Here is a 56,891-nt window from a genome sequence, read left to right on the forward strand (position 1 = left end):
GATTCCAACTTCATGGGCTCGAGTTGCAGAGCCCAATCCGAACTGAGACGGCTTTTTGAGATTTGCGAAGGGTCGCCCCTTAGCATCCCATTGTCACCGCCATTGTAGCACGTGTGTAGCCCAGCCCGTAAGGGCCATGAGGACTTGACGTCATCCCCACCTTCCTCGCGGCTTATCACCGGCAGTCTCCTTAGAGTGCTCAACTAAATGGTAGCAACTAAGGACGGGGGTTGCGCTCGTTGCGGGACTTAACCCAACATCTCACGACACGAGCTGACGACAGCCATGCAGCACCTGTGTTCCAGGCTCCGAAGAGAGGGTCACATCTCTGCGACCGGTCCTGGACATGTCAAGGGCTGGTAAGGTTCTGCGCGTTGCGTCGAATTAAACCACATGCTCCACCGCTTGTGCGGGCCCCCGTCAATTCCTTTGAGTTTTAATCTTGCGACCGTACTCCCCAGGCGGAATGCTTAAAGCGTTAGCTGCGCCACTAGTGAGTAAACCCACTAACGGCTGGCATTCATCGTTTACGGCGTGGACTACCAGGGTATCTAATCCTGTTTGCTCCCCACGCTTTCGTGCCTCAGCGTCAGTACCGGGCCAGTGAGCCGCCTTCGCCACTGGTGTTCTTGCGAATATCTACGAATTTCACCTCTACACTCGCAGTTCCACTCACCTCTCCCGGACTCAAGATCTTCAGTATCAAAGGCAGTTCTGGAGTTGAGCTCCAGGATTTCACCCCTGACTTAAAGACCCGCCTACGCACCCTTTACGCCCAGTGATTCCGAGCAACGCTAGCCCCCTTCGTATTACCGCGGCTGCTGGCACGAAGTTAGCCGGGGCTTATTCTTGCGGTACCGTCATTATCTTCCCGCACAAAAGAGCTTTACAACCCTAGGGCCTTCATCACTCACGCGGCATGGCTGGATCAGGGTTGCCCCCATTGTCCAATATTCCCCACTGCTGCCTCCCGTAGGAGTTTGGGCCGTGTCTCAGTCCCAATGTGGCTGATCATCCTCTCAGACCAGCTACTGATCGTCGCCTTGGTAGGCCATTACCCTACCAACTAGCTAATCAGACGCGGGCCGATCTTTCGGCGATAAATCTTTCCCCGTAAGGGCTTATCCGGTATTAGCACAAGTTTCCCTGTGTTGTTCCGAACCAAAAGGTACGTTCCCACGCGTTACTCACCCGTCTGCCGCTGACGTATTGCTACGCCCGCTCGACTTGCATGTGTTAAGCCTGCCGCCAGCGTTCGCTCTGAGCCAGGATCAAACTCTCAAGTTGGACTTGAACTTTGAACCGGCTGATCACAACGTTTGACGAGGTCCCACCATTGTCGACCGAAATCGACTTGCTGTCTGCGATTCACATCGCGGACAACGATGGTGTTTCCTTTGAAACGTGTACCGCCGAAGTCTTTCGTCCTCTCTCAGTACTCAAAAGCCGAAGCTCTTAAGTGGCCCGAGAGGCGCAAGGACTCCGCCGTCCACGTTTCTCTTTCTTCATCTTCACTTGTCAAACAGCCCGGGACCGTGGAGGCCCCAACCTTCCAGAGTGGAAGGGTTCCGACACCCTTACCGACGAAAAATGAACTCCAACCGATTGCGTCGGTTGTTGTGTCACTCAACAAGGTGAGGAGCATCAGTGGCGCGTTCGCTCGCCTTGGTCAGTGACCCGGCGGCGCCGCGCTCAGTGGTTGGGGTTATAGGCCCCACCTTCCGGGCTGTCAACGCCAATCGTCAACAAATCGTCGCACAGTGGATCGTCGGAAAAATTTAAGCGATTCCAGTCGATTAGAGAAGCAAGGAGCGCGCAGTCCGACCCCGCACGGCAGAAAATCTCAAAAAAAGTTTGCGCCCTTGGGGGCTCCGGAAGCGGCTTTGGATGCCCGCTCCGGACCAGGTTTCCGCAGCCCGCCGTTCAGGAAACTTTTTCCATACCAGGCGCCGTACTAGAGCCACAATCCCGCGGCGTTCTGGTATGAGACAAGCTTGAATCGTCGGATGCCAGTGGGGGCTGCCGCCGGTTTGATGGGGTCAGAGGAAGGCGATCCTACGATGACGCGGCCTTCTTCAGACATTCGAAAGACATCGAGAGACCTTCACCTGCCCAGCTGTTCGTAGTTTCGGCCGGGCCCTTCTCAGGGCCTTGTGAGCGCGGACACCTGTGCGGCCTGCTTTTCCCGCGATACCCCCGCAAGAGGGCGACCAGGGAGGAGCGCGAGGCGAAGCTTCTCGGATCGTTGATTGGGGGACTTGGGTTGAACCAGAGGACGTCACGCGGCGCTTACGGGCGTGAGACCGGGATCATCGATCTCGGCCATGAGCCGCCGCTTTCCGTCGATGGTTCCGAGGCCGCGGTGATCGATCGCCGTCGCGTCTCGGTACAATGGTTCAGCGGGACAATTCTGACCGGACTCTGCGGCGCAGCCCTGATCGGCGGCGCCGTTTTCGCATCTCTCGATGGCGAGATGACCTTCGCCAAGGTGCCGGAGCGGGTCGAAGGCGCGCTGCGCGGTGCGTTTGGTGCCGCCGATCGCGCGGCCACGCTGCACAAGAGCGACCGCCTGCCGCCGCCGAACGAATCCACCGCCTCGCGCAACATCGTGCGCGTCTCCACCGTCACCCGCGTCGGCAATCGCGACGTCATGCGCGTGCGTCCCTTCGTCCGGATCGCCGGCAATCTGTCGATGACCACGAGCGATCTGTCGGCGAAGATCCCGCCGTTCAACGCGCAACGCATGCTCACCGATGTCGGCTCCGATGCGAAGACCGCGGCCGACGATCCGAACAATCCGGAAGCTGTCGAGCCCGACGCCGAGGTGTCCTTCGTCACCAAGGACCTGTCGCCGGTGCTGCCGAAGGCCAAGATTTCCGCGGTGGTGGCGCTCGACGACATCCTGATGCGGGTGCGCGATGCCGCCAACTGGCGCGGCAATGGCGGCGTGCGCTACGCAGCGCTCGCCAACGCCACGGCCGACGTCTCCGGCGCGACCGGCCCCTCCGACATGAAGATGGCCTATGCCACCGAAGCCTCGCCGTCCGATCCCTATGCCGGCTTCGAGACGCGCGTGGTGCCGGAAAACGTCACGCTGCTGCCGAAGACCAAGGAGCAGATCACCGGCGGCAACCCCAATGGCGAGCGCGTCCACGTCGTCAAGAAGGGCGACAGTGTCGGCTCCGTCCTGCGCGATCTCGGCGCGACGGCCGACGAGATCAAGGCGATCACCGCGACGCTCGGGCCGCGCGGCCGCGACGGCGGCATCAAGGAAGGCGAAAAGCTCCGCATCCTGATGGCGCCCTCGAGCCCCGGCGCAAGGTTGCAGCCCTACCGCGTCGTCGTCGCCAACGACACCATGGTCGAGGCGATCGCAGCGCTGTCCGATCTCGGCAAATACGTCGCGGTTGACGTCTCCACCATGAACACCGTCACCGAGGCCGCGGCCAACGCCAACAGCGACGACGACGACGAAGATGACGGCTCCGGCGTGCGGCTCTACCAGAGCATTTACGAGACCGCGATGCGCAACAAGGTGCCGATGCCGGTCATCGACGACATGATCAAGATCTACTCCTACGACGTCGACTTCCAGCGCAAGGTGCAGCCGGGCGATTCCTTCGACGTGTTCTATGCCGGCGAGGACGAGGGCACGACGGCGACGGACAAGAGCGAGGTGCTGTTCGCTTCGCTCACGGTCGGCGGCGAGACCAAGAAATATTACCGCTTCCAGAGCCCCGACGACGGCGTCGTCGACTACTATGACGAGACCGGCAAGAGCGCGAAGAAGTTTCTGGTCAGGAAGCCGGTCAACAGCGCCATCATGCGCTCCGGCTTCGGCGGCCGCCGCCATCCGATCCTGGGCTATGTGAAGATGCACACCGGCGTCGACTGGGCCACCGCCTACGGCACGCCGATTTTTGCCGCCGGCAACGGCGTGATCGAGAAGGCCCAGCTCGAGGGCGGCTACGGCAAATATATCCGCATCAAGCACAACAACGGCTACGAGACCGCCTACGGCCACATGTCGGCCTTCGCCAAGGGCATGGAAGCCGGCAAGAAGGTGCGACAGGGCCAGGTGATCGGCTTCGTCGGATCGACCGGCCAGTCGACCGGCCCTCACGTCCACTACGAAATCCTGGTCAACGGCCGCTTCGTCGACCCGATGCGCGTGAAACTGCCGCGCGGCCGCTCGCTGGAAGGCCCGATGCTCACCGGCTTCGAAAAGGAGCGCGACCGGCTCGACGGCATGATGAGCGGCCGCGGCGGCGCCATCGCCCGCATGTCGGACGCCACCGGCGGGCCGCTACAGGTCACGAACCGGTAAGCTCCTCCGCGCGGCGGGCGGCGTGCCCGGTCGGAACGGTCGCGCTATTTCTTCAGGGCGTAGAGAAACACCGGAAGATTCTTGCGGTCCCGGTAGAAATTCTTCCACGACCCGAACGTGAACGAGTGCGAGAACACGCCCTTCGACGAACTGTTTGAGTAGATCACCGTCTTGTTGATCGGGTCCTTGACCTCGCCCACGATGCCCACATGCCCGACATTGCTGCCGTGGGTTGGCGAGATGATGATCATGCCGGCCGTGATCTGCCCCTCGGGCGCGGGCGTCAACGACTTGGCGAGGATATCGCCCATCGCCGCGGTGCTCAACCCGCCGCCGACCGGATGGCCGATCGCCTGTTCGACCACATTGTTCACGGCGAAGGCGCAGGCGACGCGCCCGTGATTGGTATGCGGCACATCCCTGGTCACCAACGTGTCGTCGCACTCTTTCGCCTTGGCGAAGATCCGCGCGCAGACTTCGTTATCGGTGGCCGGTGGCTGCACTCCCACCGGCGCCGGCCCCGGCCCGGCCGGGACGGCGGTCGCGTCGAAGTCCGCCGACAGTTGCGCCAGAACCGGTGCTGGAACCAGACCGGACTGGAGCGGAAAGATCGTCGTATCGGAAGCCAGGACGGACGCCGTCCCGTTGCCATCCAGCTTGACGAGAACCTGACCGCCGTTTTCGGTGAACTGGTCGACCGCCCAAAATGTCGCACCGCCCAGCGCGGCATGGGCTATGACGCGATAGTTCAGATCCGGGTCGAGCACCTGCGCCACGGCGGAAGGCACGAGATCAGGCGCACTGTTCCTGAAGGATTTGAGCGCGAGGTCTGCCCACTCATCCCTTCGGTCAAAGTGCTCAAGCCCCGCCCTGGCCCTCTCGAACGAGGCCTCAAAGGATCGCACGGCTTTGGAGATGCTTGCAGTCTTTTGAACCGCCGTAAGGCTCGCTGATTGAGTCGTTTGCAGTTCCCGCTTCAGAAATCCGTAGTTCGCCGCATCTGACAATGGCGACAGCCCGCCTTCGGTGCAGAAGGCCTCGAACAGCGTCCGTCGCGAACCGGTCCATTGCGCCCAACCAAGACCGCCCGGAGCCTTTATCGGCTTTTTTTCCTGCATCTCGCGGAAGCCGTCGCACTCCTCGCCGATATTGCCCATGATGCCGGCAGCCTGAAAATCCTTCAGGTTAAAATCGGCGATCAGCTTCTGCATGATCCCCGGCGCCTTCGCGACGAAGGTCTCGGTGCCCTTGGCTCCGACGGGCTTGTCGCGATCGACAGGCGGGCTCGGCGAAATGTCACCGGCATCGATCGTCGCCGGCGATTGCGGCGCGTCAGGTACTGCGGCGAAGGCCGGTGCCATCAGCGCTTTCGTCTGATCCAACGCGGCCTGAAGATCTGCGGGCAGCTGGACACCGGAGTTCGGCCACTGCTCCTGAAACAGCTCCGCAGCGCTGGGCAAGCGCCCCGAACGCTCGAGGAACTGACCCTGTGCCCGCAGCGCCATCAACGCATAGATGCAGCTCTGCATTTCCGGTATGTTGACGTCATCGGCCTCGAAATCCGAGATCCCAAATCCCTCGTCGAAGCAGTTCGCGTTCCACTCGACCTGGGTGAGGCGGAACGGACCGATCCTGCCGGCCACCGTCTGATCGGAAATCCCCGAGCGGAGCTGGGCGGCGCCGACGATGTAGTGTGGATGAATCCCGAAGCGGATTCCCTGGATGATGCATTCCTTGGCGAAATCGGCAGGGATAATGGCCATTTCAATCGGTCCTGATCTACGTCGCTTGTTTCGCAATGAGCGCAGCAACTACGGGCAGGCGACCCCATCCTTCAGCTTTCCGTCTGTCAGTCGCGTGCGCAGAAGAATTCCTTTTCGATCCGACAGTAACTGGTCGGGCGCCTTTAAAGCCTTTTGAATCGCAAGACGCGTTTCTGATCCGAGTTCCCCGACATTGTCTTCGCCTGTCGGCTTCACGCAGACTGCCGTTTGAAATTCTGCAACGCGATCCTTGGTCAGCGACAATTCGAAATTGTTCAGCTTCGTCTTGGTCGTGGCGGCACCTGCATTGTTGCCACCAGTATTGTTGCCGCCAGTATTATTGTTGCCGGGCTTCGTGACGTCGATCGTGCGCGGGCCTCCGACACGGACCGGCTTGATCATGTCACCGATGCGGAACGAGGACGAAGTCCCCAACGCAACGGCCGGCGCCGGCATGGTCTTGGGCAGATTCGCCTTGCACGTATCCTTGTTGTTCGCATCCGGATCCCTGGTGACGAGATCGCAGATGTAGTTCAGCAGCCCCGCGAGCTCGAAGAAGAACTTGGGCTGCGGCAGCGGCTCGAGGCCCCGCGCGTGCAGTGCGCCCATTTGCGCGAGCCACGACGGCATGTCGTCGTTACGCCTCGCGTAGATCTCCCGCAGCTCGGCAACATCGGCCTCCGTCACACGGTATGGCGGCGGCCGCGTGTCTATCGCAGGCGTGGCGAGCCAGAGCTGCACCTCCAATTCCACCGTATCGCGATACAATGCCCCGACGACCCGGCCATATTTGATCGCGTCCTTGCCGACCTGGAGCAGCGTGCCCAGCAGATCCACGATGCTGATCGGATTGATGGCGGCCCCGGTCGCCGCATCAAGCAGCTTCTTGGCGTCGTCGATCGGCAGCGCAATCATCGCGAGATCGAACAGTCCCGTCGAATAATCGACCATCGCGCTGTCGTAGTAGAAGCACGGATCGCGCTCGGCACCTTCGACCGCGAGCGGATTATTCTCGAATGCACAGAGATAGATCGGCGTAAAACGCTTTGTCAGCGCACCGATGCGAATAGCCAGCAGTTGCCGATCCGAATCGTTCTTGGCGGAGACCGAGGCAATTCTCGCCAGCGAGACCTGCATCGCAAATGCGCGGAGCGCGCGCATCGATTTCGAGTCCGCCTTCAGCCAGTGCTTGTCGAGGACATAGTCGATATAGCCGCCGCGATTGGTCGTCTCCATCTCGTAGATGGCGCAACCGTTGTTGAGCAGCAACGCAACGCTTAAAAAAACCGACAATAAAATACGCACCACAGGCTCCCCCTGCTTGCTCTTCAGCTTGCGTAGAGGCGACGGGTTGTTCAAGGTTATTTTTGCAGCCTGTGATCTAATTCGTGATGCGTGTACCATTTTCACAACACGGCCTTGACGTGCCTGCAACGATTGCGCGCAACAGTTGCACGTGCAGCCTCGATCCGCGTTCGCATGGCCGCCGCGCCGGGAGGGGCAGCGTTGCTGTCACGCAGTCGCGTGGCGACGCGACGCCCAGGATTTTGGGAAGATGCGTCGCGGCTCGACAGTGGGATGAGCAACCGATCCACATTGGCGGTGCGACAAAATGACTTGCGGCCGCCGGCCGCACCGCCGAGTGCACGACGAGCGGCAAAGAGAAAAGCCGCCGCGGAGGCTTCTCCGGGGCGGCTTACCGTCTACTGCGGCTCTCGCGACGATCAGTTCAGCTTGCGCTTCGACGCCGGCGTCTCGAACGGCGTGATCTCCGCGGTCTGCGACGCCTTGCCGTTGAAGGTCAGCACATTGCCTGCGGACGAGATCGCGACCGTATCGCCATCCCTGACGTCGCCGCCGAGGATCATCTCGGCGAGCGGATCCTGGAGGTAGCGTTGGATCACCCGCTTCAACGGCCTTGCGCCATAGGCGGGATCCCAGCCCTTGGCGGCCAACCAGTCGCGCCCGGCGGCGTCGAGCGTCAGCACGATCTTGCGATCGGTCAGAAGCTTCTGGAGCCGCGCGAACTGGATCTCGACGATCCGGCCCATCTCGCTCCGCTGCAAGCGATGGAACAGGATGATCTCGTCGACGCGATTGAGGAACTCGGGGCGGAAATGCGCCCGCACCATCCCCATCACCTGCTCACGCACCGCCGAGGTGTCCTCGCCCTCCGGCTGGTTCACCAGGAACTCCGAACCGAGGTTCGAGGTCATGATGATCAGCGTGTTGCGGAAGTCGACGGTACGGCCCTGGCCGTCGGTCAGGCGGCCGTCGTCGAGCACCTGCAACAGGACGTTGAACACATCCGGATGCGCCTTCTCGATCTCGTCGAACAGCACCACCTGGTAGGGCCGGCGCCGCACCGCTTCGGTGAGCGCGCCACCCTCGTCATAACCGACATAGCCCGGAGGCGCGCCGATCAGCCGCGAGACCGAATGCTTCTCCATGTATTCGGACATGTCGAGGCGGACCATCGCGGTCTCGTCGTTGAACAGATACTCCGCGAGCGCCTTGGTCAGCTCGGTCTTGCCGACGCCGGTGGGGCCTAAGAACATGAACGAGCCGGTCGGCCGGTGCGGGTCCTGGAGGCCGGCACGCGAACGGCGCACCGCGGTTGCGACCGCGCGCACGGCCTCGCTCTGGCCGACGACGCGCTGTCCCAGCTGCTCCTCCATCTTGAGGAGCTTCTCCTTCTCGCCTTCCAGCATCTTGTCGACGGGCACGCCGGTCCAGCGCGATACCACCTGCGCGATGTGGTTGGCGGTCACCGCCTCCTCCATCATCTCGCCGGAGCCTTCACGCGCCTCGATATCAGCGAGCTTCTTTTCGAGTTCCGGGATCCGGCCATAAGCGAGCTCGCCGGCCTTCTGGAATTCGCCGCGCCGCTGGGCGTTCGCAAGATCGACGCGGAGCGCGTCGATCTCGGACTTCAGCTTCTGGGCGTTGGAGAGCTTGTTCTTCTCCGCGCTCCAGCGCGCGGTGAGCGCAGCAGACCTCTCCTCGAGCTCAGCAAGCTCCTTCTCGAGCAATTCGAGACGGGTCTTGGAACCGAGATCGCTTTCCTTCTTCAGCGCTTCCTGCTCGATCTTGAGCCGGATGATCTCGCGGTCGAGCGAATCCAGCTCTTCCGGCTTGGAATCGACCTGCATCTTCAGCCGCGCCGCCGCCTCGTCCATGAGGTCAATCGCCTTGTCCGGCAGGAAGCGGTCGGTGATGTAGCGGTTGGACAGGGTCGTAGCGGCGACCAGCGCGGAATCGGTGATCCGCACGCCATGGTGCTGCTCGTACTTATCCTTCAGGCCGCGCAGGATCGAGATCGTGTCCTCGACCGAGGGCTCGCTGACGAAGATCGGCTGGAACCGCCGCGCCAGCGCCGCGTCCTTCTCGACGTGCTTCTGGTACTCGTCGAGCGTGGTCGCGCCGATGCAGTGCAGCTCGCCGCGGGCGAGCGCCGGCTTGAGCAAATTGGAGGCGTCCATGGCGCCGTCGCCCTTGCCCGCGCCGATCAGCGTGTGCATCTCGTCGATGAACAGGATGAAGGCGCCCTCGCTCGCGGTCACCTCCTGGAGCACGGCCTTCAGCCGCTCCTCGAACTCGCCGCGATATTTCGCACCTGCGATCAGCGCGCCGAGATCGAGCGACAGCAGCTTCTTGTCCTTCAGGCTCTCGGGCACGTCGCCATTGACGATGCGCAGCGCGAGACCCTCGGCGATGGCGGTCTTGCCGACGCCGGGCTCGCCGATCAGGACGGGGTTGTTCTTGGTCCGGCGCGAGAGCACCTGAATGGTGCGGCGGATCTCCTCGTCGCGGCCGATGACCGGGTCGAGCTTGCCGTCGCGCGCCGCCTGGGTCAGGTCGCGGGCATATTTCTTCAGCGCGTCATAGGCATTCTCTGCGGTCGCAGAGTCCGCGGTGCGGCCCTTGCGCAGCGCCTCGATCGCCGCATTGAGATTTTGCGCCGTGACGCCGCCCTTGGCGAGGAGGCTGCCTGCCTCGCTCGTCTTCTCCAGCGTGAGGCCGAGCAGCAGCCGCTCGACGGTGACAAAGCTGTCGCCGGCCTTCTCGCCGGCCTTCTCGGCCGCATCGAAGGTGCGGGCGAGCTCGGGCGCAAGATAGATCTGGCCGGCACCGCCGCCACTGACCTTCGGCACCTTGTTGAGGGCGTCCTCGGTCGCCTTCAGAATTGCACGGGAATTGCCGCCGGCGCGGTCGATCAGACCGGCAGCCAGGCCCTCATTGTCGTCCAGCAGCACTTTCAGGACGTGCAGGGTCGAAAACTGCTGATGCCCTTCGCGCACCGCAAGCGACTGTGCGGACTGGATGAAGCCCCTGGAGCGTTCGGTATATTTGTCGATGTTCATGTCTTTTCTGTCCCTCGGCCTGCCCCTCGGGCCCATTAAGGCACCCCAAACGGCATCTTCATTGGGTTTCCGCCGGACGCGTTGACGTTCCTCAACGCAACAAGCGGTCGTTATCAGCCGGCGCTGGCGCCGGCCTGATCCAAATGTGGGAGGCGTGCCCTCGGATCGGAAGAGGCGAGTTCACAATTTCGTGCGCGGATCCATCCGCTTGGCGGGGCGGCGTCGAATCCCCTAAGTAGCAGCATGACAGCCAGCCAGACCGCCGAAATCACCGGCCTTTACCGCTACCCGGTCAAGGGCCTGACGCCGGAGCCCCTGCCCCGCGTTCCCTTGCGGCGAGGGGAGACCCTCCCCGCCGACCGCCGCTACGCCATCGAGAACGGTCCGAGCGGCTTCGACCCGGAGGCGCCCGCGTGGAAGCCGAAAATCCAGTTCCTGATGCTCGCGCGCAATGAGCGGCTGGCCTCGCTCGACAGCCGCTTCGAGGACGCGACCAACCGCCTGACCATCCGCAAGGACGGCCAGGTCGTCGCCGCCGGCGATCTCGAAACCGCCGCCGGGCGCGCGGCCATCGAGGGTTACTTCACCGAGAACTTCGAGAGCGAGCTGAAGGGCCCGCCAAAAGTGCAGTCCGGCCGTGACCACAGCTTTTCCGATGTCGCCCGCAAGGTCGTGTCGATCATCAATCTCGACAGCGTTCGCGCCATCGAGGCCATGCTGGGCGGAGCCACAGTCCACCCGCTGCGCTTCCGCGGCAATCTCTACATCAAGGGCTGGCCAGCCTGGTCCGAGCTCGACCTCGTCGGCCAGACGCTCGCGATCGGGCAGGCCCGGCTGAACGTGGTCAAGCGCATCGTCCGCTGCCCGGCCGTGAACGTCGATCCCGAGACGGCCGCGCGCGATCTCGAAATTCCGGCGACGCTGTCGCGCCACCTCGGCCACATGGATTGCGGCATCTATGCCGAGGTGATCGCTGCTGGCGAGATTGGCGTCGGCGACGCGGTCGCGGTGGAAGAGCCGAAGCTGGTGTAAGCTCCCGCAAGCCCGCCCGCCTCGATTTCGGATTGCACCTGCCGCAACCGTCTACCATGCAGGGTTCCACTGACATGTTGGCTGACGGTGCGCGTGCCGAGCTTCCTGCATCTTTCCAAGAGCGTCGCGACGTCGACCGGTAACAGGTCGCGCGGCCGGCGATCCATGCTTGCGCTTGTCCTGCTGGCGCTCGGCCTGCCGGCGCTGGCGCAGGATGCCGATCAATCCGGACCCGGCGATGATTTGCCGAGCATACCGGCGATCGGCAAACCCGACGAACCCGGCCGTCGACCGCTGGACGAACCACCGCCGCTCAACCTCGGCGGCCCGGACAGCAAGTCCGATGCAGCTACCAGATCCAGCGGCGGTCGCTGGGGCGCCTATGCGCACGCCGTGCAGAGCGCGCTGGAGACGGCGATGAACGCCAATGCCAGGACCCGCGACAAGCCCTTCGACGTCCAGTGTGAGATGTGGATCGATCCGAAAGGACATGTCAGCCGGGTCCAGCTTGCCAAGCCGTCAGGCGACGCCGACCTCGACGCGGCCTTGCGCAACGAGATCCTGCCCAAGCTGGCGCTGCCGGCACCAGCGAGCGATATGCCGATGCCGGTCAAAGGCCACATCACTGCGCGGCTTCAACGCTAGGAGCCGTAGGGTGGGCAAAGGCGCTCTTGCGCCGTGCCCACCACCCCGCAGTTCGGACAGAGACGGTGGGCACGCTACGCTTTGCCCACCCTACAGCTCTGTCGTTTCAGTTCGGCATCACATAGGCATAGATCCGGCCGCGCGAGATCGGCGCCTCGCGGACGCGGTTGCCGTTGTTGCCGGAGATCATGATCGGATTCCCCTGGGCGTCGATGCCGGTGATGATGCCGACATGGCCGCCGCCGCGCCGTCCCATCACGGCGATGGCGCCGACCTGCGGACCGGAGACGCGCGTGCCGTAATGCGCGAACGAGCTCGCCATGTCGGAGCCCGTGCCCTGATGGCCGGTATGCTGCAGCACCAGGTTCATGAAGCGTGCACACCACAGGCTGCCGCGCCCGGTCGGGTTGCCGCCGAGATAGCGGCGCGCTTCCGACACGAGGCCCGATCCGCCGCCGAAGCCGCTGCTCATGCCAGCTGCGCCGGCATTGGTGTTTGGATCGTAACTGGCCTGCGTGTTGGAGAATCCGCCCGCCTGCAATTGCGCCGCACTGCGCTCGAAGCGCGAGCTGCGGGACGAGTGGCGATAATGATGATATCTGGCATGATGCGCGTAGGCGTGACGCTCTGCGCTATGACGATGCGACCGTGCCGCGGCCGGAGACGAGAACGCGGCCATCGCCGCGAAGAACAGCACCAGCGCGATAACACAACGCGACAGGCGCGACGCAAACAACTCGAACATTCTTACTCTTCATCCTTCGTTGACACCCCCACTTCCGCTTCGGCCCGTGCGGTGGCCGACATCCGTCTGGCCGTTAAGCCGCCCGATGTGGCGAGAAAAAGACATCGCGTCGCGCTGCAAAACGCCGCGTCGGGGTATTGTTGCGATGATTTTGTGTCGATGCTGGTCTGATGCTGCCGCATTGCGGACAACAGCATTAACTGCGATCCTGAAAGTCACGGCTTCAAGAGAGGGAAACAGTTAATGCCCCATGCCACGACCAGGGACGACGTCCGCATTTATTTCGAGGAAGCGGGTCAGGGAACGCCGATCATTTTTCTGCACGAGTTCGCGGCCGACGCCACCAATTGGGAGCCGCAGATGCGTTACTTCTCGCGCGGCCACCGCTGCATCACCTATTCCGCGCGTGGTTACACGCCGTCGGACGTGCCTGATGGCGAGGTCTACAGCTACACGCATTTCTACGCCGACGCGCTCGCCGTACTCGATCATCTCAAGATCGAGCGCGCGCATCTCGTTGGCCTCTCGATGGGCGCTTATTCCTCGCTTCAGATCGGATTGAACGCGCCGCAGCGCGGGCTGTCGATGACGCTCGCCGGCGTCGGCTCGGGCTCGGAGCTCGAGAACCTCGAGGCCTGGCGCAAGCAGTGCCGCGCCAATGCCGAGCAATTCGAGACGCTCGGCGCTGCCGAAGTGGCAAAGGTCACCCGCGAGGCGCCGAGCCGGATTCCGTTCCTGGTCAAGGATCCGCGCGGCCACGCCGATTTCTACGCCGCGCTGGCGCGGCACGATTCCAGGGGCTCGGCCAACACGATGCGCGGCTTCCAGGGCGGCCGGCCCTCGATCTACACGCTAACGGATGCGATCAGGAAGGTGGCCACGCCTGCGCTGATCATCTGCGGCGACGAGGACGATCCATGCGTTGGGGCGAGCCTGTTCCTGAAGAAGCATCTGCCCGCGGCGGGTCTCGCGATGTTTCCGAAATCGGGCCACGTGCTCAATCTCGAAGAACCGGCGCTGTTCAACGACAGCGTGGAAAGGTTCGTGACGCTGGTGGAAGCCGGGCGCTGGCCCGTGCGCGATCCGCGCTCGCTGGCGGCGCACTGACCGCCTGTCCCGTAGCCCGGATGGAGCGAAAGCATAATCCGGGATTCTTGACGCGGCGCGACCTGCCCGGATTGCGCTGCGCTTCATCCGGTCTACGAGCAGCATTCTCCGTCATTGCGACCACAGAAACAATGACGAGAAACTACTTTCCTAGCCCGCGCGTCAGCAAGAACACGCCCTGCTCGCCGAACAGATTCCACACCCACCATGGCAACCGCAGCCGCAGCGGACGGCCGTAGAGATCGAGCGCCTCGGCGCGCTCCATCTTGACACCGATGGCGTCGCAGAGCTCGACGAAATCCTTGATGGTGCAGAAATGGATGTTGGCGGTGTCGTACCAGGCTGCCGGCAGATTCTCGGTGCGCGGCATGTGGCCACCGATCAGGAGCTGGAGCCGCATCTTCCAGAAGCCGAAATTCGGGAACGAGACGATGGCGCGGCGGCCGATGCGCAACAGGTTTTCCAGCACGACCTTGGGCTGCCGCGTCGCCTGCAAGGTCTGCGACAGGATCACGTAGTCGAAGGCATCATCGGGATAATTGACGAGGTCGGTATCGGCATCGCCCTGCACCACCGCGAGGCCCTTGGCCACACAGCGATTGACGCCCTCGCGCGACAGCTCGATGCCGCGGCCGTCGATGCCGCGCGTTTCCAGCAGTTGAAGCAGATCGCCCTCACCGCAGCCGACGTCGAGCACTTTCGAGCCCGGCTTGACCATCTCGGCGACCAGCAAATGGTCGGCGCGAAACTGGCCGGACTGCTCGGATGCGAGGCCGTTCAGCGGCAACACTTCCTGCACAGACATTGCTAGCCGTCCTTGCTGGTGAGTCCGCGCGCCTTGCCGGCCGATTGCAGGAAGGCGCGGGAGATGTCGAAGAATTCGGGGACGTCGAGCAGGAAGGCGTCGTGGCCGCGATCGGTCTCGATCTCGGCGAACGACACCCGCGCGCTCGACGCGTTCAGCGCATGCACCAGCGCGCGCGATTCCGAGGTCGGGAACAGCCAGTCACTGGTGAAGGAGACCACGCAGAAGCGGGTCTGGATGCCCGCGAAGGCCTTTGCGAGCACGCCGCCATGATCGGCGGCGATGTCGAAATAATCCATCGCGCGCGTGAGGTAGAGATAGGAATTGGCGTCGAAGCGCTCGACAAAGGACGAGCCCTGATAGCGCAGATAGGACTCGACCTGGAAGTCGGCGTCGAACGAGAAGGTCGGCAGCTCGCGGTCCTGCATGCGGCGGCCGAACTTGCGATGCAGCGCGGCGTCCGAGAGATAGGTGATGTGCGCGGCCATGCGCGCGACCGCGAGCCCGCGATGCGGATGGATGCCCTGGTCGGCATAGCCGCCATTGTGCCAGTCGGGATCGGCCATCACGGCCTGGCGACCGAGCTCATGGAAGGCGATGTTCTGCGCCGAGTGCCGCGTCGAGCAGGCGATCGCCAACGCCGAGAACACGCGGCCCGGATAGGCCGCGGTCCATTGCAGCACCTGCATGCCGCCCATCGAGCCGCCGACCACCGCGAACAGCGTGTCGATGCCGAGCCGGTCGATCAGCATCGCCTGCGCGCGCACCATGTCGGGGATGGTGATGACGGGGAAATCCAGGCCCCACACCTTGCCGGTCGCCGGATTGATCGAGGCCGGCCCGGTCGAGCCCATGCAACCGCCGATCACGTTGGCGCAGATGATGAAGTAACGCTGAGGATCAAGCGGGCGGCCGGGGCCGACCAGCGTGTCCCACCAGCCGGACTTGCCGGTGACGGGATGCACGTTGAAGACGTGCTGGTCGCCCGTGAGCGCATGGCAGATCAGGATCGCGTTGGAGCGATCGGCATTGAGCTCGCCATAGGTCTGGTAGGCGATCTGAAACGGCGAAAGATCGATGCCGCAATCGAGCGGCAGTGGCTCGTCAGCGCCGAAATGCGCAACGAGCGAGCTCGGATGATCCACCTCATGCGAGCGCTCATCGGCGCTGATCGCGGGACTCGGTACGGACTTGACGCCAACCATCATCGACCTCGTTTGCGACTGCCGGCAGGCCGCCGCTGGAATCAGGCCATGAAAAACCCGGCCTGAACGATAGGTTCGGCCGGGATCGGAAGCGTCCCCGGCCTGTTTAGCGAGTTTTTTAACGTGGCTGCAAGCCGGCCGGCTCAAATGACCACGGAACAGGCAAAAACTACTGGCTTGGACGGTTTTCGTCAAGTCGCGGTCCGGATTAACCAAAATCCTCCCCGTCGGGGCAGCGGAAAAGGGCCCAAATTCCCTTTGCATTTCTCTTTGCTTTCGCCGGCCATCCTGCCTAATCAGAACCTTCACCGCAGCGGACCTGGCGATCGCCGAGCCGCACTGGAACGCCCCTCAACAGCACCTGTCAGATATGTCCAGACGTCCGCCCGCGCCACCATCGTTGCAGGAATTGCGCAAGGAGATCGACGAGATCGACGAGGGCATCCATCGCCTGCTGATGCAGCGAGCCGACATCATCGACCGCCTGATCCAGGTGAAGCAGACCCAGGAGGTCGGCTCCGCGTTCCGCCCGGCGCGCGAGGCCGACATGATGCGTCGCATCGTCGAGCGTCATCGCGGCATCCTGCCGCTCGACACGGTCGAGAGCATCTGGCGCGTCATCATCTCGACCTTCACCTACGTCCAGGCGCCGTTCTCGGTCCATGCCGACATCTCGGTGAGCGAGCCAGCGATGCGCGATTCCGTGCGATTCCATTTCGGCTTCACGGTGCCTTACATCGCGCATTTCAGCGCGCAGGCCGCGGTCGAGGCGGTGGCGAGATCCAAGGGCGACCTGGCGCTGGTCTCGGCGACCTCGAGCCGCACGCCATGGTGGCTGGAGCTGGAAGCAGACGGCGCGCCGAAGATCATCGCGCGGCTGCCCTTCGTCGAGCGCGCCGACCATCCGGCCGCGCTGCCCGTGTTCGCGGTCTCGCGCGTCGCCGACAGCGCCGTGGTGACGGAGGTCGAGACCTTCAGCGTGCGCATATCGGGGTGGAACGCCGAGGTCGCGCACGCCCTGTCGCCGCTCGCAGATATCGTGGCGGTGCCGGATACCGCCTTCGACGGCGCGGCGCTGCTGGTTTCGGTCACGCGCGCGACCAGCATCGACAAAATCAAGGCTGCCCTGATCGAAGCGGGGGCCTCGGTGCGCTCCGCGGCCCTCGTCGGCAGCCACGCAACGCGCTATACGGTGCCCCCGACCGGGTCGAAATCGTAAATCGCGAACCGCCTGAAGCCACTTTCGGAGTTGAAGATGTCCCGCCCCGTGCCGAACCCCGGCATTCTCGATATTGCGCCCTACACGCCCGGCAAGAGCCCGGTCGCCGAGCCGGGCCGCAAGGTGTTCAAGCTCTCGGCCAACGAGACGCCGTTCGGACCCTCGCCCAAGGCGATCGAGGCCTTCAAGCACGTGGCGGATCACCTGGAAGACTATCCGGAAGGCACCTCGCGCGTGCTGCGCGAAGCGATCGGCCGTTCCTTCGGGCTCGACCCGAACCGCATCATCTGCGGCGCCGGCTCGGACGAGATCCTCAATCTGCTCGCCCACACCTATCTCAGCCATGGCGACGAGGCGATCTCGACCACGCACGGCTTCCTGGTCTACCCGATCGCGACCATGGCGGTCGGCGCCAAGAACGTCGTCGCAGCCGAGAAGAACCTCACCGCAGATGTCGACGCCATCCTCAAGGCGGTGACGCCACGGACAAAGCTTATCTGGCTTGCCAACCCCAACAACCCGACCGGCACCTATCTGCCGTTCGACGAGGTCAAGCGCCTGCGCGCCGGCCTGCCGTCGCATGTGCTGCTGGTGCTGGATGCCGCCTATTCCGACTACGTCTCGCGCAACGATTACGAGATGGGGATCGAGCTCGTCGCCACCACCGAGAACACGGTGGTGACGCACACTTTCTCCAAGATCCACGGCCTTGCCGCGCTGCGCGTCGGCTGGATGTTCGGCCCCGCGCACATCATCGACGCGGTCAACCGCATCCGCGGTCCGTTCAACGTGTCGACACCGGCGATGTATGCCGCGGTCGCCGCGATCGAGGACACCGCGCATCAGGCGATGTCGAAGCAGTTCACCGAGACCTGGCGCAACTGGCTGACCGAGGAGATCACCAAGCTCGGCCTGAAGGTGACGCCGGGCGTCGCCAACTTCGTGCTGATCCATTTCCCGGAGACGGGCAAGACCTCGGACGCGGCCGACGCCTACCTGACCAAGCGTGGCCTCGTGCTGCGCGCGCTGAAGAATTACGGCCTGGCGCATGGACTGCGCATGACCATCGGCACCGAGGAGGCCAACCGCCTCGTCGTCGAGGCCTTGCGCGACTTCATGGCCGGCAAATGAACAGCGAAGCGCACTTCCAGCGCGTCGCGCTGATCGGCTTCGGCCTGATCGGCGGCTCGATCGCGCGCGCTGCGAAGCTCCAGGGCCTGGCGGGCGAGATCGTCACCACTGCGCGTTCAGAGAAGACGCGCGCGCGCGTGCTCGAGCTCGGCATCGTCGACCGGGTCGTGGCGACCAATACGGAAGCGGTGAAGGATGCCGATCTCGTCATCCTCTGCATTCCCGTCGGCGCCTGCGGGCCGGTGGCGCAGGAGATCGCTGCGCATCTCAAGCCCGGCGCCGTCATCTCCGACGTCGGCTCGGTCAAGGGCGCGGTGGTCAAGGACATGGCGCCGCATCTGCCGCAGGGCGTTCATTTCGTGCCGGCGCATCCGGTGGCCGGCACCGAGCATTCGGGGCCGGACTCCGGCTTCGCCGAGCTCTTCATCAACCGCTGGTGCATTTTAACGCCGCCGGAAGGCACTGATCCTGCCGCTGTCACGCATCTGCGCGCCTTCTGGGCCGCGATGGGCGCCAAGGTCGAGGTGATGACGCCGGATCATCATGATCTCGTGCTCGCGATCACCAGCCATCTGCCGCATCTGATCGCCTACACCATCGTCGGCACCGCCGACGAATTGCAGCAGGTGACGGAGTCGGAGGTGATCAAATTCTCCGCCGGCGGTTTTCGCGACTTCACCCGCATCGCGGCCTCCGATCCGACGATGTGGCGCGACGTGTTCCTCGCCAACAAGGACGCGGTGCTGGAGATGCTCGGCACCTTCACCGAGGATCTCGCCAAGCTCACCCGCGCGATCCGCCGCGGCGACGGCGAGGCGCTGTTCGATCACTTCACCCGCACCCGCGCCATCCGCCGCGGCATCGTCGAGATCGGCCAGGATTCGGCCGCGCCCGACTTCGGCCGGCCGCATGCGCAGCTCGACAAGAAATCGGGCTAGTTCGTGCCGAGAGACTAGAACGGGTAATACCGGATCTGCGTCATGACGATGTTGTCGTCGGTCTTCGGCGCGCCACCGACACCATCGAAGGCGAGCCGCTGCGTGTAGGAATACTGCACGCCGGCTTTCAGCGTGCCGTAATTGCCCTGGTAGATGGTGTCGTAGATGCCGGCGGTGATTTGGCGAACCTCCCTGGTGTTGCCGTTACAAGTCGCAGCCGGCGTGTTCTCGGTGAAGCAGCCGGTGTTGTTGTAGAGCGGGTTGCCGTAGCCGAACGGCACCGTTCCGACGTTGGCGAAATTGGCCTTGGCTTTTTCCAGGCCTGCATAGCTGTAGACGTCGAGGCTCGGCGTTGCGTGCCAGATCAGGCCGACCGCGGCCGATGTGATCGTCAGCGGCAGCACCGTGCCGTCCTGCGCCACTGCCGCGTCGGGAAACGGCGTCGCCGTGAAGCGGCCGAGCACACCGTGCGCGCCATAGAGCTGAAGATCGAGCGTCTTCGGAACGAGCTCCGCAAAGACGTGGCCGCCGAAACTCCCGGTGTCGTACGTGTGGTTGGCGCCGTTGAAGCGATCGAACAGCTGGCGGTAGAGCCCCCAGGCTTCGACATGCAGCTTGGTGGGCCCGAGCCGCGGATCCCACGCCGCCTTGACGGTGACGTCAGGCACCTGGTTCAGGCTGACATTGTTGAGGTTGTTGAAGAAGCTGCCGCCGGGCCCGGTCAGATTGACCTGGAGGTTCGGATTGAGCACGCCCTGCGGGCCGATCGCGGGCGTGCCGACCGTCGGCGTGTTGCCGCCGAAGAATGAGGTCTGCGGATTTTCAACGGAGGCTGCGAGCTTGAACTCGGGCCCGATGTCTTGCCAGACGCGCAAGCCCGGTTGCCGTGCCGCCAAAAATCCCGGGACGGATTCGAAATCGATCACGCCTGGCGCGTCGACGCCGCGGGGATCGATTCCGGCCTTGACCGGCGCGTTCAGCGACCAGGATTGCCCGGCGAGGAAGTGCAGGCCGAGATCGGTTCGGTCGATCTCGAGGCTGAGCTGCCGCATGCGCGGATTGAACGAGTTGGTGGCGACGGAATTCGCCGTCTGCGCTGCGCCTTCGAAGTCGATTTCGCCGTAGCCGGCGAGATGCGTCTCGGGATCGGCATTGCCTTCGGCGAGCACCGAGAACCGGCTCTGGCGCGCGGAGAAGCGCGTCTCCGGAAAGTAGTAGTTGTGGCTCTGCTGATAGGGGATGAAATTTAACACCGAGCCGGTGTCTGAGGCGATGTTGCGCGAACGATAGATGCCGGTGAGATCGACCCAGCCGCCGAATGTCAGCGTGATCCCCTTGTAGCAGATCTTGCCGGCCGCGCAGGGATCGACAGGAAGCGCCTTGTAGGTTGCCGGCATCGCCACGGCCTTCGACTGCGCCGCCTCGACCTGGCGCGTCCTACGCGCCTCCGAATCCACGCGCTGCTGGAGCTGCTTCAGCCTGGCGTTCAGCGCCTGGATTTCGCTTGTGACATTGTCCTCGGCACGCGCCTGTCCCGAGCAGGCAGCGAGAAGTCCCAGCATCAGTCCGTAGTTGATGATCCGCACGTAAGCCTCCCTCCACTTGGGAAGCAGGTCCGATGGGTCGCGCCTCCTCCGGCGCGTGCGTGCTTCCCTGGTGTGGAGTGATGTGAATGCGGCTGCAATTATTCTCGACGACGCTGTTTTTCTGCATCACGTTTTCCTGACGGTCATGTTCGGAATATTTTCGCGGCCTGGCCGATCCGCACACGCGCGATCACCGTGCCCGCGCAACAGCAACGCGCGTTGGGCCCGACCGGGGCATGACCGGGCCCAACTCCGCGATGCGCAACGTCTCAAAGGAGATGGCGGCTATTTGCCCTTGGTCGTGCGGATCACCGTGGGGCGCGGTGATTTCGCGGAAGGCACGAACGCCATCGTGTCCCGCGTCGCAGGGCTCGCGAGATAGCGATCACCGTTCGGGTACTGGGCTGCATAGGCAGCCGGCTCCTGCGACTGCCACTGCGCGAACGCAGGCGTCGCGAGCGCGGTCGAGACGGCGATGGCGGCAACGAACAGTTTTGACTTCGTCATGTGATTCTCTCCTGCCTGGGCGGACCGCCTCATCGTGCGGCCGACATGGAGAGAGACCGGGCGTTGCGGCTTCGCATTCCCAGCCTGCAATCACGATCCGGCGAAGAGTCCGTGAGTCAGTACAGCGGCGGAATCTGGCCGACCTTGACCGGGCCGAGCAGCACCGCACCATCGACGAACTTCAAGGGGAAGCTGCGCGCCTTCTTGCCCTCGAGCGTGCTCTCGGTGCCGATCGAGTTGATGCCTGCGGCGACGCCGGCATTGGCGTTCTGCTTGATCACCTTGCCGAGGCCGGGCACAGCGCGGTCGAGCGCGCCGAACAGATTGTTGAGGTCCTGCGACTTCACGCCGGGCGCGACGCGATCGAGCGTTGCTTGCGGCACGCCCTCTTCCAGCATCTTCTCGATGCCAAGCGCCGGGATCACGCGCTCGAGGCCTGTCACGGTCATCTGCAGTTCGCCGTCGAGCCGGCCATTGGGCGACAGCCCAAGCGTGCCGGCCGCGACCGCGATCATCTCGCCCTGCTGGATCCGCGACTGCACGATCTCGATATGGCCGCCGGCGGCCTGGATCTCGCGGAAGCGCTGCGGCCAGGGCTTTGGCGTGAGGTCGGTGAGCCCGGTGATCTTCGCACGCGTATCGGCCTCGAACGGCTCGGCGAGCAGCGGATGCACGCCCTGGATCGAGCCCTGCGCGATCTGGAGCACGGTCTCGATGACAGGATGATCGGACGGCGATCCGTCGGCAAGCCGTCCATGCAGCTCGATTTGCTTGGCGCGCGCGAGCGGCACCTGCACGCTGCCGTCAACGCGATTGATGCTGGGATCGTCGAACACGATCGAGGCGCGCTCCGGCACGGCAGGCAAACCAATCACGCTGCTGCGGCCCTTGCTCCAGTTCACCACGAAGGTGTTTTGGGTGACGCCGTCGACGACCGTCGCCGGCGCCGAAAACTCGGCGATGACGTGCCTGGGGTCATAGACCTGGGCAACGACCAGGATGTTGTCGAGCTTGGCCGTGAACGGCGTCTTGCTCGCATTCTGCGAGACCAAAGCGACGCTGGCGCCGGAACACTGCACCTCGAAGCGGAACGGGAAGCCCGCGATCGAGCGCTTGGCGCAGTCATAGATACGGCCGGATTTGGCCTCCTGCGCGCGCCAGGCATCGGCTGCCACTTCGGCCTGCGAGGCGGCATAGAACCAGAAGCCGCTCCAGGCAGCCGCAAGGATCAGCAGGAGAACGGGGGCGATGAAGAGCCCCCAACGGGAGCGCCGGCCTGCGGCAATGGTCATATCGGACATGCGGCGACCCTTTGACCCCAGATTTTGTCAAATGTAAGCGAGGTTCGACTACGACGAAAGGCGGAGAATTCGCTTCGCTTGAGGGCCCGGTTCTGGTAGCCGTGCCCGAAATGTCGGAAATCACCCTCCCCACCGTCACGTCAGCCAAAGGCGACCTCTGGGTGTTCGGCTACGGCTCGCTGATGTGGCGGCCGGGCTTCGCATTCGAGGAACGCGTCCCTGCAAGGTTGGTCGGCGAGCACCGCGCGCTCTGCGTCTATTCCTTCGTGCATCGCGGCACGCCGGAGAAACCGGGCCTGGTGCTCGGGCTCGACCGCGGCGGCGCCTGCCGCGGCATCGCCTTTCGCGTCGCCGAGAAGAACCGTGCCGACGTGATCGCCTATTTGCGGGCGCGCGAGCAGGTGACGTCGGTCTATCGCGAGGTGATGCGCTCGCTGTGGCTGGAGAACGATGCGCGCGAGCGCGTCAGTGCGCTCGCCTATGTCGTCGACCGCGGCCACGTGCAATATGCCGGACGGCTGTCGCTCGCCGAGCAGCACCGCCACGTGCTCCAGGGCCATGGCCAGTCCGGCGCCAACCGGGACTATGTGACGGCGACCGTGAAGGCGATCGAGGCCGAAGGTTTTCGCGACACGCAATTGCATCAGCTCGCAGCCATGCTGCATGGCGAAGCGCACTCGCCGCATGCGCCGGCCGAAGATCGCGAGAACCGTTAACTCTCCGACGGCGCGTAGCTCGGCGCGGAGCCGATCAGCTGCACCTGCTCTTTCCGTCCCGCCTCGACGAGGCGGCCGGTCGCGTCTTCGATGGCCGCCTGCACGCGGGTGAGAAACTCGTCCTTCGGCAGGCCCGGCGGCAGCGGATCGAGGAATTCAACCACCAGCGTGCCGGGATAGCGCATGAAGGTGCGACGCGGCCAGAACAGGCCGGAATTGAGCGCGATCGGCAGGCACGCCACACCGCAGGACGAATAGATCTGGGCAAAACCGGTCTTGTAGTCCGGCGGCGCGCCCGGCGCACGGCGCGTGCCTTCCGGAAAGATGACGAGCTGACCGCCTGAGCGCACCGCCTCACGCGCGCGCCGCGTCATCTCCAGGAGCGCCTTGACGCCGGCATTGCGATCGATCGCGATCATGCCGGTCTTGACCAGGAATTGGCCGAACACCGGGATCTGCATCAGCTGCCGCTTGAGGATAAAGATCGGGCGATTGAAGAAACCCGGCAGCACGAAGGTCTCCCAGAACGACTGATGCTTTGCCACGATCACCAGCGGTCCTTGCGGGATCTTCTCGACCCCGCGGAATTCCACCCTGATGTTGCAGATGACGCGCATCAGGACCAGCGTCGCCTTGGCCCACCATTCCGCCACCGTCAGCATGGCGCGCGGCGGCAATGCGAAGGTCGGCAAGGCCACGATCGCGAGACACACCAGCACGGCGTAGAACAGCACGTTGAACACGAGCGAGCGCAGGAAAATCAAAAACATCGCGGATCCGATCAATTCGCCGATCAATTGGCCTGTGCGGTGGCGGGCCGCCTCGATTGCGGCCCCGCAGGCTGCTCCGACACTTCGGGCGAAAGGTCAATCCCGAAATCCTCCAGCCGCACCCTCACCTCGGCCGCGATGTACTTGACATATTCGGACAACAATAGCCGCAACGTGGACGCCGAGGTCCACCACGGCTCCTCGCGCCACTTGTCGCCGACCACTGCGAACGGGACCAGTGTCGTCTCCGGCATCGCATGCGAGAATTCAACCAGCGCGCGCGGCATGTGGTAGTTCGAGGTCACCACGATCAGCGATTTGAAGCCCCGCCCCTCGGCCCAGCGCCGCGCTTCCGCCGCGTTGCCGCGGGTCGTGAGCGCAGTACGGTCGAGATCGACGCAGCAGGTCATGAAGGCCTGGTTCTCCGGCAGCGTGCGGGAAATGTCGGTTGCCGTCGAGGTCGGGTGCACGCCGGAGATCAGGAGCCGCTTGCCGTAACCGGCAGCTAACAGCTCCATCGCATCCGACACGCGCGAGGATCCTCCGGTCAGCACCACGATGCCGTCCGCCTTGCGGTCTGGCGCGATCTCGGCGCCGCGCAATTGCGACAGGAACGCAACGAAGCCCGCCGCGGCGCCGACGAAGGCGAACGCAATCGTCGACACCACGGTCGCGCGCAGCCAGCCGCGCGGCAGGTTCGGCGATCGATCGTCGGTCGGCGAGGTCATGCGATGTCGGTGATCCCTTCCCCAGACGATTTTAAGACGTTTTGAGGCGAAGTGGAGTCCGGTTTATCGGGACTAATCGACATCGTTCAATGTGGAGAACAGTGTCTGGCGCGACGCCACTGCGGTGATGGCGCCGATCAGGACCGCCTGCACGGCGAGCACGACATAGCCGGACGGCCGCAGCGAGAAGGTGCCGAGCAGTGCTGCGAACTGGTCGCCGACCGCGGTGCCGGAGAACCAGCCCGCGATCGACTCGGAGAAGCCGAACAGCAGCATGGCGACGCCGCCGCCGATCACGCCGCCTTCGAGACCGAGGCGCAGGAAGTGCCGCAGGAAGTGGTTGGCGATGTAGCGGTCGCCGGCGCCGACGAAATGCAGGACCTCGACGATCGGGCGGTTCGCAGCCATCGCCCCGCGGGTTGCGAACGACACCGAGATGATGGTGGCGACGATGACGAGCGCGAGGATGCCGATGCCGGCGAGCACGGTGGCATTGGTCATCGAGCGCATCCGCTCGATCCAGGCGCGGTGATCGTCGACGCTCGCGCTTGGCGCCGCTTGTGTCACGCGAGCACGCAAGGCCGCGAGATCGAGCGCCGTGCCAGGCTGCACACGGGCGATGATCATGCGCGGCACCGGCAGATCATCCATCGAGAGCCCGGTGCCGAGCCATGGTTCGAGCAGCTTGCCGCTCTCGTCCTTGCTGAACGGCTTGACCTCGACGATGCCCGGCTGCGCGCGCATCGCGTCAGTCACCGCGGCGGTGTCGCGCTCGATATCGCGTCCGGATTGCGGGCGGACCTGGATGGTGATCTCGCTCGCGACATCCGACTGCCATTCCGCGGCAGACGCGCTGACCAGCAACACTGTGCCTGTCGTCATCGAGGCGAGGAAGGTCATGATGGCGACGACGGCGACCAGCGCCCGGCCGTGGATTGAGGCGCGCGGCACGATCGGCGACATGTTGCGCGCCCGGGCCGGAAGCTGCGGACGCTCCTGTCCGAGGTCGACCAGCACACCGCGCTCGTCGGTCCTACTCATAGACGTGCAACCGTCCCTGGTGCAGCACGAAGCGGCGCGCCTCGTACTGGTCCATCAGCGCAATGTCGTGGGTGGCGATGATGACGGCGGTGCCTGACTTGTTGAGCTCGATGAAGAGCCGCAGCAATCGTCGCCCGAGCGTCGGGTCGACGCTGCCGGTCGGCTCGTCGGCGAGCAGCAGCTGCGGCCGCGAGATCACGGCGCGCGCGATCGCGGCGCGCTGTTTCTCGCCGCCCGACAGGATCGGCGGCAGCGCGTCCATGCGGTCGCCGAGGCCGACCCAGCGCAAGAGGTCGATGACTTCTTTCCGATAGCTCGACTCGCTGCGGCCCATGACGCGGAACGGCAGCGCCACGTTCTCGTAAGTGGTCATGTGGTCGAGCAGACGGAAATCCTGGAGCACGATGCCGATGCGCTTGCGCAAATCCGCGATCTCGTCCTTGCCGAGTAGCGAGATGTCGTGGCCGAACAGATTGACCAGGCCGCGCGTCGGCCGGTGCGACAGGAACAGCAGGCGCAGCAACGACGTCTTGCCGGCGCCGGACGGGCCGGTGAGGAACTGGAAGGAGTGCGCCGGGATCTGGAAACTGAGGTCGCGCAGGATCTCCGGCCCCAGACCGTAACGCAATCCGACATTTTCGAACCGAACCAAGCTCAGCTCCGTTCGAGAGGGGACGCAGACCGCACGACCGCGAGGTTTCGCCGCATGCGATCAAGCGGTTTTGCGACCGTTATGGTTTCCGGTTCGTTAACGGTCGCCTTGTAGCATCCAGTGTGCCCGGTTTCGCACGGCTGGGTCATCGTCGAGGCTCGTCCATGCATATCGTCTGCCCCCATTGTACGACATCCTATGCCATCAAGCTTGCGAGCCTGGGGGCCAATGGGCGGACGGTGCGCTGCTCCCGTTGCAAGGAGACCTGGATCGCCCGTCCCGAGGACGCCATCGAAGAGGTGTCGGTGGCGGCCATGGCGACCGCGAGCCAGGCCGACGATCAGTCCGATCTGGCCAAGCAGTGGAACTCCTACGCCGAGGACGATGGCGCGTCCGAGACCCCGGTGGTCGAAAGCCCCTCGATCGCCAGCGGCTGGCCAGGCGAGGACGCCCCGGCGACTGAGGACGATTGGTCGCAGGCCGCCCGTTCCGCCGAGGACGACGATTTTGGCGAGCAGCATCAGTCCTGGTTCCGCGGCCTGTTCAGCCGCCGCGGCGCGCGGGTCAGCCGCCCGGCCGCCCCAACGGCGCGGCGAAAATCCTATTTCGGCCTGCCGACCGCCTGCACCGCCATGGGCGCGCTGGTGCTGGCGCTTGTCGTCTGGCGCGGCGACGTGGTGCGGCTGCTGCCGCAGACCGCGGCATTCTACAAGATCGTCGGGTTAGAGGTGAATCTGCGCGGGCTCGCCTTCAAGGACGTCAAGCTCTCCAGCGAGACCGTCGACGGTAAGCAGGTGCTGGTGATCGAGGGCGTGATCGTCGGCCAGGGCAAGAAGCCGCTCGACATTCCGCGCTTGCGCTTTGCGGTGCGCGACGCGCAGGGCGCGGAGATCTATGCATGGAATACGGTGCTGGAGCAGACCGTGCTACAGCCCGGCGAGCGCGCCTTCTTCCGGTCGCGCCTGGCCTCGCCGCCGCCGGAGGGCCGCAATATCGATGTTCGCTTCTTCAACCGGCGCGACATTGCCGGTGGCAGCGTATAATCCGGGCGCGAAGGATCACGCGCGGGAAGTTGGTCCCAAGGTTCGTCTCATGCCGAAAATCCTGATCGCCGATGACGAGGATTCGATGCGCCAGCTGGTGGCGCGCGCCATCGCCATGGACGGTCACGAGACGGTCACCGCGCAGGACGGCGCCGAAGCGCTGGAAATCCTGACCCGCGCGGACGGCGCGTTCGATCTGCTGCTCACCGACATCCAGATGCCGGTGATGGATGGCATTGCGCTGGCGCTGTCCGCCGCGCGCGATTTTCCCGATTTGACGATTTTGCTGATGACCGGCTTTGCCGACCAGCGCGAGCGCGCTTCGAATTTGAACGCGCTGGTGCACGACGTCGTGACCAAGCCGTTCTCGGTCGCGGATATCCGCACGGCGGTTGCGGACGCGCTGGCGGCGAAGAAGGGGTAGTGGGCGCTCTAAGCACTGGCGTTGTGGGCTCGACGCACATCCCACATACACGGTGTCGTCCCGGCGAAGGCCCGGACCCATCCCGCGTGATTTCTCTATAGGGTTCGATGGCGATACCGGACGACGGGTCTTCGCCAAACTGCGCCCTGGGGTTATGGGTCCCGGCCTTCGCCGGGACGACGTTGTGGAGGCAGTTAGGCCTCTAAAAATCCTTCAGCAGCCGCTCGATGTAGTCGAGCTCGATCTGCGGGCGCGAGGGGTCGCCGAGGCGGCGGCGGAGCTCTTCGAGGATACGGCGAACGCGCTGGACGTCGATCTCGCCGGGGATCTTCACCGTGTAGTCATCGCCGAATTCGCGGCCGTGCAGCGGACGGCCGAGCGGATCGGTGCGCTCGCCGCCGCTCTGCTGACGGCCGGCGCGATTGCCGGGGCCGTCGCCCTGGCCATCGCCGTCGCCCTGCTGCATCGCCTCGGCCATCTTCTGCGCGCCCTTGCGCATCGCATCCAGCGCCTTGCCCTGGGAATCGACGGCGCCGTCGGCATTGCCCTCGCCGAGCTGCGAGCCGGCATCGCCCATGGCACCGTCGGCGGCGTCGAGCCCGCCGTCGTCATCGCCCTGGTCGGCGTCCTGATCGCCATTCTGACCGGGCTGGCCCTGCTCGCCTGGCTGGCCCTTCTGACCTTTCTGGCCCTTCTGCGCGAGGCCGCGCTTGGCCATCTCGTCCTGCAGCTTCTTCAGGCGGTCGCGCAGCGCCTGCTGGTCCTGCTGGAGGTCCGACATCGACTGGTCGCCCTGCTGCTTGCCGCGCTGGCGGTCGCGTCGTGAGTCCTGGCCCTGCTTGTAGGTCTTGTCGCGCAATTGCTGCTGCTTGCGGATCATGTCGCCGAGCTCGTTGAGCGCCTGCTCCATGTCGCTCTCGCCGCTTTGTCCCGGCTGCGCCATCTGAAGGCCCTCCAGCATCTGCTGGAGCTGGTCGAGCAGCTGCTTGGCCGCATCCTTGTCGCCGGAGCGCGACAGGCGCTCCATACGATCGATCATGTTCTGGAGGTCCTGCTGGCGCAGGATCTTCGTATTCGGGTCAAGCGGACGGGCGAGCTGCTGGCCGTCCTTGTTGTTGCGGAACTGCTCGGCGAGCTGGCGCATGAAATTGTCCAGCGCAGCCCGCAGATCCTGCGTCAGCTTCTTGATTTCCTCGTCGCTGGCGCCCCGTTCCAATGCCTGCTTCAGCGCGTCCTGTGCCGCGCGCAACGCCTTCTCGACGTCGGAGATGTTGCCGTCCTCGATCGTCACTGCGAGCGCCCACAGGCTCGCCACGACCTCGCGCATGGAATCGTCGGTGCGGGCCGCCTCGAGCTGGCGCGCGACGCTGTAGAGGCCGAGATATTGGCCGGTCTCCTGCGTGAACAGTTCCGGCGCGATCATCAGCGCGTCGAGCGCGGTGTAGACGTCGGAATTCTTGTTGGCGTCGAGCGCGAGGATGCGGCGCTGCTCGATCAGCGCGCGCGCCAGCGGCTTGGTGAAGAGCCGCTCCGGCAGGCGCATGTTGAACGGCTCGCTCTTCGCCTCATTGCCGGCCTCGTCCTTGGCCGTGAGCGTCAGTGTGACGTCGGCACCGGCATAGGGATCCTCGCTGAGGTCCTTGACCGTCTGGCCCACGCCATTGCGGGTGCGCGCATTCGGCAGCACCAGCGGAAACTGCGGCGGCTGGAACAGCGGCCGCGCGGCGGCCTTGCCGTCGCCGTCCTTGTTGTCGGTGGCACGCGTGGCGACTTGCGCCTCGGCGCCGGTGACGCCGTAATCGTCCTCGATCTTGTAGACGAGCTGCAGCGAGCCGCGCGCCTGACGCTCCGGATCCTTGGCGAGTGCGATGGTCGGCGGGCGGTCCGGCGTCGCCGCAAAGGCCCATTGCGGCTGGCCCGAGGGCGCGCGCACATGAGCGGTGCCGTCACTGGCGATCGCAAAATGCTTCTCGTTGGTGCCCTTCGGCGTCGCCTCAGCCGGCGCGACCTCCTTGAGGCCGCCGGTGACGGCGACATCCAGGCTGCCGCCGGAGGAACGCACGATCAGGGTCGAGCCGGCAGGAACGGCAAGCGGGCCGCTGGCGGGAAGTGCTGCGGCTTCCTTGTTGGCGGCCGACAGGATCACCGGTGGCTTGCCGGTGTAGAGCGGCGGGGTGACCCAGGCGTCGACACGGACATTGGTCGGTGCCAGCACGCCGTTCCAGTCGAAGGCGGCCCCGAGCCGCATCAGGCGCTCGTCGCCGGCGGCGAAGAAGGTCGCGACCAGCATCACCATGACCAGCGCGCGCAGCGCCCGGGGATCGTGGATCGCAAGCCGCGGTTGCGGCAATCCGGCGCGAATACGCTTGAGCGAGGCCAGCGTGCGCTCGCGCTGCGCCTGCCACAGCGCCTGTGCGACCGGGTCCTGCGAGGTCAGCGTGTCCGTGAGCGTGGTGGCAGGGCGGTGGCGGATGCCCGAGCCGCGGTCGAGCCGGGCGAGCGCCTCCTCGCGGCTCGGCCAGCGGAAACGAATCAGCGGGAACAGGGCTGCGGCCGCAAGACCTGCGAAAACAACGAGAGCGATGGCGCGGAGGACGGAGGGAAGCGCCAGCCAGAGACCGGCCCAGGACACCACCAGGAACAGGCCGATGACGGTCAGAACGCGCGCCAGATTCGGCCAGGCACGCTCCCACGCGATGGCATAAGTCGCCCGTTCGAGGGCCTGCGTCAGCTTCAGCCGCGACAGAGCGTCACTGTTGCGGATCGGGTCTGACGGGTCGGGGGTGACGCCGTTCAATCAGCTCTCCAGGTTGCCCGGTGGAGCGAAGCGTACCACAACGGCAGCACTGAGGCATCCGTTCCTGTACGGGAGCGCCCGCTTTTCCCGCATAACACGAGGACGTGACTGCCCCGGCACAACCCCGTAATTTCCGCGGCGCCATTCCGAAGGAAAATGCAAAGGGAAATAGAGGAAACGCCATGGACAAGAAGATGCACGACAAGGGCCTGGAAGTCCGCAAAGCGGTGCTGGGCGAGGCCTATGTCAACAACGCCCTGAAGAACGTCGACGATTTCAACCGTCCGTTCCAGGAGATGCTCAACGAATATTGCTGGGGCACGGTTTGGGGCCGCGAAGAGCTACCGCGCAAGACCCGCAGCATGCTCAACATCGCGATGATCGCGATCCTGAACCGCCAGCACGAGTTCCGCGCGCATCTGAAGGGCGCGCTGACCAACGGCGTCACCCGCGACGAGATCCGCGAGATCCTGATGCAGGTCGCGATCTATGGCGGCATGCCCGCCGCCGTCGACAGTTTTAGGATCGCGCGCGAGGTGTTCGCGGAGATTGACGGGAAGGCGTGAGGACGGCCGTTCTCCGACGTCGTCCCCGCGAAGGCCGGGACGACAGCGGGGGATTTGGCGCGCAGCTCGTCCAACAACGAATAACAAGCACAAGGAAACACCATGGACATCGGATTCATCGGCCTCGGAAACATGGGTTTCCCGATGGCGCGGCGGTTGATCGAGGCGGGCAACAGGCTCGTCGTGTTCGACACGCGCAGGGAGGTCGTCGACAAGCTTATCGCACTTGGCGCGAAGGCTGCGACGTCGCCGAAGGATGTGGCCGACCGGGTCGAGACGGTGATGGCGAGCCTGCCGTCGCTTCAGGCGTCGCTCGAGGTCGCGACGGGATCGAACGGCGTGATCGAGGGGAGCCGCGCCAAACGCTTCATCGATCTCTCCACCGTCGGCTCGGCGATGGCGGTGAAGATTCACGGCTTACTTGCAAAACGCAACATCGTGCAGATCGACTGCCCGGTGTCCGGCGGCGTCGGCGGCGCCGAGAAGGGTACGCTGGCGGTGATGGTGTCCGGGCCGAAGACGGAGTTCGAGCTGCTCAAGCCCGCGCTCGACGTGATCGGAAGGGTGTTCTTCATCGGCGAGAAGCCGGGCGCGGCGCAGACCATGAAGCTCGCCAACAATTTTCTCTCAGCGACCGCGATCGTCGCGACGTCGGAAGCGGTGGTGATGGGCGTGAAGGCCGGGCTCGATCCCGCCGTGATGATCGACGTCATCAATGCCGGGTCCGGCATGAACACCGCGAGCCGCGACAAGTTTCCGCGCTCGGTGCTGCCGCGCAGCTTCGACTTTGGTTTTACGACCGGCTTGATGGTGAAGGACGTGCGGCTCGCGCTCGAAGAGATGCAGCAGCTCGGCCTGTCGATGGAGGTTGCGGACGCCGTCGGACGATTGTGGGAGACCGTGATCAGCGCGGAAGGCGCGAACTCCGATTTCACCGCGGCGATCAAGCCGATCGAGAAGAAGGCCGGCGTCGTTGTCGGTGGCAAGCCAGGCGGACTTGCCGGGAAGTAGCATCGATGCCTTCGCTCACAACCGCGGCGTGAGCTTTGTGAATTTTTCGCGAAAGGGCCAGACCGCAATGCAGCATCCTTGAGTTGCAATCTGGCTCGGCTATCCTGTCCTCTCTACAAGCCTGCAAAAAATCAGGGAGGACAGAATGAAGCGTCATCGACACTTACTTGTCGGTGCGACCATGGCCGTGTTTGCCTGTGTCGCGCTCGGTACGTCGCCCGCAATGGCGACGGCGTGCACCAATCTCCGATCCTTGCAACTTCAGCACACGGTGATCAATTCGGCGGACGACAACACGACGGGCATCTTCGTCGTGCCCGGCACGAGTCCGCCGACCACGATCACCGGCCTTCCCGCCTTCTGCCGCGTCACTGCAACCCTGATTCCCAGTTCGGATTCCAGCATCAGGGTCGAGGTCTGGCTGCCCGAAACCACCTGGAACGGCAGGTTCCTCGGCACCGGCGGCGGCGGCTTCCAGGGCGTGATCACCTACAATGAGCTCGCGCTTGGCATCCAGGGCGGCTTTGCCGCGACCAACAGCGATCTCGGCACGGGATCGTCGGGATGCAATCCGCTGTTCTGCGGCTCGGCCGGCAACATGGGCAATCCGCTCGCGATCGACTTCGGCGACCCGACGGCGCCGTCGACGGGCCTGTTCGGGCATCCCGAGCGGATCAAGGATTTCGGCTATCGCGCGATCCACCTGATGACCGAGCGGGGCAAGGAGATCGTCAACGCCTTTTATGGTCATCGGTCGCAACGGGCCTATTTCGCCGGCTGCTCCACCGGCGGCCAGAACGCCCTGATGGAAGCGCAGCGCTTCCCCAACGACTATGACGGCATCCTGGCCGGCGCGCCCGCGTTCAACCGCACCCATCTGCATATGGCGGGGCTCTATGGCTGGCAGAATACGCATGCGAGCCCCGGCCGGTTCATCCAGCCCGGCCAGATGACGCTGATCAACCAGGCGGTGCTCAAGCAGTGTGTCGGCCATGACGGTGGCGCCAGCACCGATCAGTTCCTGACCGATCCGCGCGACTGTCATTTCGACCCGAAGGTCCTGCTCTGCAAAGGCGGCGCCTCACCGCCCGCCTGTCTGACCTCCGATCAGGTCACGACCATGCAGAGATACTATGCCGGCACGATCGATCCCGTGAACGGACAGCTCATCAACCCTGGCTCCGAACGAGGCAACGAGACCGACGACATCCTCGCCCTCGGTCTGGCGTTCCAGGAGCGACTGCCCGAGCCGGCCTTCGACGGCCTGTTCTACTGGGTGTTCGGCCCGAGCTTCGGCTACCCTGCAAGCGCAACCAATTTTGCCAATTTCGATTTCCACCACGACGTCGACAAGGTGGATGATCAGCTTGCGGCCGTGCTGAACGCAACCAGCACCGATCTCGGCGAGTTCAGGGGCCATGGCGGCAAGCTCCTGATGTACCACGGCTGGGCCGACCCGCTGATCCCGTCACAGAGCAGCATCAACTACTTCCTCGCGCTGGTCGGGAATGAGGGCCAGGGATTCCAGCCGGTCGGCTTGTTCGATCATGGTAACGGCAATCCGGCGCTGCGACGGACCCAGAGCTACGCGCGGCTGTTCATGGTGCCCGGGATGTACCATTGCGCCGGCGGGCCCGGCCCCAACGCGTTCGATGCGCTCACACCGCTCGTCAAATGGGTCGAGGCCGGCGTCGCGCCGGATACGATCCTCGCCGCGAAGTTCGTTGCTGATACGCCGCCCGCGGTCCAGTTGACCCGGCCACTCTGCGTCTTCCCCAAGGTCGCAAAGTACAACGGTAGCGGCGACACCAACAATGCAGCGAACTTCACCTGCGTCACCGACGAGACCGATTTTAACCAGAAGCCGGCCCCCAAATTCGGGCCCTGAAGCGCGTAGCGCCGGCGAGCTCAGGCTCGCCGGCGTCAGCTGCGATCATCACAGCCACGGTGCCGGCGTATCCATCGCAATGAGCTGCTCGACCTCGATACGCGGGCGCACCACTGCGTATTGATCGCCCTTCACCAGCACCTCCGGTACCAGCGGCCTCGTGTTGTAGGTGCCGGCCTGCACGGCGCCATAGGCCCCGGCCGTCATGATGGCGAGGAAATCGCCCGGCTTCGGCGTCGGCAGCGTGCGGTCGAGCGCGAGATAGTCGCCGGTCTCGCAGACCGGGCCGACAACGTCGGCCATGATGGTCGCCGCGCGCTTGGCCGGCTGAGTCACCGGCAGAATGTCGTGATGAGCCTCGTACAGCGTCGGGCGGATCAGATCGTTCATCGCGGCGTCGATGATGACGAAATTCTTGCCGTCGCCGTGCTTCACATAGATCACCTTGGCGACCAGGATGCCCGCATTGCCGACGATCATGCGGCCCGGCTCGAACATCAGCGTGCAGCCGAGATTATGGGAGACGCGCTTGACCATGGCGGCATAGGCATCGGGCGCCGGTGGCGCCTCGCGGTCCATGTAATAGGGGATACCGAGGCCGCCGCCGAAGTCGACATGCGAGATGTTGTGGCCGTCGGCGCGCAGCGTCTGCACGAATTCGGACAGGATGCGGAACGCGGTCTCCATCTTGGAGAGATCGGTGATCTGGCTGCCGATATGCACGTCGGTGCCGGTCACCTCGATGCCCGGGAGCTTGGCGGCGCGCGCATAGACCTCGCGGGCATGGACGATCGGGATGCCGAACTTGTTCTCGGACTTGCCAGTGGAGATCTTGGCATGCGTCCCGGCATCGACGTCCGGATTGACGCGGATGGAGATGCGCGCGGTCTTGCCCATCTCGGTCGCAAGCCGAGACAGCAATTCGAGCTCGGGCTCGGATTCGACGTTGAGGCAGAGGATGTCGGTGGCCAGCGCGGCGCGCAGCTCGGTCTCGGTCTTGCCGACACCCGAGAACACGATCTTGCTGCCCGGAATGCCGGCAGCCAGCGCGCGCTTCAATTCACCGCCGGAGACCACGTCGGCGCCGGCGCCAAGCTTGGCCAGCGTACGCAGCACCGACTGGTTGGAGTTCGCCTTCATGGCGTAGCAGACCAGCACCTTCTCGCCGGCAAAGGCATCGGCGAAGACGCGGTAATGCCGCTCCAGTGTCGCGGTCGAATAGCAGTAGAACGGCGTGCCGATTGTCGCGGCCAGCTCGGACAGGCTCACCGCCTCGGCGTGCAGCACGCCGTTGCGGTAGTCAAAATGGTTCATGGCGTTAGCTCAGTTGCCCCGGCCTACCGGCTGGGTTTGTCGTCCAGCAGCGGGTCGAGAATAAACGGTTTCTTCTTGCCCTTGGTCGCCGCCGGCGGCGCGTCCGAGCCATAGGTCGGATTGAACACGCTCGGCGTCTTCTGGGCTTCGGTCTCGGTGTCCGTCGGCGCCGCGACGTTGGCGGTGGACGCGTTCGAGGCGTTCGGCGGCAGATCCAGCGGGCCCCTGCGGCCGCAGCCGGCCAGCGCAAGCGCCGTCAGGCTCAAGACAATAATGGCCCACCCCGAACCGGCCGGGCGAAACTTTGACGTCACGACGAAATCCCCACTACGCGGCGCGCACCATACAGAGATTGGCGCGCTCTGGCGAGAGCCGGATGACCATGAAACAAAAGCGAAATTTTGCCCTCAGCCCAATTTTCGCTCTTTTTCCAACCGCTTCGCCCAGCTCTTTGCCTGCGACGCCACGTTCTTCGGCGCGGTACCGCCGAAGCTGGTACGGCTCTTCACCGACGATTCGACCGAGAGCACGCCGAGCACGTCCTTGGTGACCTTGGGCTCGATCGCCTGCATCTCCTTGAGCGGCAGCTCGTGCAGCGCCACGCCGTCGCTGGCAGCCTTCGCCACGATGCGGCCGGTGACGTGATGGGCCTCGCGGAACGGCATCTTCAGCGTCCGCACCAGCCAGTCGGCGAGATCGGTCGCGGTGGCGTAGCCCTCGCCGGCGGCGGCCTTCATCTTGGCCTCGTCAGGGACGAGGTCGCGAACCATGCCGGTCATGGCGCGGATCGCCAGCGACAGCGCGGCAAAACCCTCCATGGCGCCCTGCTTGTCCTCCTGCATGTCCTTTTGATAGGCGAGCGGCAGGCCCTTCATCACGATCAGGAGACCGTTGAGCGCACCGATGACGCGGCCGGTCTTGGCGCGCACGAGCTCGGCGGCGTCCGGATTGCGCTTCTGCGGCATGATCGAGGAGCCGGTGGTGAACTTGTCGCTGAGCCGGATCATGCCGACCAGCGGCGAGGTCCAGATCACGATCTCCTCGGCAAAGCGCGACATGTGCACGGCGCAGATCGAGGCCGCCGACAGCGTCTCCAGCACGAAGTCGCGATCGGAGACCGCATCGAGCGAGTTCGCCATCGGACGATCAAAGCCGAGCGCCTTGGCGGTGGCGTGACGGTCGATCGGGAACGAGGTGCCGGCGAGCGCGGCCGCGCCGAGCGGGGATTCATTGAGCCGTTTGCGCGCGTCCTGGAAACGGCCGCGGTCGCGCGCGGCCATCTCGACATAGGCGAGCAGATGGTGGCCGAAGGTCACGGGCTGCGCGGTCTGGAGATGCGTGAAGCCCGGCATCACGGTTCCGGCATGCTCCAGCGCGCGATCCACCAGCGCCTGCTGGAACGCGGCGAGCGCCGCATCGGTCTCGTCCAGAACGTCGCGGACATAGAGACGGAAATCGGTCGCGACCTGGTCGTTGCGCGAGCGCGCGGTGTGCAGGCGTCCGGCGGCGGGGCCGATCAGCTCGGACAGGCGGCTCTCGACATTCATATGAATGTCCTCGAGCGCGCGCTTGAACGTGAAGCCGCCCTTGCCGATCTCTGACAAAATCGTGTCTAGACCCTTGCCGATATTTTTCGCATCAGAGGCCGTGATGATGCCCTGCGCGGCAAGCATCGCGGCGTGGGCCTTGGACGCGGCAATGTCCTGGGCAAAGAGGTGACGATCGACGTCGATGGAGACGTTGATCTCTTCCATGATCTCATCGGGACGTTCCGAGAACCGGCCGCCCCACATCTTGTTGCTCATGATCTCCTGCTCACGCCCTGTCGCTAGCCACGTTTGCTGGCTGGCGCCAGCCGTATTAAGAGGCCCCTGATAGCCATATCTGCGACCGGATGACAAACGATATGCTCGACCAGAAGCCCTCCGCCACGCGCCGGATCCCCATCGTCATCGCCACCGTGGCGATCGGCGGGCTGGCCGGCTTCGCCGCGCTGTACGGGCTCGGCCTGAGCCGGGCGCCAGCGGGCGATCCGGCCTGCCGGCCGGCGGTCGCAACGGCCTCGCGGATTGCCCCGCTCGCCCATGGCGAGGTGGCGGCGCTGACCATGGCGAGCGCGCCCCTGAAGCTGCCCGACCTCACCTTCGAGGATGCCGACGGCAAGCCGAAGAAGCTGTCGGATTTCCGCGGCAAGACGCTCTTGGTGAACCTCTGGGCCACCTGGTGCGTGCCGTGTCGCAAGGAGATGCCGGCACTGGATGAGCTCCAGGGCAAGCTTTCGGGACCGAATTTCGAGGTGGTGGCTATCAATATCGACACCCGCGACCCCGAGAAGCCGAAAAACTTCCTGAAAGACGCCAATCTAACCAAGCTTGGCTATTTCACCGACCAGAAAGCCAAGGTTTTTCAGGATCTTAAGGCCATAGGACGAGCCCTGGGCATGCCGACCTCGGTGCTGGTCGATCCGCAAGGCTGCGAGATCGCGACGATCGCGGGGCCGGCGGAATGGGCGAGCGAGGATGCACTCAAGCTGCTCCGGGCCGCCACGGGCCAGGCCGCGGCCTCGCTTTAGGCCGTGATGTTGAGATTGCCGCCGACACCTGCGCCGACATTGGCGAGCGAGGGCTGACCGGCACCGAGCAGCGTCAGGACCGCAGATTTCTCCGCATCCGCGTTCTGCTTGATCAGCGTCGCCGCCACATTCGATTGCAGCGCGCCTTGCTGAGAGGCCAGCATGGTGCTGACCATCGCCATCATGTCCATTACGCAACCCTCGTACCGGGCGAGAGCCTAGGGACGAGCGGTTAACGGGACATGAATTGTCACAAGTGCCGTAGGGTGGGTCAGCGCGTCGGAACCGGCTTGGCGCCTCGGTAGTCGTAGAAGCCGCGCTGGGTCTTGCGACCGAGCCAGCCGGCCTCGACGTATTTCACCAAGAGCGGGCACGGGCGGTATTTGGAGTCGGCCAGGCCCTCGTGCAGCACCTGCATGATGGAGAGACACGTATCGAGGCCGATGAAATCGGCAAGCTCCAGCGGGCCCATCGGATGATGGGCACCTAGCTTCATCGCCGCGTCGATCGCCTCGACATTGCCGACGCCTTCATACAGCGTGTAGATCGCCTCGTTGATCATCGGCAGCAGGATGCGGTTGACGATGAAGGCCGGGAAATCCTCGGAGACGGCGACCTGCTTGCCGAGCTTGGAGACGAATTCCTTGGACGCCTCGAAGGTCTGGTCATCGGTGGCGATGCCGCGGATCAGCTCCACCAGCTCCATCAGCGGCACCGGATTCATGAAGTGAATGCCGATGAAGCGCTCGGGCCGATCGGTGGCGGCGGCAAGCCGGGTGATCGAGATCGAGGACGTGTCGGAGGCGACAATCGCCTCCGGCTTCAACACCGCGCAAAGCTCGTGAAAAATCTTGCGCTTGACCTCTTCCTTCTCGACCGCGGTCTCGATCACGAGATCGCAGTCGGCGAGGTCGTCGAGCTTTTCTGCGAGCTTGATGCGCGCGATCGCCTTGGCCCTCTCGTCCTCGGTCACGCCCTTCTTGGAGACCTGTCGCGCCAGATTGCCGTTGATGGTGGCCATGCCGGACTTGAGCCGGTCGGCCGAGACATCGTTGAGCACCACGTCGAAGCCGGCCAGCGCCGCAACATGCGCGATGCCATTGCCCATCTGACCCGCGCCGATCACGCCGACCTTCTTGATCACTGCCGCCATAATGTCATCCACCGGAACGGCGCGCTATGAGCGCGCCTGCCTAATCCCCTGAGCCGGGAGGTCTGATCCAATCAGAAGCTCGATTAGATCAGAATCCTGGCTCGAAACCTAGATTGGATCGCTTCCTTGACATGCCCCACGCCAAAGAAAACGGCTCAAAAAAGAAACACCGGCCGGAGTTTATACCTCCGGCCGGTGTTTTGAACGCGTTTTACTTGCCGAGCTTGCCGAGCTCGGCCGTCAGCTCCGGAACCGCCTGGTAGAGGTCGGCGACCAGGCCGTAATCGGCGACCTGGAAGATCGGCGCGTCCTCGTCCTTGTTGATCGCGACGATCACCTTGGAGTCCTTCATGCCGGCCAGATGCTGGATCGCGCCGGAAATACCGACGGCGACATAGAGCTCGGGGGCCACGACCTTGCCGGTCTGGCCGACCTGCCAGTCGTTCGGCGCATAGCCGGCGTCGACCGCCGCGCGCGAGGCACCGACACCCGCGCCGAGCTTGTCGGCGAGCGGCTCGATGTATTTGGCGAAATTCTCGCGGCTCTGCATGGCGCGGCCACCGGAGACGATGATCTTCGCCGAGGTCAGCTCGGGACGGTCGCTTTTGGCGACTTCCTCGCCGACAAAGGACGACAGCGCCGGATCGGCTGCCGCCGCGACGCTCTCGACCGGCGCGCTGCCGCCTTCGCCCGCCGCGGCGAAGGTGGAGGTGCGGACCGTGATGACCTTCTTGGCGTCCTTCGACTTCACCGTCTGGATGGCGTTGCCGGCATAGATCGGGCGCTCATAGGTGTCGGGCGCGACCACCTTGATGATCTCCGAGACCTGCATCACGTCGAGCAGCGCTGCAACGCGCGGCATCACGTTCTTGAAGCGCGATGTCGCGGGCGCGACGATCGCGTCATAGGACGGGGCCAGCGAGACGATCAGCGCAGCCAGCGGCTCGGCGAGATCGTGGGCATAGAGGTCACCGTCGGCGAGCAGCACCTTCTTCACGCCGGCGAGCTTGGCGGCGGCGTCCGCGGCGGCCTTGGCGTTCTGGCCGGCCACCAGCACCTCGACGTCGGCGCCGAGCGCTGCCGCCGCAGTCAGGGCCTTGTTGGTCGCATCCTTGAGCGACGAATTGTCGTGTTCAGCAATCAGAAGCGTCGTCATCAGAGCACCCCGGCTTCGTTCTTGAGTTTCGAGACCAGCTCGGCGACGTCCTTGACCTTGACGCCAGCCTTGCGGCCTGCCGGTTCAGTCGTCTTGAGGACCTCGAGACGCGCGGTGACGTCAACGCCGTAATCGGCGACGGTCTTCTCCGCGATCGGCTTCTTCTTGGCCTTCATGATGTTGGGCAGCGACGCATAACGCGGCTCGTTGAGACGCAGGTCGGTGGTGACGATTGCCGGCCCCTTCAGCTTCACGGTCTGCAAGCCGCCGTCGACTTCGCGGGTGACCTTGAAGTCGGAGCCGTCGACCTCGAGCTTCGAGGCGAAGGTCGCCTGCGACCAGCCGAGCAGCGCGGCCAGCATCTGACCAGTTTGATTGCTGTCGTCGTCGATCGCCTGCTTGCCGAGGATGACCAGGCCGGGCTGTTCTTCGTCCGCGACCTTCTTCAGGATCTTGGCGACGGCGAGCGGCTCGACGATGCCGTCAGCTTTCACCAGGATGCCGCGATCGGCGCCCATGGCGAGACCGGTGCGGATCGTCTCCGACGCCTGCGCCGGTCCAATGGAGACCACCACGACCTCGGTGGCCTTGCCACCTTCCTTCAGGCGCAGCGCTTCCTCGACCGCGATTTCATCGAACGGGTTCATCGACATCTTGACGTTGGCGAGTTCAACGCCCGATCCATCGCCCTTGACGCGGACCTTGACGTTGTAATCGACCACCCGCTTTACCGGCACTAAGACCTTCATCGATCCTCTTTCACTCAATTTAGGAGGGGGGCTATTTCAACTGGCGCGGAACCTAAAGGCCTGATCCGGCCCGGTCAACGCGCGAAGGGGCCAAATTTTAGACCTTAGAAATGCGCAGCTCAATGGGTCAGCGATTCTGGCCCGGAACCCAGAGCACGTCGCCGGCGCCATTATGGTTAGCGGCGCGGCTCGCCACGAACAGGAAATCCGACAGCCGATTCATATATTGGATGCCAGCCGCGCCGACCGGCTCGTTGGGCTGGGCGGCCAGTTCCACCATCACGCGTTCCGCCCTGCGGCAAATTGTGCGCGCGACATGGAGATGGGCGGCGGCCGGTGTGCCGCCGGGCAGCACGAAGGAGGTCAGCGGCGCAAGCTGGTCGTTGAGCCCATCGATGTCGCGCTCGAGCCGTTCGACCTGGCTTGCCACCACGCGAAGCCGTTCCGCCTTGCCTTCCCGCTCAGGCACCGCGAGGTCGGCGCCGAGATCGAACAGATCGTTCTGAATGCGGCCGAGCATCGCATCGAGATCGGGGGAGTCCTTTGTGTACAGACGAACGACGCCGATCGCGGCGTTGGTCTCGTCGACGGTACCATAGGCTTCGATGCGCAGATCGTATTTCGGACGGCGTTCGCCCGAACCAAGGGCTGTCGTGCCGTCGTCACCGGTCTTGGTATAGATGCGGTTCAATACGACCATGTTAACGCCCCATCGCCCAGACCGCGGTCATGGCGATGACGATCGCGATGAACTGAAGCAGCACGCGCCAGCGCATCAGCTTCTGGGACGTGTTGGCCGAGCCGCCGCGCATCATGTTGACGAGACCGAGCAGCAGCACCACCGCCACGGCGCCGGCTGCCACCGGCAGGATGAAGGTACTTAAAAGAGATGCCATTGGGGGTAGATAACACCGTGTGCGCTGATGCGCTATCTCCCTGGCTCAGTCATTCCGGGGCGACGCGAAGCATCGATCCCGGAATCCATCGGGCCACGATGCTAGCGGCGAGATGGATTCCGGGCTCGCGCTACGCGCGCCCCGGAATGACGATGGGGCGCTTCGCGATCTGGCTTTTAGGGCAATAATATCAGAAGGTAGCGGGATGACTTCCGATTTGCGCCAATGGCCCGATTTCTTCGCCGCTCCCCGCGCACGGGGCGAGCGAGCGGCGCCCGTCGTGTAGGTGACGCGTGAAAGCCATCCGCACCATCTATGTCGTCGGGATGGACGCGTTCTATACGTTCCTCGCCGATGACGGCTGGGCGATTGCGAGCCATATCGCGCTGTCGACGCTGATGGCGCTGTTCCCGTTCCTCATCGTGCTGACCTCGCTCGCCGGTTTCTTCGGCTCCAAGGAACTCGCTGACCAGGCGGCCGGGCTGATGCTTCAGGTCTGGCCGAAGCAGGTTGCCGACTCGCTCTCCGGCGAGATCCACGACGTCCTCACCACCACCCGCACCGGCGTGCTGACCATCGGCGCGGTGCTGTCGGTCTACTTCGCCTCCAACGGCGTCGAGGCCCTGCGGGTCGCGCTCAACCGTGCCTATGCGGTGGTCGAGATGCGGCGCTGGTACTGGCTGCGGCTGGAATCGATCGGCTATACGCTGGTTGCAGCTGTCACCGCACTTGCCATGGCATTCCTGATCGTGCTCGGCCCGCTCTTCATCGAGGCGGCGCGACGCCACATCCCGCTGTTCGTCGAATCCAACGAAAGCATCCTCACCTGGCTGCGCTACGGCATCACCATCGCCGCACTGGTGGTGGCGCTGTTCATCCTGCATGCGTGGCTGCCGGCGGGGCGGCGCGGCTTCCTCCAGATCCTGCCCGGCATCGTCTTCACCATGGTGGCGTCGCTGATCTCCGGCGTCGTGTTCGGCCAGTACCTGGCGCGCTTCGCCAACAATTATGTCACGATGTATGCGGGGCTCGCCTCGGTGATCATCGCGCTGGTGTTTTTGTATTTTATCGCCGCGATCTTCGTTTACGGCGGCGAGCTCAACGCAGCGATCATCAAGTTTCGGCTTCCTCACGGCGTCTCGCTTCAAGCAGCGCAGTCGCTAAAGCCCGCGGAGACACAGGCTTGACCAGGAAGGCGTCAGCGCCGGCCTCGCGCGAGGCCGCTTCGTCCTCGCCGCGGCCGGACACGCCGATAATCGGGATCTGAGCCAGTGGCGTCGGCATGGTGCGGATCCGCCTGATCGCCTCGACGCCGTCGATACCCGGCAGCACCATGTCCATCAGCACCGCATCGAAGGCGCCTTGCGCCAGCCGGTTCACGGCGTCCTCGCCACGCCCGATGAACTCGGCATGATGGCCGAGCTCGGTCAGAATCGTGTTGAGCACGACGCGGCCGAACGGATTATCCTCGACGCTGAGCACGCGCAACGCCGCCAGCGCATCGGCCTCGCTGCCATCCGACTTGCGCGAGTTCGACGGCCCCGCCGCATCGAGCGACACAGTCAGCGTAAACGTTGCGCCGCCGCCGCGCCGCGGCGCGACCGAGATGTCGCCACCCATCGCGCGCGCCAGCTGCTTCACCGAAGACAGGCCTAGGCCAGCGCCGCCGAAGCGCGAGGCAATGGTGACGTTGGCCTGGGTGAACGGGCGGAACAGCCGCTTGATCTCGGCCATGGTCAGGCCAATGCCGCTGTCGGAGACCGCAAAGGCGACGCCGACCTTGCGCTTGTCCTTCGCCTTGCCTTGTCCTTTGCCTTTGGTCGGGCGCCAGGGCGCGGCCGAGATCGCCACGCCGCCCTGGTCGGTGAACTTCACGGCATTGTCGATCAGGTTCTCGAGCGCGGCGCGCAGGCGGACGGGATCGCCGACCACGAGGCCGGGCAGTTTTTCAGAGATATCGACCGCGGCCTGAAGGCCCTTGGCCGCGGCACGCCCGGCGAGGGAATCGCCGGTGCTGCGAGCGAGCGCCCGCAGGTCGAACAGGTCCTGCCGCAACGCGCTGCCGCCCCTCCCCGTTTTGGCGGCGTCGACGAACAGGGTGGCAAGGCTCGCCAGATGTTCGGCACCGGCCTTGATCGTGTCGGCCCAGCGCCGCTCCCGCTCACCGAGATCGGAGGTTGCGAGCAGGTCGCTGATCGCCAGGATGCCGGTCAGGGGGGTGCGGACCTCGTGGGCAAAGGCGGCGAGCGCCGCCTGGACCACGTCAGGCGTGACGGCTGCGGTGCCGCGTTTGCGCGCCCCGCCGGCCGCCCCGGACCGCTTCCGAGGCGGTTGCCTGGACTTTCGCGTGGTGCGCGCTGCGCGCGTTTTCGCCGCCATAAATCCCCTTCGAAGTTTTCCCCTTCGAACCCCGGGCTCGCCGGCAAGCATGGCACGGCGGAACACCTGGAGTCACGGCGGCGTTTTGCTAACCCCCAGAGAAACTTAGCCTAATCCCACCAATCGGCGAATACTGGCGGGCGAGGCACCGGCCGCGCGCAACTCCCGCAGGCCGGTCGAGTGGCTCGATTTCGACAGCTTGTGGCCGGCTTCGTCGCGAATCAGAACGTGGTGCCAGTAGGCCGGCGCCGGCAGGCCGAGCAGAGCCTGAAGCAGACGATGCACCGCGGTGGCGTGAAACAGGTCCTGGCCCCTGACCACCTCGGTCACGCCCTGAAGCGCGTCGTCGACCACCACCGACAAATGGTAGCTGGTCGGCGTTTCCTTGCGGGCGAGGATCACGTCGCCCCAGGATTCGGGCCGCGCCGGGACGATCCCGTGCTCGCCGCCGGGCCCCTCGCCGAGTTCGTGCCAGGTCAGGCCGGCCACACGGCGGCAGGCGGCGGCCATGTCGAGCCGGAGCGCGTAAGGCGCGCCGGACTCCATCAGCCGCTTGCGCTGACCGGCGGAAAGCGAATTCGCATCGCCGGGATAAAGCGGCGCGCCGTCGGGATCGCGCGGCCAGGGCCCATCGGCCTCACGCGCAGCCACGAGCCTGGCGATCTCGGCGCGGCTCTCGAATGCGGGATAGACGAGGCCGAGCGCGGCGAGTTTTTCCAGAGCAGCGCGATAGTCGCCGAGATGCTCGGACTGCCGCCGCACCGGAGTCTCCCAGGCAATCTCAAGCCAGGCGAGGTCGTCGTAGATCGCCGTCTCGAACTCCGGCCGGCAGCGCGTCGCGTCGATATCCTCGATGCGCAGCAACAGCCGCCCGCCGGTCTCGCGCGCGCGATCGAAATTGAGCAGCGCGGAGCAGGCGTGGCCGAGATGCAGGAAGCCGTTGGGGCTCGGGGCGAAGCGGAAAACGGGTGGCATTGATTCTCTGGCTATTCGTCATTGCCGGGCTTGACCCGGCAATCCATCTTCCAAGACTCTGTTACGATAGGAGATGGATGCGCGGGTCAAGCCCGCGCATTACGAGTTGAGCCACAATGACCATCCACCTCGAAACCCAGTCCGACCTCGAAGAGGCCGTTCACGCGCTGGTCAAGCGCGATCCCCGCCTCAAACCCGTATTCGAGATCGCGGGCATGCCGGCGTTGCGGCGTCGCGAGCCGGGCTTTACGGGGCTTGCCCATATCGTCTGTGGGCAGCAGCTCTCGACCGCGAGCGCGGCGGCGATCTGGGGGCGGCTGTCGGCCGCCTTCGATCCGTTCGACCATGAGGCGGTGCGACGCGCCCGCACCGACCGGCTGGGGCGGCTCGGGCTGTCCGCGGCCAAGATCAAGACGCTGAAGCATCTGGCGCGCGAGATCATCGCGGAGCGGCTGAATCTCGACGTGCTCGCCGAGGAAGATGCAGACGCCGCGCATCATACGCTGATCTCGCTGCCGGGCATCGGGCCGTGGACGGCGGACGTCTATCTCCTGTTTTGCCTCGGCCATGGCGACGCCTGGCCGGCCGGCGATCTCGCCGTACAGGAGGGGATCAAGATTGGCCTTGGGTTGCAGGCGCGGCCGACGGAGAAGCAGATGGCGCCGCTCGCCGAACCCTGGCGTCCGCTGCGCGGTGCGGCCGCGCATCTGTGGTGGAGCTATTATCGCGCGGTGAAGAAACGCGAGGGCGTGCTGACGACGTAAGTGGGCGAACAGCGTTTTAAACTATGTTGCTGTTGCAAACGAAGCCCGCATGACCGATGAGATCCCGGCACGGACACGAGCCGGGATCGACATCATGACAGCCACCGACTTCATCGTTGCACGAGACGATTTCGAAACCTGCAAGACGATCGCAACCGCGCTGCCCGCAGCCGACGCGCTGCCGCGGGATGCGCTGCTGGTGAAGGTCGACCGCTTTGCATTGACCGCCAACAACATCACTTATGCCGTGCTCGGCGACGAGCTGAAATACTGGCAACTGTTTCCTGCACCGAGCGGCTTCGGCAACATCCCGGTGTGGGGCTTTGGCGAGGTGATCGCCTCGGAGCATCCCAACGTGCCCGTGGGCGAGCGGCTGTTCGGCTATTTCCCGATGGCCACGCATCTCGTGATCGAGGCGACCGACGTCAGCAAGCGCGGCCTGCGTGATGGCGCGGCGCATCGGCAGGGCGTGGCGCCGGTCTACAACGCCTATGCGCGCGTCAGCGGCGATCCCGCCTATGCCGGGCGGCAGGGCGACTACCAGGCGCTGCTGCGGCCGCTGTTCATGCTGTCGTTCCTGGTCGACGACTTCCTCGTCGAAAACGACGATTTCGGCGCGCGCACCGTGCTGCTGTCGAGCGCATCGAGCAAGACTGCGTTCGGGCTCGGCCATCTCCTGCATGCGCGGGGGCGCAAGGTGATCGGCCTGACCTCGGGCGGCAATACAGACTTCGTCAGCTCGCTCGGCTGCTATGATGAGGTCGTCACCTATGACTGCGTGACCAAGCTGCCGAGCGACATGCCGGTCGCCTTCGTCGACATGGCCGGCAACAGCGCGTTGCGCGCCAATCTGCACCGACATTTCGGTGACCAGATGAGATGCTCCGTGCGCGTCGGATTGACGCATCGCGCCACCGACGCTGACGAGGGCGAACTGCCCGGCGCAAAGCCGCGCTGGTTCTTCGCACCCGACCAGATCCGCAAGCGCGCCAAGGAATGGGGCCCGGGCGGCATCGAGCAGCGATTTGGCGCGGCATGGTCGGGCTTCGCGCCAATGCTTGAGAGACGCTTGAGCATCGTCGAAAGCCGTGGACCAGACGCGGTACGGCAGGTCTATCTCGACACGCTGAAAGGTCGCATTCCGCCTGAGCAGGGCCACATGCTCTCGCTGCTCGGGTAAAGCGCTTTTGACATAGGCTGATCCGGTATAGCGTTCACCTCAGAGGAAACGCCGCGAAGACGGCCACGAGGTCGCGCATGCTGGACAAGACGCAGGATATTTTCGTCTCCGCGCAGGCCTGGCTCGATGATTTCGAGCGCACGCTTGGGAAGCCTGAACCCGCTGCGCTCAACCGCCTGTTCGTCGCAGAATGCTTCTGGCGCGACGTGCTGGCGCTGAGCTGGAACCTGCAGACCATTGCCGGCCGCGACGAAATTGCGCATGCGCTGATCGCGCTCGCGCCAAAGGCAGCGCCGACCAACTTCGAGATCGCGCCGAACCGTGCGCCGCCGCGCTGGGTCACACGGGCCGGCACCAGCAACATCGAGGCAATCTTCAATTTCGAGACCGCACTCGCGCGTGGCAGCGGCATCGTCCGGCTCGTTCCCGATGCCGCCGATGGCGACAGGTTGAAAGCGTGGACGCTGCTCACCGCGCTCGACGAGCTTAGGGGATTTGAGGAACAGCTCGGCACGTCGCGCCCGCGAGGGCAAGCCTATTCGCGCGACTTCCGCGGGCCGAACTGGCTCGATTTGCGCAACGCCTCGCGCGACTATTCCGATCGCGATCCGGCCGTGCTGGTGGTCGGCGGCGGCCAGGCTGGCCTCGCGATCGCAGCACGGCTGAAGCAGTTGAAGGTCGACACGCTGATCGTCGATCGCGAGACGCGGATCGGCGACAATTGGCGCAAGCGCTATCACGCGCTGACCCTGCACAACCAGGTGCAGGTCAATCACATGCCCTACATGCCGTTCCCACCGAACTGGCCGGTCTATATCCCCAAGGACAAGCTCGCCAACTGGTTCGAAGCCTATGTCGATGCCATGGAGCTGAATTTCTGGACCGGCACCGAATTCGAGGGCGGCGCCTATGACGAGGCGAGGTGTCACTGGACAGTGACGCTGCACCGCGCCGACGGCAGCAAGCGCACCGTGCATCCGCGCCATGTGGTGATGGCGACCGGCGTCAGCGGCATCGCAAACGTGCCGGATATTCCGACGCTCCCCAATTACAGGGGCGCGCTGGTTCATTCCAGCCGCTACGAGGACGGCGAGAACTGGCAAGGCAAGCGCGCCATCGTCGTCGGCACCGGCAACAGCGGGCACGACATCGCGCAGGATCTCTATTCAAGCGGCGCGGAGGTGACGCTGGTGCAGCGTTCGCCGACGCTGGTCACCAATATCGAGCCGTCGGCGCAGCTCGCTTATGCGACCTACAACGAAGGCACGCTCGAGGACAACGATCTGATCGCGACCTCGATGCCGACACCGCTTGCCAGGAAGACCCATGTGATGCTGACGGAGCAGTCGAAGGAGCTCGACAAGGAGCTGCTCGACGGCCTCCGCCAGGTCGGCTTCAGGCTCGACTTCGGCGAAGCCGGCACCGGCTGGCAGTTCAAATACCTCACCCGCGGCGGCGGCTATTATTTCAATGTCGGTTGCTCCAACCTGATCGTCGAAGGTGCGATCAAGCTGAAGCAGTTCTCGGACATCGAAAGCTTCGTCGCCGAGGGCGCGCGGATGAAGGATGGCTCGACCATCGCCGCCGATCTCATCGTGCTCTCGACCGGCTACAAGCCGCAGGAATATCTGGTGCGAAAGCTTTTCGGCGACGGCATCGCCGACCGCGTCGGCCCGGTCTGGGGCTTCGGCGACGGGCTCGAGCTGCGCAACATGTATGCGCGCACGAAGCAGCCCGGCCTGTGGTTCATCGCCGGCAGCCTCGCGCAATGCCGCATCAACTCGAAATATCTCGCACTCCAGATCAAGGCGATCGACGAAGGGATGTTGGGGCAGGCCTGACCGGCTGCGCGTGATAAAGTCGGCCCCATCAACCTTGACTCATTGCTATGTTCATGAACAACTATGGGTTACTTTCATCAAAAATTGATCTTGAACATCTCGGTTTTTTCTCGAATAGCCCGAACCAGACAGCGGGTGACCCATGTTGGAAGCAATCAAGAAATTTAGCGGGGCCATCCTGACGTGCTTTGGCGCGCTGGTGCTCGTGATCATTCTTTGCGCGGTATTCTGGTTGATGACGAAGCTCGCGCCGCCGGGCGACGGCGGCTCGCTTCCTCTGCTCGCCATTGGCGGCGTCGTTGTTCTCATCTTCATGCTCGCCGCCGTCGCGATGGTCTTCTCGGCGCTCGGCCTCTCGAACCGCGATCTGGCGATGGGGCTTCCGGAGGGCTCGATCCGGGCGGTCATTGCGCTCTCGCTGATTGTGCTGTTCTCGATCCTCTCCATTTTCCTCTATCAGGGAGTGTCACGCGGCAACGTCGTGACGATCGCGGAGATGTCCGCCGCCGAGCGCACACAATTCATCAAGGATCATCCCAACGCGGTAGACCTCCAGTCCACTGCAACGAAGGGCAAGGACGGCGCAGTCAAGGACGGCTTCTTTGACGTCAGCTATCGCAGCGCGAACCCGGCGAGCGACGATTTCGCCAAGCAATTGCTGGTGTTGCTGGGCACGTTGATGACGGCCATCACGAGCTTCTACCTCGGCGCTGGAACCGTCACGTCAGCGGTGAAGACTGGAAATGATGCCGGAGCGCCAGCCCCGGCGGCCAACGGCGTCCAACCGGACAATCATTCGATCGCAGCGGCCGGACCACTGCAAATCACGATCAGCGGGACCAATCTCAACGTCATCACCAATGTGAAAATCACCCGGCTGGGCTCTCCTCCGATTGTCGCCACCAACGTGATGTCGAACCCCGGGCAAGTCACTTGCGATCTCGATGTCAGCCAGGCTGCGCCAGGGATTTGGGACATCGAGATGGACGACGGCGGATCGAAGTCGGTCAAGCTCGCCGGGAAACTCACTCTCAATCCCTAGACACTGTCCTGAATTGCAATCCGCGCGACGGGCGGATCGCGCCCGCAACGAGCCATGCGCAAAAGCACCTCGTGCTTCGGCTGATCCTCTGCAAGACTTCGCCGGCAAGGTGACCGGATTCGCCGGTCACCGCATCGGAGGAGATGCAGATGCCAGCCATTCTCGGCACCGGCGAACACCGCTATCGCGTTGTCGAAAATTTCGCAAAGCTGCCGGACGGATGGCAGCTCACCGATGTCGCCTCCGTCGCGGTGGACAGCAAGGACCGCGTCTATGTCTTCAACCGCGGTGCCCATCCGATGGTGGTGCTGGACCGCGACGGCAATTTCCTGCGTTCGTTTGGCGAGGGCCTGTTCTCCCGCGCGCACGGACTGCATATCGACGCCGACGACAATCTCTATTGCACCGATGATGGCGACCACACCGTGCGCAAATGCACCACCGACGGCAAGGTGCTGCTGACGATCGGCATCCCCGAGAAGCCGGCCGCCTTCATGAGCGGCGAACCGTTCCACCGCTGCACCCACACCGCGCTGTCGCCGAAGGGCGAGATCTACGTCTCCGACGGCTATGGCAATGCGCGCGTGCACAAGTTCACGCCCGACGGCAGACTGATCAAGAGCTGGGGCGAGCCCGGCACCGATCCCGGCCAGTTCAACATCGTGCATAATATTGCAACTGATGCCGACGGCTGGGTCTATGTCGCCGATCGCGAGAATCATCGCGTGCAGGTGTTCGACGGCGAGGGCAAATACGAGACGCAGTGGAACAATCTGCACCGCCCCTGTGCGCTGTGCTGCTGTGGCGGGGCCAAGAGCCCGACTTTCGTGATCGGCGAGCTCGGCCCCGGCCTCGATATCAACCGCAAGGTGCCCAATCTCGGCCCGCGGCTGTCGATCGTGGACGCCCAGGGCAAACGCATCGCGCGGCTCGGCGGTGAGGACGGCCCGGGCGTCGCCAGCGGAAAATTCCTGGCGCCGCACGGCCTCGCGCTGGACTCCAAAGGCGACATCTATGTCGGCGAAGTCGGCGTCACCAACTGGACGACCAGCTTTCCGAACGAGGAGATGCCGGTGGTGGTACGCACGACACGGTGCTTGCAGAAGCTGGAGCGGATGCGGGAGTAGCTCGCCTCCTCAATCCACCTTGATCCCCGACGCCCTGATGATCGGCCACCAGCGTTCGGCTTCTTCCTTCTGGTAGGCGCGCAGCGCTTCCGGCGATTGCTGCGCGATCGGCGACGGCTGAATTCCGAGCTCGGCAAAGCGCTGCTTCACCTGCGGGCTTGCCAAAATCTGCACCATCGCGGCGTTGAGCTTCGCAATCATGTCCTTCGACGTACCCTTCGGCACCCACAGGCCGTACCACAGCGATGCCGAATAGCCGGGCAGCCCGGCCTCCTCGGCGGTCGGAATGTTCGGCCAGGATGGCGAGCGCGCCTTGCTGGTCACCGCGAACGTCTTGATGCTGCCGGCCGCAACCAGCGCCTTGAAGTTCGAGGCCGGCTCGATCATCGCGTCGATCTGGCCCGCGATGAGATCCTGCATCGCCGGGCCATTACCCCGATAGGGCACGAACTGGAATTGCGTCCCGGTCTCCTTCTGGAAGGCGATGCCGGCGAGATGGCCGGTGGCGCCGACGCCGGCGATGCCGACCGATGCCTTGTCCGGATTGGCCTTGAGCCACGCAATCAATTGTCTGAGATCATCGGCGGGCAGATCCTTGCGGCCGACGATCAGAAGCGGCTCGCTGCCGATCAGGACGACCGGCTCGAGGTCGCGCAACAGATCGAACGGCAGCGCATAGAGCCCGCCGGTCAGCATGTGCGTGGTCGAGGTCCCGATCGAGAGCGTGTAGCCGTCGGGGCTCGCACGCACCGCCCGGCCGACGCCGAGCGAGCCGGCGGCCCCGCCGACATTCTCGATCACGACCGGCTGCTTCAGCGCTGCGTTGAGGCGCTCGCCAAGAAACCGCGCCAGCGTGTCGGTGGCGCCGCCCGCCGGGAACGGCACGATCATGGTGAAGGGGCGCGCCGGATAGTCCTCGGCCGTGGCCCCGCGAATCGGTGCCGCACTGAACACCACCACTGCCAGCAACAGGCCGAGCCAGCCTCGCATGCGTCCTCCCGAAAATGGCTTTTCCGAGTGTTTTTCTTGCCCTGCCCGACGGTAATAAGTCTCTCAACGGGCTTCACAATCCCGTCACGCTGCATGTAGTATGTCAATACTTGCTGCTTCGCAGCGTATGTTGGAGGCCGGGAGCGTTACTTGAACGCACATGTCTCGCAAGGCAGTTGGCCGGTGTTGGTGCTGAATGCGGACTTCCGGCCGCTGAGTTACTACCCACTGTCTCTGTGGTCGTGGCAGGACGCGATCAAGGCGGTGTTCCTCGACCGCGTCAACATCGTCGCCCATTACGATCAGGCGGTTCGAAGTCCCACGCTGCAAATGCAGCTGCCGAGCGTGGTGTCGCTCAAATCCTTCGTCAAGCCGACCACCCATCCCGCCTTCACCCGGTTCAACGTCTTCCTGCGTGATCGCTTCAACTGCCAGTATTGCGGATCGCCCGAAGACCTCACCTTCGATCACATCATCCCGCGCAGCAAAGGCGGCCAGACCACCTGGGAGAACGTGGTCGCGGCGTGCTCGCCCTGTAACCTGCGCAAGGGCAATCTCACGCCGGCGCAGGCCAAGATGTTTCCGCGCCAGCACGCTTTCGCGCCGACCGTGCACCAGCTCCACCGCAACGGCCGGCTGTTTCCGCCGAACTATCTGCACGACAGCTGGCTGGACTATCTCTACTGGGATACGGAACTGGATCCGTAGGGGCGGCTCGCTTCGCGTTACATGTATCCGAGGCCGGCGGTCGCCTTGCCCAGCCTATCGAGCCTTGGATCGCCGCCCACGGGAAGCCTCTTGCAGATCGTTGCGCGACTCGGTCGGGTCTCGCGGGAGAATTTCGAAATTCCCCGAGCGCTGGCTAAATCTCCCACCGGCAAAGCCGGCCAGAGTTTGACTATCGTTTCATCTACTCGGGGATGGCGTCATGAAACGGCTCTGCGTATTCATGGACGGCACTTGGAACGTCCCGAAGCATCTCACGAACGTTTCGCGCCTCGCCGCCCTCGTTGCTCCGGTGGATCCCGCAGGCATACCCCAAAACCAGAAGTACGTCGTCGGGATCGGTACGGATTTCACCGACAGGTTACGTGGTGCCTTCGGCAAGGGCATCAACAATCGCGTGCGAACGGCCTACGCGTGGTTGGCGGAGAACTTTTCGCCGGGCGACCACATATACGTCTTCGGCTTCAGCCGGGGCGCGTTCGAAGCGAGATCGCTGGTCGGATTCCTCGATCGATGTGGCCTGTCAACGAAGGCCGACGTACCGATCGTCGCCGCGCTATTCGAAAGATACCGCAGGCCCGACGTCGCTCCGAACAGATCGGAGCTCGCTTCGACCGGGAGGCAGTTGACGAAGGACGAGCGAAATTTCCTGGACAGGACAAGACCAGTGGAGGTCCGGTTTTTAGGTATCTGGGATACGGTCCGCTACCTCGACATCCCTTATGGACGAATACGCGGCTTCAGTAGATCGGAGAATCTGTTCCACGAAATCATGAGCACTCGTTCGTGTCGGACTATCCGCCAGGCCATCGCCATCGATGAGCACCGCAAGCCCTATCGCGTCGAGCATTTCGAATTGAGCCGACAGCATGCGGGTAGCACCGATACCGAGCAGCGTTGGTTCGCCGGCGATCACTGCGACGTTGGTGGCGGTCCTCCGGGTGGGATGATCTCGAACGTGCCGCTCCGATGGATGCAGCAGGAAGCTGCCTCGGCCGGCCTGCATTTCAAGGGCCTTCAGCCACTGACGGGCGATGAGCACAGTTATACGCTCCATGATGCCTACAGGAGGTTCCTGGGCGGCGCTTTCCGCGTCGCCAGCGCCCGCTACTATCGTGAGATCGAAAAGCGGACGGGCATCCGGAGCACCATCGACGCATCAGTCTTGAAACGCTGTCGAGAAGATCGCAGATATCGGCCAAGCAATCTTCGAGATTGGGCCAAGGAGGTCGGATGCGACCTCGCGCTCCAAAAGGACGACTTCCAATTCTGAAGACGTCGATTGGCACAGCCCGGCCGCCCTGCCCGACGCCCCTGTCAAATGCGCCATCGCATGAGACAAACGTCATTGCGCTCTTGTCTCACACCCCGATCGCATTCCTCGCGACGACATCCCGATAGAACGCCGCACTCAGCTTCGGCACCCTTGCCTGCGTCTCGAAATCGACCCGGTAGAGCCCGAAGCGTTTGCCGTAACCAAAAATCCACTCGAAATTGTCCATCAGGCTCCAGTGGAAATAGCCGCGGATCGGAACGCCTTCGGCGATCGCGCGCTGCATCTGGGTCAGGTAGTTGCGCAGGAACATGATGCGGTCGAGATCGTAGATTTGGCCGTCGGCAGAGATCTTGTCCTCTGACGAGGTGCCGTTCTCGCTGATATAGATGTTCTCGATGTTCCAGATCTTTGCGGCGATGCGCGGCGCCCAGTAGATCACCTCAGGGCCGACCCGCAGCCATTCCGAATTCATGTGCGGGAACGAAGCCGGGAACGGCAGCACGTGGAAGCCCGGCGCGCGGTCGGACGCCGTGACGTAGAATTGCGGCGCATAGATGTTGAGCCCGACGAAGTCGTTCGGCGTGCCGATGATCTTCAGCTCTTCGGCGGTGAATTTCGGCGCGTCGGCGCCGGCATAGGCGAGAAAGCCGTCGGTGTATTTTCCTTCCAGCACCACGCCGAGGAAGCCGGCATTGAGCTCGCGCGTCGCGATCTCGGCGGCGCGGATGTTTTCCGCCGTCGCGATCGCCGGCACGCAAGCCGCGATGTTCTCGGCCGCCCCGACGCGCGTGCCCGCGCGCCCGGAGGCGCGGATCGCCTGCACCGCAAGGCCATGCCCCAACGCGACGTGATGGCGGGCCTGGTTCAGCTGTGCCGTCGGCAGTTTCAGGCCGGGCGCGTCGATGGCCCAGCCATAGCCGAAATTCACGAAGCGCCCGACCTCATTCACGGTGAAGACGTTCTTGACGCGATCGGTCAGGCGTTCGGCGACATAGGCGGCATAATCCGCAAAGGCTTTTGAGGTGTCGCTGGACTGCCAGCCACCGACACGGTCCTGGAGTGCCTGCGGCAGGTCCCAGTGATAGAGCGTCGCATAGGGCTCGATGCCGTTCGCGAGCAGCTCGTCGACAAGGCGATTGTAGAAATCGAGCCCTTTGGGATTGGGCTGCCCCGTTCCCTCCGGAAACACCCGCGGCCATGCAATGGAAAAACGATACGCCTTGACGCCGAGCGTCTTGATCAGCGCGACGTCGTCCTTGTAGCGGTGATAGTGCTCATTGGCGCGATCGCCTGTCGAGCCGTCCTCGATCTTGCCCGGCGTGTGGCTGAAAATATCCCAGATCGACTTGCCGCGGCCGTCTTCGTCGACGGCGCCCTCGATCTGGTAGGACGACGTCGCCGTGCCCCACAGAAAATCCTTGGGGAATCGCGCTGGCGCAGACGCATCGCTCTCGGCGGCGCCGGCGCGCGTGGTGAGGCCGAGCGCAGCAAGGCCCGTGAGCTTCGCAAAGGAACGGCGCGAGAAGGAAGCCGGCATCGTCACCTCTGTGCTTGTTCCATATCGATCTGATAGGCGGAGATCCGGTCGATCTCGAACGCGACGGTCTGCGGCGTCTCCGCATCGACAGGGTCGACGCCGACAAAGAATTTCGATCCGATCGCGAGATTGACGATCATGTACATGGGATCGTCGAAGCCGATCGGGACCTTGATGTCGGAGACCGGCCTGCGGTCGATGAAATAGACCAGCCGGTCCTCCTCCCACAGCACACCGTAATTGTGGAATGCGCTCGAGGCGTCGCCGACCGCGAAATCGAAGCCGCAGGACTGGATCTTCTGGGTCGATGGAATTCGCCAATGCGTCGTCATCACCATGTCGCCGGGCCGCTCGCCGCGGCCTTCCAGCACGTCGACCTCCGGGGGCCAGCCGCCGTCATCCGCCAGCATCCAGAACGCCGGCCACACCGAATGGCCGACCGGGATCTTGGCGCGGATCTCGAAATATCCGTGCTTTTGCGAAAAAGTACCCTGCGTGGTCAGGATGCCCGAGATGTATTCATTGTTGAACAGCACGGGTTTCAGGTCCGGCGGGGTGCGACTTGCGACGATCGACAACACGCCGTCCTTGACCTTGAACGGGTCGAGCCCGAGCGGCGTCGTGGCGCGGCCGGCATAGCGCGGATCGACATAGATCTGCTGCTCGCCATTGGCGCTGGTCTTGCGCTTGAAGTCGGAGCCGTCGCCGCCCCAATAGCGCGCCTCCGGCCACGCCGCGCCGCCCGAATAATGCGGGATCCAGCGCCCGCTCGACAGCGGATGCTCGTCAAAATCCTCGTTGAAAGTCCGCCGCAGCGGCAGGAACATCAGCGAGGCGGGATTGACCGTCTCGAGCTTGCGGCATTCGATCGTGGACGGATCGGTCGTCACTTGCAGCGACAAG

50 protein-coding genes, 1 rRNA gene and 1 riboswitch (2 of these 52 only partly in view) are annotated in these 56,891 nt (G+C 64.2%); of the genes, 22 read left to right on the forward strand and 29 right to left on the reverse strand.

The window, feature by feature from the left end; genetic code table 11:
* Window positions 1-1,287: ribosomal RNA gene (locus IC761_RS32890) — 16S ribosomal RNA — on the reverse strand (it extends 200 nt beyond the left edge of the window).
* A gap of 976 nt (window positions 1,288-2,263) precedes the next feature.
* Between IC761_RS32890 and IC761_RS32895 the strand changes: the two genes are divergently transcribed.
* Window positions 2,264-4,327 carry a M23 family metallopeptidase gene (locus tag IC761_RS32895; protein WP_195800772.1) on the forward strand — a complete coding sequence of 688 codons (2,064 nt, stop codon included), beginning with the start codon at window positions 2,264-2,266 and terminating at the stop codon, window positions 4,325-4,327.
* 44 nt (window positions 4,328-4,371) lie between these two features.
* Here IC761_RS32895 and IC761_RS32900 read toward each other — a convergent pair whose 3' ends face one another.
* The 3 genes from IC761_RS32900 to clpB all read right to left on the reverse strand — a co-directional run bounded on the left by IC761_RS32900 (window position 4,372) and on the right by clpB (window position 10,454).
* Window positions 4,372-6,090, reverse strand: coding sequence for a phage tail tip lysozyme (locus tag IC761_RS32900; RefSeq protein WP_195800773.1), 1,719 nt, complete (start codon window positions 6,088-6,090; stop codon window positions 4,372-4,374).
* A 48-nt stretch (window positions 6,091-6,138) separates the two neighbouring features.
* Window positions 6,139-7,395: a hypothetical protein gene (locus tag IC761_RS32905; protein ID WP_195800774.1), complete on the reverse strand. Its 1,257-nt coding sequence runs from the start codon at window positions 7,393-7,395 to the stop codon at window positions 6,139-6,141.
* Between the two features lie 419 nt (window positions 7,396-7,814).
* Entirely contained in the window at window positions 7,815-10,454 is a 2,640-nt protein-coding gene (gene clpB, locus IC761_RS32910) for an ATP-dependent chaperone ClpB (protein ID WP_195800775.1), read from the reverse strand.
* Between the two features lie 243 nt (window positions 10,455-10,697).
* Here clpB and IC761_RS32915 point away from each other — a divergent pair, with 243 nt between their 5' ends.
* Both IC761_RS32915 and IC761_RS32920 read left to right on the forward strand, forming a co-directional pair.
* Complete coding sequence (locus IC761_RS32915; protein ID WP_195800776.1) at window positions 10,698-11,486, forward strand: MOSC domain-containing protein; 789 nt, start codon at window positions 10,698-10,700, stop codon at window positions 11,484-11,486.
* A gap of 165 nt (window positions 11,487-11,651) precedes the next feature.
* Complete coding sequence (locus IC761_RS32920) at window positions 11,652-12,131, forward strand: energy transducer TonB (RefSeq protein WP_195800777.1); 480 nt, start codon at window positions 11,652-11,654, stop codon at window positions 12,129-12,131.
* A 106-nt stretch (window positions 12,132-12,237) separates the two neighbouring features.
* On the opposite strand, the gene IC761_RS32925 is transcribed toward IC761_RS32920, so the two are convergent.
* Window positions 12,238-12,876 carry a TIGR02594 family protein gene (locus IC761_RS32925; protein WP_195800778.1) on the reverse strand — a complete coding sequence of 213 codons (639 nt, stop codon included), beginning with the start codon at window positions 12,874-12,876 and terminating at the stop codon, window positions 12,238-12,240.
* A gap of 243 nt (window positions 12,877-13,119) precedes the next feature.
* Between IC761_RS32925 and IC761_RS32930 the strand changes: the two genes are divergently transcribed.
* Window positions 13,120-13,983, forward strand: a complete 864-nt coding sequence (locus tag IC761_RS32930) for an alpha/beta fold hydrolase (RefSeq protein ID WP_195800779.1) — start codon at window positions 13,120-13,122, stop codon at window positions 13,981-13,983.
* Between the two features lie 142 nt (window positions 13,984-14,125).
* Here the strand turns inward: IC761_RS32930 and metW are convergent, their stop codons facing one another.
* A complete protein-coding gene (gene metW, locus IC761_RS32935; RefSeq protein ID WP_195800780.1) occupies window positions 14,126-14,788 on the reverse strand; it encodes a methionine biosynthesis protein MetW in 663 nt (220 codons plus the stop codon).
* 2 nt (window positions 14,789-14,790) lie between these two features.
* Window positions 14,791-15,993 carry a homoserine O-acetyltransferase MetX gene (metX, locus tag IC761_RS32940; protein ID WP_195804851.1) on the reverse strand — a complete coding sequence of 401 codons (1,203 nt, stop codon included), beginning with the start codon at window positions 15,991-15,993 and terminating at the stop codon, window positions 14,791-14,793.
* Between the two features lie 85 nt (window positions 15,994-16,078).
* Window positions 16,079-16,158, reverse strand: a riboswitch (SAM riboswitch).
* 205 nt (window positions 16,159-16,363) lie between these two features.
* Here metX and IC761_RS32945 point away from each other — a divergent pair.
* The 3 genes from IC761_RS32945 to IC761_RS32955 are packed head-to-tail and all read left to right on the forward strand — an operon-like array spanning window position 16,364 to window position 19,281.
* Window positions 16,364-17,212: a chorismate mutase gene (locus tag IC761_RS32945; protein ID WP_195800781.1), complete on the forward strand. Its 849-nt coding sequence runs from the start codon at window positions 16,364-16,366 to the stop codon at window positions 17,210-17,212.
* Between the two features lie 36 nt (window positions 17,213-17,248).
* On the forward strand, window positions 17,249-18,343 hold the full coding sequence (hisC, locus tag IC761_RS32950) for a histidinol-phosphate transaminase (protein WP_195800782.1): 1,095 nt from the start codon (window positions 17,249-17,251) through the stop codon (window positions 18,341-18,343).
* Complete coding sequence (locus IC761_RS32955; RefSeq protein WP_195800783.1) at window positions 18,340-19,281, forward strand: prephenate/arogenate dehydrogenase family protein; 942 nt, start codon at window positions 18,340-18,342, stop codon at window positions 19,279-19,281. The genes hisC and IC761_RS32955 overlap by 4 nt, the downstream gene beginning before the upstream one ends.
* A gap of 14 nt (window positions 19,282-19,295) precedes the next feature.
* Here the strand turns inward: IC761_RS32955 and IC761_RS32960 are convergent, their stop codons facing one another.
* From IC761_RS32960 to IC761_RS32970, 3 genes are all read right to left on the reverse strand, one after another.
* Window positions 19,296-20,867 (reverse strand): hypothetical protein, encoded by a 1,572-nt coding sequence (locus IC761_RS32960; RefSeq protein WP_195800784.1) that lies wholly within the window; start codon window positions 20,865-20,867, stop codon window positions 19,296-19,298.
* A gap of 285 nt (window positions 20,868-21,152) precedes the next feature.
* The gene (locus IC761_RS32965; RefSeq protein WP_195800785.1) at window positions 21,153-21,374 is read right to left on the reverse strand and encodes a hypothetical protein; all 222 of its coding nucleotides are present in this window, start codon (window positions 21,372-21,374) and stop codon (window positions 21,153-21,155) included.
* A gap of 116 nt (window positions 21,375-21,490) precedes the next feature.
* Window positions 21,491-22,675, reverse strand: coding sequence for a DUF2125 domain-containing protein (locus tag IC761_RS32970; RefSeq protein ID WP_195800786.1), 1,185 nt, complete (start codon window positions 22,673-22,675; stop codon window positions 21,491-21,493).
* A 110-nt stretch (window positions 22,676-22,785) separates the two neighbouring features.
* Between IC761_RS32970 and IC761_RS32975 the strand changes: the two genes are divergently transcribed.
* Complete coding sequence (locus IC761_RS32975; RefSeq protein WP_195800787.1) at window positions 22,786-23,391, forward strand: gamma-glutamylcyclotransferase; 606 nt, start codon at window positions 22,786-22,788, stop codon at window positions 23,389-23,391.
* On the opposite strand, the gene IC761_RS32980 is transcribed toward IC761_RS32975, so the two are convergent.
* The 4 genes from IC761_RS32980 to ftsE all read right to left on the reverse strand — a co-directional run bounded on the left by IC761_RS32980 (window position 23,388) and on the right by ftsE (window position 26,582).
* Window positions 23,388-24,161, reverse strand: a complete 774-nt coding sequence (locus IC761_RS32980) for a lysophospholipid acyltransferase family protein (RefSeq protein WP_195800788.1) — start codon at window positions 24,159-24,161, stop codon at window positions 23,388-23,390. The two genes, IC761_RS32975 and IC761_RS32980, sit on opposite strands and share 4 nt — an antisense overlap.
* Window positions 24,162-24,184: 23 nt before the next feature.
* On the reverse strand, window positions 24,185-24,889 hold the full coding sequence (locus IC761_RS32985; protein WP_195800789.1) for a YdcF family protein: 705 nt from the start codon (window positions 24,887-24,889) through the stop codon (window positions 24,185-24,187).
* Window positions 24,890-24,961: 72 nt separating this feature from the next.
* Entirely contained in the window at window positions 24,962-25,930 is a 969-nt protein-coding gene (locus IC761_RS32990; RefSeq protein WP_195800790.1) for a cell division protein FtsX, read from the reverse strand.
* Window positions 25,923-26,582: a cell division ATP-binding protein FtsE gene (ftsE, locus tag IC761_RS32995; RefSeq protein ID WP_195800791.1), complete on the reverse strand. Its 660-nt coding sequence runs from the start codon at window positions 26,580-26,582 to the stop codon at window positions 25,923-25,925. The genes IC761_RS32990 and ftsE overlap by 8 nt, the downstream gene beginning before the upstream one ends.
* A 164-nt stretch (window positions 26,583-26,746) precedes the next feature.
* Between ftsE and IC761_RS33000 the strand changes: the two genes are divergently transcribed.
* Entirely contained in the window at window positions 26,747-27,625 is an 879-nt protein-coding gene (locus tag IC761_RS33000; protein WP_195800792.1) for an MJ0042-type zinc finger domain-containing protein, read from the forward strand.
* Window positions 27,626-27,674: 49 nt separating this feature from the next.
* Window positions 27,675-28,049 carry a response regulator gene (locus tag IC761_RS33005; RefSeq protein WP_195800793.1) on the forward strand — a complete coding sequence of 125 codons (375 nt, stop codon included), beginning with the start codon at window positions 27,675-27,677 and terminating at the stop codon, window positions 28,047-28,049.
* A gap of 202 nt (window positions 28,050-28,251) precedes the next feature.
* Here IC761_RS33005 and IC761_RS33010 read toward each other — a convergent pair whose 3' ends face one another.
* Window positions 28,252-30,846: a TIGR02302 family protein gene (locus tag IC761_RS33010; RefSeq protein ID WP_195800794.1), complete on the reverse strand. Its 2,595-nt coding sequence runs from the start codon at window positions 30,844-30,846 to the stop codon at window positions 28,252-28,254.
* 182 nt (window positions 30,847-31,028) lie between these two features.
* On the opposite strand from IC761_RS33010, the gene IC761_RS33015 reads away from it, so the two are divergent.
* The 3 genes from IC761_RS33015 to IC761_RS33025 all read left to right on the forward strand — a co-directional run bounded on the left by IC761_RS33015 (window position 31,029) and on the right by IC761_RS33025 (window position 34,311).
* Window positions 31,029-31,412: a carboxymuconolactone decarboxylase family protein gene (locus tag IC761_RS33015; protein ID WP_008567285.1), complete on the forward strand. Its 384-nt coding sequence runs from the start codon at window positions 31,029-31,031 to the stop codon at window positions 31,410-31,412.
* A 102-nt stretch (window positions 31,413-31,514) separates the two neighbouring features.
* A complete protein-coding gene (locus IC761_RS33020; protein WP_195800795.1) occupies window positions 31,515-32,423 on the forward strand; it encodes an NAD(P)-dependent oxidoreductase in 909 nt (302 codons plus the stop codon).
* A 145-nt stretch (window positions 32,424-32,568) separates the two neighbouring features.
* The gene (locus IC761_RS33025) at window positions 32,569-34,311 is read left to right on the forward strand and encodes a tannase/feruloyl esterase family alpha/beta hydrolase (RefSeq protein WP_195800796.1); all 1,743 of its coding nucleotides are present in this window, start codon (window positions 32,569-32,571) and stop codon (window positions 34,309-34,311) included.
* Between the two features lie 48 nt (window positions 34,312-34,359).
* Here IC761_RS33025 and lysA read toward each other — a convergent pair whose 3' ends face one another.
* From lysA to argH, 3 genes are all read right to left on the reverse strand, one after another.
* The gene (gene lysA, locus IC761_RS33030) at window positions 34,360-35,625 is read right to left on the reverse strand and encodes a diaminopimelate decarboxylase (protein WP_195800797.1); all 1,266 of its coding nucleotides are present in this window, start codon (window positions 35,623-35,625) and stop codon (window positions 34,360-34,362) included.
* A 23-nt stretch (window positions 35,626-35,648) separates the two neighbouring features.
* Window positions 35,649-35,939 carry an LPS translocon maturation chaperone LptM gene (gene lptM / locus IC761_RS33035; RefSeq protein ID WP_195800798.1) on the reverse strand — a complete coding sequence of 97 codons (291 nt, stop codon included), beginning with the start codon at window positions 35,937-35,939 and terminating at the stop codon, window positions 35,649-35,651.
* Window positions 35,940-36,032: 93 nt separating this feature from the next.
* A complete protein-coding gene (argH, locus tag IC761_RS33040) occupies window positions 36,033-37,430 on the reverse strand; it encodes an argininosuccinate lyase (RefSeq protein ID WP_195800799.1) in 1,398 nt (465 codons plus the stop codon).
* Window positions 37,431-37,531: 101 nt separating this feature from the next.
* Here argH and tlpA point away from each other — a divergent pair, with 101 nt between their 5' ends.
* Window positions 37,532-38,197, forward strand: a complete 666-nt coding sequence (gene tlpA, locus IC761_RS33045; RefSeq protein WP_195804852.1) for a thiol:disulfide interchange protein TlpA — start codon at window positions 37,532-37,534, stop codon at window positions 38,195-38,197.
* Here the strand turns inward: tlpA and IC761_RS33050 are convergent.
* From IC761_RS33050 to IC761_RS33075, 6 genes are all read right to left on the reverse strand, one after another.
* Window positions 38,194-38,388, reverse strand: coding sequence for a hypothetical protein (locus tag IC761_RS33050; protein ID WP_195800800.1), 195 nt, complete (start codon window positions 38,386-38,388; stop codon window positions 38,194-38,196). The two genes, tlpA and IC761_RS33050, sit on opposite strands and share 4 nt — an antisense overlap.
* 80 nt (window positions 38,389-38,468) lie before the next feature.
* Complete coding sequence (locus tag IC761_RS33055; RefSeq protein ID WP_195800801.1) at window positions 38,469-39,350, reverse strand: 3-hydroxybutyryl-CoA dehydrogenase; 882 nt, start codon at window positions 39,348-39,350, stop codon at window positions 38,469-38,471.
* 211 nt (window positions 39,351-39,561) lie between these two features.
* On the reverse strand, window positions 39,562-40,506 hold the full coding sequence (locus IC761_RS33060) for an electron transfer flavoprotein subunit alpha/FixB family protein (protein ID WP_195800802.1): 945 nt from the start codon (window positions 40,504-40,506) through the stop codon (window positions 39,562-39,564).
* Entirely contained in the window at window positions 40,506-41,255 is a 750-nt protein-coding gene (locus IC761_RS33065; protein WP_195800803.1) for an electron transfer flavoprotein subunit beta/FixA family protein, read from the reverse strand. The genes IC761_RS33060 and IC761_RS33065 overlap by 1 nt, the downstream gene beginning before the upstream one ends.
* A 127-nt stretch (window positions 41,256-41,382) precedes the next feature.
* On the reverse strand, window positions 41,383-41,955 hold the full coding sequence (locus tag IC761_RS33070) for a cob(I)yrinic acid a,c-diamide adenosyltransferase (RefSeq protein WP_195800804.1): 573 nt from the start codon (window positions 41,953-41,955) through the stop codon (window positions 41,383-41,385).
* 1 nt (window position 41,956) lies between these two features.
* Entirely contained in the window at window positions 41,957-42,151 is a 195-nt protein-coding gene (locus tag IC761_RS33075; RefSeq protein ID WP_195800805.1) for a twin transmembrane helix small protein, read from the reverse strand.
* A gap of 293 nt (window positions 42,152-42,444) precedes the next feature.
* Here IC761_RS33075 and IC761_RS33080 point away from each other — a divergent pair, with 293 nt between their 5' ends.
* Window positions 42,445-43,338 carry a YihY/virulence factor BrkB family protein gene (locus IC761_RS33080; protein ID WP_195800806.1) on the forward strand — a complete coding sequence of 298 codons (894 nt, stop codon included), beginning with the start codon at window positions 42,445-42,447 and terminating at the stop codon, window positions 43,336-43,338.
* Here IC761_RS33080 and IC761_RS33085 read toward each other — a convergent pair.
* Both IC761_RS33085 and gluQRS read right to left on the reverse strand, forming a co-directional pair.
* Window positions 43,265-44,530 (reverse strand): ATP-binding protein, encoded by a 1,266-nt coding sequence (locus IC761_RS33085; RefSeq protein WP_195800807.1) that lies wholly within the window; start codon window positions 44,528-44,530, stop codon window positions 43,265-43,267. The two genes, IC761_RS33080 and IC761_RS33085, sit on opposite strands and share 74 nt — an antisense overlap.
* A 105-nt stretch (window positions 44,531-44,635) precedes the next feature.
* On the reverse strand, window positions 44,636-45,505 hold the full coding sequence (gene gluQRS, locus IC761_RS33090; RefSeq protein ID WP_195800808.1) for a tRNA glutamyl-Q(34) synthetase GluQRS: 870 nt from the start codon (window positions 45,503-45,505) through the stop codon (window positions 44,636-44,638).
* 116 nt (window positions 45,506-45,621) lie between these two features.
* Between gluQRS and IC761_RS33095 the strand changes: the two genes are divergently transcribed.
* The 5 genes from IC761_RS33095 to IC761_RS33115 all read left to right on the forward strand — a co-directional run bounded on the left by IC761_RS33095 (window position 45,622) and on the right by IC761_RS33115 (window position 51,459).
* A complete protein-coding gene (locus tag IC761_RS33095) occupies window positions 45,622-46,269 on the forward strand; it encodes a DNA-3-methyladenine glycosylase family protein (RefSeq protein ID WP_195800809.1) in 648 nt (215 codons plus the stop codon).
* A gap of 94 nt (window positions 46,270-46,363) precedes the next feature.
* The gene (locus tag IC761_RS33100) at window positions 46,364-47,449 is read left to right on the forward strand and encodes a DUF2855 family protein (RefSeq protein ID WP_195804853.1); all 1,086 of its coding nucleotides are present in this window, start codon (window positions 46,364-46,366) and stop codon (window positions 47,447-47,449) included.
* 77 nt (window positions 47,450-47,526) lie between these two features.
* A complete protein-coding gene (locus tag IC761_RS33105) occupies window positions 47,527-49,290 on the forward strand; it encodes an NAD(P)/FAD-dependent oxidoreductase (RefSeq protein ID WP_195800810.1) in 1,764 nt (587 codons plus the stop codon).
* A gap of 142 nt (window positions 49,291-49,432) precedes the next feature.
* Window positions 49,433-50,332 (forward strand): hypothetical protein, encoded by a 900-nt coding sequence (locus tag IC761_RS33110; protein WP_195800811.1) that lies wholly within the window; start codon window positions 49,433-49,435, stop codon window positions 50,330-50,332.
* Between the two features lie 149 nt (window positions 50,333-50,481).
* Entirely contained in the window at window positions 50,482-51,459 is a 978-nt protein-coding gene (locus IC761_RS33115; protein WP_195800812.1) for a peptidyl-alpha-hydroxyglycine alpha-amidating lyase family protein, read from the forward strand.
* 9 nt (window positions 51,460-51,468) lie between these two features.
* On the opposite strand, the gene IC761_RS33120 is transcribed toward IC761_RS33115, so the two are convergent.
* Window positions 51,469-52,449 carry a Bug family tripartite tricarboxylate transporter substrate binding protein gene (locus tag IC761_RS33120; RefSeq protein WP_195800813.1) on the reverse strand — a complete coding sequence of 327 codons (981 nt, stop codon included), beginning with the start codon at window positions 52,447-52,449 and terminating at the stop codon, window positions 51,469-51,471.
* 150 nt (window positions 52,450-52,599) lie between these two features.
* Between IC761_RS33120 and IC761_RS33125 the strand changes: the two genes are divergently transcribed.
* Together IC761_RS33125 and IC761_RS33130 are read left to right on the forward strand one after the other, a co-directional pair.
* Entirely contained in the window at window positions 52,600-53,157 is a 558-nt protein-coding gene (locus IC761_RS33125; RefSeq protein ID WP_195800814.1) for an HNH endonuclease, read from the forward strand.
* A 220-nt stretch (window positions 53,158-53,377) separates the two neighbouring features.
* Complete coding sequence (locus IC761_RS33130) at window positions 53,378-54,448, forward strand: T6SS phospholipase effector Tle1-like catalytic domain-containing protein (protein ID WP_195800815.1); 1,071 nt, start codon at window positions 53,378-53,380, stop codon at window positions 54,446-54,448.
* Window positions 54,449-54,536: 88 nt separating this feature from the next.
* Here IC761_RS33130 and IC761_RS33135 read toward each other — a convergent pair whose 3' ends face one another.
* The gene (locus tag IC761_RS33135; protein WP_195800816.1) at window positions 54,537-55,988 is read right to left on the reverse strand and encodes a GH1 family beta-glucosidase; all 1,452 of its coding nucleotides are present in this window, start codon (window positions 55,986-55,988) and stop codon (window positions 54,537-54,539) included.
* 2 nt (window positions 55,989-55,990) lie between these two features.
* On the reverse strand, window positions 55,991-56,891 hold the 3' portion of the coding sequence (locus IC761_RS33140) for a glycoside hydrolase family 16 protein (RefSeq protein ID WP_195804854.1). The gene runs 101 nt beyond the window's last position; 901 of the gene's 1,002 nt are visible here — the last part of the coding sequence; its start codon lies beyond the right edge, outside the window; it ends in the stop codon at window positions 55,991-55,993.

This window comes from Bradyrhizobium commune, assembly GCF_015624505.1.
GTDB lineage: Bacteria > Pseudomonadota > Alphaproteobacteria > Rhizobiales > Xanthobacteraceae > Bradyrhizobium > Bradyrhizobium commune.

Bases quoted from the DNA above. Each gene is read 5' to 3' on its own strand.
- IC761_RS32900 (WP_195800773.1), bottom strand. From the start codon at position 6,090: ATGGCCATTATCCCTGCCGATTTCGCCAAGGAATGCATCATCCAGGGA.
- clpB (WP_195800775.1), bottom strand. From the start codon at position 10,454: ATGAACATCGACAAATATACCGAACGCTCCAGGGGCTTCATCCAGTCC.
- IC761_RS32915 (WP_195800776.1), top strand. From the start codon at position 10,698: ATGACAGCCAGCCAGACCGCCGAAATCACCGGCCTTTACCGCTACCCG.
- IC761_RS32920 (WP_195800777.1), top strand. From the start codon at position 11,652: ATGCTTGCGCTTGTCCTGCTGGCGCTCGGCCTGCCGGCGCTGGCGCAG.
- IC761_RS32925 (WP_195800778.1), bottom strand. From the start codon at position 12,876: ATGTTCGAGTTGTTTGCGTCGCGCCTGTCGCGTTGTGTTATCGCGCTG.
- IC761_RS32930 (WP_195800779.1), top strand. From the start codon at position 13,120: ATGCCCCATGCCACGACCAGGGACGACGTCCGCATTTATTTCGAGGAA.
- metW (WP_195800780.1), bottom strand. From the start codon at position 14,788: ATGTCTGTGCAGGAAGTGTTGCCGCTGAACGGCCTCGCATCCGAGCAG.
- metX (WP_195804851.1), bottom strand. From the start codon at position 15,993: ATGGTTGGCGTCAAGTCCGTACCGAGTCCCGCGATCAGCGCCGATGAG.
- IC761_RS32945 (WP_195800781.1), top strand. From the start codon at position 16,364: ATGTCCAGACGTCCGCCCGCGCCACCATCGTTGCAGGAATTGCGCAAG.
- hisC (WP_195800782.1), top strand. From the start codon at position 17,249: ATGTCCCGCCCCGTGCCGAACCCCGGCATTCTCGATATTGCGCCCTAC.
- IC761_RS32955 (WP_195800783.1), top strand. From the start codon at position 18,340: ATGAACAGCGAAGCGCACTTCCAGCGCGTCGCGCTGATCGGCTTCGGC.
- IC761_RS32965 (WP_195800785.1), bottom strand. From the start codon at position 21,374: ATGACGAAGTCAAAACTGTTCGTTGCCGCCATCGCCGTCTCGACCGCG.
- IC761_RS32970 (WP_195800786.1), bottom strand. From the start codon at position 22,675: ATGTCCGATATGACCATTGCCGCAGGCCGGCGCTCCCGTTGGGGGCTC.
- IC761_RS32975 (WP_195800787.1), top strand. From the start codon at position 22,786: ATGTCGGAAATCACCCTCCCCACCGTCACGTCAGCCAAAGGCGACCTC.
- IC761_RS32980 (WP_195800788.1), bottom strand. From the start codon at position 24,161: ATGTTTTTGATTTTCCTGCGCTCGCTCGTGTTCAACGTGCTGTTCTAC.
- IC761_RS32985 (WP_195800789.1), bottom strand. From the start codon at position 24,889: ATGACCTCGCCGACCGACGATCGATCGCCGAACCTGCCGCGCGGCTGG.
- IC761_RS32990 (WP_195800790.1), bottom strand. From the start codon at position 25,930: ATGAGTAGGACCGACGAGCGCGGTGTGCTGGTCGACCTCGGACAGGAG.
- IC761_RS33000 (WP_195800792.1), top strand. From the start codon at position 26,747: ATGCATATCGTCTGCCCCCATTGTACGACATCCTATGCCATCAAGCTT.
- IC761_RS33005 (WP_195800793.1), top strand. From the start codon at position 27,675: ATGCCGAAAATCCTGATCGCCGATGACGAGGATTCGATGCGCCAGCTG.
- IC761_RS33015 (WP_008567285.1), top strand. From the start codon at position 31,029: ATGGACAAGAAGATGCACGACAAGGGCCTGGAAGTCCGCAAAGCGGTG.
- IC761_RS33020 (WP_195800795.1), top strand. From the start codon at position 31,515: ATGGACATCGGATTCATCGGCCTCGGAAACATGGGTTTCCCGATGGCG.
- IC761_RS33025 (WP_195800796.1), top strand. From the start codon at position 32,569: ATGAAGCGTCATCGACACTTACTTGTCGGTGCGACCATGGCCGTGTTT.
- lysA (WP_195800797.1), bottom strand. From the start codon at position 35,625: ATGAACCATTTTGACTACCGCAACGGCGTGCTGCACGCCGAGGCGGTG.
- argH (WP_195800799.1), bottom strand. From the start codon at position 37,430: ATGAGCAACAAGATGTGGGGCGGCCGGTTCTCGGAACGTCCCGATGAG.
- tlpA (WP_195804852.1), top strand. From the start codon at position 37,532: ATGCTCGACCAGAAGCCCTCCGCCACGCGCCGGATCCCCATCGTCATC.
- IC761_RS33050 (WP_195800800.1), bottom strand. From the start codon at position 38,388: ATGGACATGATGGCGATGGTCAGCACCATGCTGGCCTCTCAGCAAGGC.
- IC761_RS33055 (WP_195800801.1), bottom strand. From the start codon at position 39,350: ATGGCGGCAGTGATCAAGAAGGTCGGCGTGATCGGCGCGGGTCAGATG.
- IC761_RS33060 (WP_195800802.1), bottom strand. From the start codon at position 40,506: ATGACGACGCTTCTGATTGCTGAACACGACAATTCGTCGCTCAAGGAT.
- IC761_RS33065 (WP_195800803.1), bottom strand. From the start codon at position 41,255: ATGAAGGTCTTAGTGCCGGTAAAGCGGGTGGTCGATTACAACGTCAAG.
- IC761_RS33070 (WP_195800804.1), bottom strand. From the start codon at position 41,955: ATGGTCGTATTGAACCGCATCTATACCAAGACCGGTGACGACGGCACG.
- IC761_RS33075 (WP_195800805.1), bottom strand. From the start codon at position 42,151: ATGGCATCTCTTTTAAGTACCTTCATCCTGCCGGTGGCAGCCGGCGCC.
- IC761_RS33085 (WP_195800807.1), bottom strand. From the start codon at position 44,530: ATGGCGGCGAAAACGCGCGCAGCGCGCACCACGCGAAAGTCCAGGCAA.
- gluQRS (WP_195800808.1), bottom strand. From the start codon at position 45,505: ATGCCACCCGTTTTCCGCTTCGCCCCGAGCCCCAACGGCTTCCTGCAT.
- IC761_RS33095 (WP_195800809.1), top strand. From the start codon at position 45,622: ATGACCATCCACCTCGAAACCCAGTCCGACCTCGAAGAGGCCGTTCAC.
- IC761_RS33100 (WP_195804853.1), top strand. From the start codon at position 46,364: ATGACAGCCACCGACTTCATCGTTGCACGAGACGATTTCGAAACCTGC.
- IC761_RS33105 (WP_195800810.1), top strand. From the start codon at position 47,527: ATGCTGGACAAGACGCAGGATATTTTCGTCTCCGCGCAGGCCTGGCTC.
- IC761_RS33110 (WP_195800811.1), top strand. From the start codon at position 49,433: ATGTTGGAAGCAATCAAGAAATTTAGCGGGGCCATCCTGACGTGCTTT.
- IC761_RS33115 (WP_195800812.1), top strand. From the start codon at position 50,482: ATGCCAGCCATTCTCGGCACCGGCGAACACCGCTATCGCGTTGTCGAA.
- IC761_RS33120 (WP_195800813.1), bottom strand. From the start codon at position 52,449: ATGCGAGGCTGGCTCGGCCTGTTGCTGGCAGTGGTGGTGTTCAGTGCG.
- IC761_RS33130 (WP_195800815.1), top strand. From the start codon at position 53,378: ATGAAACGGCTCTGCGTATTCATGGACGGCACTTGGAACGTCCCGAAG.
- IC761_RS33135 (WP_195800816.1), bottom strand. From the start codon at position 55,988: ATGCCGGCTTCCTTCTCGCGCCGTTCCTTTGCGAAGCTCACGGGCCTT.